This window comes from Bacillus swezeyi (assembly GCF_001969815.1).
GTDB classification, from domain to species: domain Bacteria; phylum Bacillota; class Bacilli; order Bacillales; family Bacillaceae; genus Bacillus; species Bacillus swezeyi.
In genome coordinates, this window is sequence record NZ_MRBK01000012.1 from 55,695 (window position 1) to 113,144 (window position 57,450).

Below are 57,450 nucleotides of genomic sequence, written 5' to 3' on the forward strand. Positions count from 1 at the left end.
ATGATGTCCTGCATCCGATGGGCTGGGATGCATTCGGGCTTCCGGCTGAGCAATATGCGCTTGATACGGGAAACGATCCCGCCGTCTTTACAAAACAGAATATCGATAATTTCCGCCGCCAGATCAGGGCTCTCGGTTTTTCGTACGACTGGGACCGCGAAGTGAATACAACAGACCCCGGCTACTATAAATGGACACAGTGGATTTTCTTAAAGCTTTATGAAAAAGGTCTCGCTTATGTAGATGAAGTGCCTGTCAACTGGTGTCCTGCACTCGGAACAGTTCTTGCCAATGAAGAAGTCATCGATGGCAAAAGCGAACGCGGCGGCCATCCTGTTGAACGCCGCCCGATGAAGCAATGGATGCTGAAAATCACGGCTTATGCCGACCGTCTTCTTGAAGATCTTGAAGATCTTGACTGGCCTGAAAGCATTAAAGAAATGCAGCGCAATTGGATCGGCCGCTCAGAAGGTGCACATGTCCATTTTGCAATCGACGGCAGCGAAGAAACGTTTACCGTTTTCACGACACGTCCGGACACACTGTTTGGCGCTACATATGCCGTACTTGCTCCTGAACATGATTTAGTACAAAAAATCACGGCGCCTGAACAAAAAGAAGCAGTCAACGCTTATATCGACGAAGTTCAATCAAAGAGCGATCTGGAGCGCACGGATCTTGCCAAAACAAAGACCGGCGTATTTACCGGGGCATATGCGGTCAATCCGGCAAACGGAGAAAAGATTCCGGTCTGGATTGCAGACTACGTTTTGGCAACATACGGAACCGGAGCAGTAATGGCTGTTCCTGCCCATGATGAGCGCGACCATGAATTCGCTGCCGCTTTCGGTCTGCCGATCAAAGAAGTCGTCAAAGGCGGAAACATTGAAAAAGAAGCGTATACAGGAGACGGCGAACATATCAATTCCGATTTCCTGAACGGCCTTGACAAAGCAGCGGCGATTGAAAAAATGATTCAGTGGCTTGAGGAAAACGGAAAAGGCGAGAAAAAAGTGACATACCGCCTTCGCGACTGGCTGTTCAGCCGCCAGCGCTACTGGGGCGAGCCGATTCCGATCATTCATTGGGAGGACGGCACATCGACTCCTGTTCCTGAAGAGGAGCTTCCGCTTATTCTGCCGAAAACGTCTGAAATCAAGCCGAGCGGCACAGGTGAATCACCGCTTGCCAATATTAAAGAGTGGGTTGAAGTGACAGATCCTGAAACAGGCAAAAAAGGAAGACGGGAAACGAATACAATGCCGCAGTGGGCCGGCAGCTGCTGGTACTTCCTGCGCTATATCGACCCGAAAAATCCGAATGAGCTCGCCTCACCGGAAAAATTAAAGGAATGGCTCCCTGTTGACATGTATATCGGAGGCGCCGAACATGCTGTTCTTCATTTATTGTATGCGCGCTTCTGGCATAAATTCCTTTATGATATCGGGATCGTGCCGACGAAAGAACCGTTTCAGCAGCTTTACAACCAAGGCATGATTCTTGGTGAAAACAACGAAAAAATGAGTAAATCGAAAGGCAATGTCGTCAATCCGGACGAAATTGTTGAGACACATGGTGCGGACACTCTCCGTTTGTATGAAATGTTCATGGGACCGCTGGATGCATCGATCGCCTGGTCAACGACAGGTCTTGACGGAGCCCGCCGCTTCCTTGACCGTGTATGGCGTCTGTTTATCGATGACAATGATCAATTAAACAGCAAGATGACAGAAGGAGCCGGTGAAACGCTTGAGCGCGTCTACCATGAAACGGTCATGAAAGTGACAGACCATTTCGAAGGCTTGCGTTTTAATACAGGCATCTCTCAGCTGATGGTCTTTATCAATGAAGCGTATAAAGCTGACGAGCTTCCGAAAGAATACATGGAAGGCTTTGTGAAGCTGCTTTCTCCTGTCGCTCCTCATCTGGCTGAAGAGCTTTGGAGCCGCCTTGGCCATGAGGGCACGATCGCATATGAAGCATGGCCTGCCTACGATGAAGAGAAGCTTGTTGATGATGAAGTAGAAATCGTTGTTCAGCTGAACGGAAAAGTAAAAGCAAAGTTAAACGTACCGGCTGATGCAACAAAAGAAGAGCTTGAAGAGCTGGCCAAAAACAATGAAAAAGTAAAAGAGCAGCTCGAAGGAAAGACAGTCAGAAAAGTAATCGCCGTTCCGGGCAAACTAGTGAATATTGTCGCAAATTAAGCGTAAACCCCTTCATTCATTGAAGGGGTTTTTGCTTGTTTCCATCAAAAGTCTGAGGTCTTTTCAGGCATTTTGCCGGTGTCTGCCGCTTTCTCCGGCATTAAAATATCGATAAAGGAGCTGATCATGATGAATTTTTCCGATTTTTCCGCCGTGCAGATCAGAATCGCACGTCCTACAAACCGTCTTGGCGACATCATTGTTTTTTATGAAAATGGTCTGGGATTGCAAAGGATTGGCGAATTTTCCGGGCATGACGGGTATGATGGTGTGATGTTCGGCCTGCCGAATGCCGAGTACCATCTTGAGTTTACTTCCCATATCAGCGGGAGCCCTTGCCCCGCCCCGACAAAAGACAATCTGCTCGTGTTTTACATGCCTGATCTGAATGAAATCAAGGCTATTTTGAAGCGGCTTGCTGATATGGGCTGCCAAGAGGTGCCGCCGGAAAATCTGTATTGGAAAGACAAAGGGGCAACGATCGAAGATCCTGACGGATGGCGGATCGTTCTGATGAATACCGCGGGAATATAATATTCCCTTTATGCCGCCTGTTCCCATTCCTTCGCCTGCCTGCGGACAATCTCTACGAAAGCTGTCATTGCAGGAGAAAGCCATTTGTTTTTATGATAAGACATTTGTGTTGAAAAAAGGGCATCCCGGACCATGGTGCCCTGGAGCTTCCCTTCGCTGATTTCAGAACGCGTTGTGATCAGAGGGAGAAGTGAGACACCCAAACCGCACATCACGCATTGTTTTATCGCTTCTACACTCCAAAACTCCATCGTATGATCGGTGATGACACCCTGTTGATGCAGAAAGTCTTCAAAAAAATCACGGTAGCTGCAGCCGTGTTCCGTGTATAAAAACGTTTCGTTTGCGGTAAAAGCCAAATCATCAAAGCCTGTCTGCCCAGATGGATGCTCCTTTGGAAAGACGAACACCATTGGTTCTGTAACTAGCTTTTCAATATGAAGGTCATCTTCCTTCCGTTCCTTGTCTAATAAAAAAGCGACATCAATTTTGCCCTGCTTCAATTCATCCCTCAGCTGCCAGCATGTCGAAGACTTTAATGTCACCGTAACCTGAGGATACTTGTTCGTGAATTCATGAAGAATAGTAGGCAGTCTGTACACGGTTAAAGATTCGGATGCACCGATGATAAGGTTTCCTGACGGCTCTTGGTCGTTTTCGGGAATGTGCCGCGCTTTTTCATACAGTTCTATCATTTCTGTTGCATAAGGGAGAAGGTGTTTCCCCGCTTCTGTCAGCAGCATCTTTTTCCCCAGCCGGTAGAATAAAGGCTTTCTTAATTCTTGTTCAATCGCCTGGATATGCGATGTCACGGTTGACTGCGCATATCCCAAATAATCGGCTGCCCGGGTATAGCCGCCGATTTCTACAATTGTTTTGAATGTTTTCAAGTTCCGGATCTCCATCTCAATCCATCTCCTTTTTTATTTTAAATCGAAAAATCCGAAGTTCTGGATCAATAATATCTATTTTACTGATTAAACAAACAAGATTACAATCATTTTATATTGTTTCTGGAAAGGATTGTACTTGTATGAGAAAGAAAAAGCTTGGGCCTTTATTGTTAAGCGGTTTAATGACAGGGCCTATTTTAGGGTCGGGAATCATCCTTTTGCCGCCGATGATTCATAAGATAGCGGGGGATTACGCGATTTTTGCGTGGCTGTTGATGATGGGAATCGGTTTTTTATTTGCCTGGGTCTTTGCAAGATTAAGCGTCAAGTACCCGAATGATGCAGGTGTCGCCTATGCGGCTGAAAAAGCGTTCGGCACTCGGATAAGAAATCTTTCAGTCTTTTATTTTATCATTGCCGCCAGCTTCGGCCCCGCCGCAGTGTTAATGACGGCAAGCGAATATATTCATTCGCTTACAGGCGATTTTGCAGTCTCTGCCGAAGTGTATGGTTTTCTGCTCTTCATAATTTGCATGATTGTCCTGTGCTTTAATATTTCATTTGTAGGGATGGTTTCCTTCATCTTTTCAACTGCGGCGGCTCTTGTTCTGTTTGGAAGCAGTGTGGCATCTGTTCCTTATTTCAGGGAGGGTCCGCTAGTGGAAGGGACATTTCAGTTTGCCGATTTTGGCTGGGGATTGCTTCTGCTGTTCTGGGCGCTGGTCGGTTGGGAAATCGTCGGCAATTACAGCATGGAAGTGAAAGACCGGAAAAAAACCATTCCCCGGGCCGTCATGATCAGCAGTCTGACGGTAACGGCGATTTACCTGGCGACAGCCGGAGCCGCTCAATGGATTGATCCGGGGCGCTTTGAAGGCGGACAATTGAAGCTGACGATGATGCTGACACCGCTGTTCGGATCTTTTGCATTGCCGGTAATTGCGGTATTGACTGCTGTCCTGTGCATGAGCGCCTATTTTCAGGTGTCCGGCGGAGCTGCCAGATTGATATCATCACAGGCGGCCCGCGGATTTCTTGCATACAGGTCAAAGGGCAATCAGCCGCTGGCAGCGCTTGGTCTGATTTTCACCGTCCATACAATGGTTTTCATCTGTCTATTTTTTCATGTTCTCAATGTTGAGACACTGGTTGCGATTGCAAACGCCTTTTTCATCTGCAATGCGCTGTGCGGTCTGGCCGCTGCTTACAGGCTGTTAGCCGGCCCCGTTTATCGAATGGCCTGCCTGTTTTTAATGTGCTGTTTTTCGCTGCTTCTTTTGTTTTCCTCGCCATGGGTATTGCTGTTGATCTTGTTTATGACCGTATGTTTTGTTTTGAACAAGTCTCATGTTTTCAGCTGGAAAAAGGTAAAAGGCCCTTTCAAATCGTATTAATGAATCAAACGAAAAAAGAAAGGAGCACACTATGCGCGACCAACTTTTCAAGCTGCTCGGCGATTTGCCGGAAAAAAGCAATATTCAAGCGAATATCCTTAAAATGGAGGAAAAGGAGTCATTCATTGTTGAAACACTTCTTCTCGAATTAAACGGGATTGAACCTGTGCCGGCTTATTTGGCAAAGCCGAAAAGTGCAAAAGGCAGACTCCCTGCCGTACTTTATTGCCATTCCCACGGCGGGCATTATGAAAGGGGAAAGAAAGAGCTTGTAGAAGGAGCGGAGTACTTGCAATCGCCGCCATTTGCGGATGAGCTGACATCCTTGGGATTTGCTGCACTTGCCATTGACCACTGGGCTTTCGGCGACAGGCGTGGAAAAACCGAAAGCGAGACATTTAAAGAAATGCTTTGGACAGGCCGGGTGATGTGGGGGATGATGGTGTACGACAGCATCCGGGCTCTTGACTATCTTGAAACACGGGACGATATAGACAAAAGCCGGATGGCCGCGCTCGGGATGTCAATGGGAGGTTTGATGGCCTGGTGGACAGCGGCGTTGGATGAGCGCATCAGCGTCTGTGTCGATATGTGCGGGCAGGTAGACAGCGAAACATTAATCAAAACGCAAAACTTGGATCGTCACAATCTTTATTCATATGTGCCGGGGCTGGTCAAACATTTTTCTACTGCGCAGATCCAGAGCCTGATCGCCCCAAGGCCTCATTTAAGCTTGGTCGGAACGGCTGATAAGCTGACTCCTGCAATGGGCGTTGACATCATTGAAGAAAGACTGTCATTTGTGTATAAAGAAAAAAACGCGGGTGAATGCTATGAAGTGTTTCGCTCTGATTCAGGGCATATAGAAACGGCCGTGATGAGACATCAAGCGCTTGGCTTTTTAAAAGCGCGGCTGTGAACAGGAGGACTGAAGTGCAGTGAAAAAAGTGATGATCATCGGAGGAAACGGGACGGTCGGACGCGTATTGGCCAATGGGCTGTCAGATGACGGGTATGAGCTGACGATCATGGATTTAAAAAAACCGGATCGTGCGCTGCCCGCCCGGTTTGTCCAAGGCGATGCGACAGATTACGAGACGATCGTCCGCAGTATTCCCGCACATACAGATGTGCTGATCAATCTTCTAGCCGTGAAACCATCCGGCGATCTCCTTGACAGAAATGAATTTGAAAAAATGACGGATATCTTTTTTAAAGCGACGTATACGATTTTGCGGGCGGCAGCGGAGCTTGGTGTGCCAAAGGTTATTTTTGCAAGCAGCAACCACGTGACAGATGTGTATGAAAAGGACGGGGTTTCTTTGCTGGACAGGCAGATCAAAACGGATGACTACCCGCAGTCCAAAAGCTTGTACGGCTTATTGAAATTGGCGTCCGAAAACCTCGGCTATCTTTTCTCACATCATTCAGGAGTTCCGATTTCGGTCATCAATCTACGAATCGGTACGGCAGCTGAGAATGAAAAAGAAGCGCTGCATGTGAAACCAAGAACGACAAAAACGCTGTTGTCTCATATAGACCTCATCGGCATTTTTAAAGCCGCGATTGAATCCGGCAAAATATATGGTACATATTACGCTGTCAGCGACAATCCTGAGAGGCCGTGGTCGATTGCTTCCGCCATCAAGGAATTGGGATACAAGCCTAAAATCAACACGTCAGACCTTCTGTAGCGGAGATTGACATATCATTTTCTAAGGTTATAATCCTATTCTCCGTTATCCTGCCCCTGCTTAAAAAATGATTATAGACGCTCCCTCCTCTGTTTGCTACATTTTAGACACGATATCGTAATTTTTTGACAGCGCTTACAAGGAGGGGTGAAATGTCGATCAGACATTCTGCGGGAAGCCGCATGTTTGACATATTGAATTATGCATTTTTAACAGGATTCGGATTGGTTTGTGTACTGCCGTTTATCCATGTCATAGCCGCCTCTTTTGCGACAGTGGAAGAGGTCATTTCGAAAAAGTTCATATTAATCCCGACAACTTTTTCGCTTGATGCGTACAGGTATATCTTTTCAACTGATATTGTGTACAGAAGCTTGATCATTTCGATCCTTGTGACAGCGGCGGGGACGGCGGTCAGCATGTTTCTTTCCTCTCTGATGGCCTACGGATTATCGAGAAAAGAACTGATGGGCAGGCGGGTGCTGATGTTTTTAGTGGTCTTTACGATGCTGTTCAGCGGCGGCATGATCCCGACGTTTCTCGTCGTAAAATCACTTGGACTCTTGGATTCCTATTGGTCTCTGATTCTTCCAACCGCCATCAATGCGTTTAACTTGATCATTTTAAAGAACTTTTTTCAAAACATACCGGCCAGTTTGGAAGAGTCGGCGAAAATCGACGGCTGTAATGATCTAGGGATTTTCTTCCGGATCATCCTGCCATTGTCCTTGCCGGCGATTGCCACGATTTCGCTGTTTTATGCCGTCACTTATTGGAACACGTATATGCAGGCGATCCTGTATTTGAGTGATGCGACGAAGTGGCCGATACAGGTTCTGCTTCGGCAGATCGTTATTGTATCAAGCGGTATGCAAGGTGATATGACGGAAATGGGGGCGGCTTCTGCACCTCCTGAACAAACGATTAAAATGGCGGTCATTGTCGTTGCGACCATACCGGTGCTGCTCGTATATCCGTTTATTCAAAAGCACTTTGCAAAGGGTGCATTATTAGGATCTATAAAAGGATGAAAACGGAGGGGACAATAATGGGGAAAAAATGGCTGATCCCGATTTTTGCGTTCATGCTTTTCGCGGGCGGATTGTTGGGCTGTTCGAATAACGGAGCGGACCAGGCTTCTTCAAAGAAGGAGAAAGTCGATCTGGACTCTCCTTTGGACTTGAGCTGGATGGTGATTCTCTACCATCAGCAGCCGCCGAAGGACACGGCGATTAAGAAAATTGAAGAGCTTACAAATACAAAGCTTGATTTAATGTGGGTGCCTGATGCGGTAAAAGAAGACCGCTTAAATTCCGCACTAGCTGCCGGCAATCTGCCAAAGGTCGTCACCATCCAGGACATCAAAAATTCATCTGTCATGAATGCTTTCAGATCAGGGATGTTTTGGGAAGTCGGCCCTTATGTAAAGGATTATCCGAATTTGAGCAAAATGAATAAGCTGATCAACAAAAATGCATCAATAGACGGAAAACTTTATGGCATCTACAGAGAGCGCCCTTTATCAAGACAGGGCATCGTCATCCGTAAAGACTGGCTTGATAACTTGGGTCTTGATATGCCGAAAACGCTCGATGAGTTGTATGAAACGGCAAAGGCGTTCACAGAAAAAGACCCTGATCAAAACGGGAAGCAGGATACAATCGGATTTGCCGACAGAAACGACTTGATTTACGGTGCATTTAAAACATTGGGTTCATATATGGGGATGCCGACAGACTGGGAAGAAAAAAACGGCGAGTTTACGCCTGATTTTATGACAAAAGAGTATGTGGATACAATGAAATATATGAAAAAGCTTTATGACGAAGGGCTTATCAATAAAGACTTTCCAGTGACGAGCAAAACACAGCAGCAAGAGCTGTTTTCACAAGGAAAAGCCGGCATTTATGTCGGGAATATGGTGGATGCCGTCAATTTAAGAGATCAGTCGGTTGATGACAAGATGGAGCTTGATATCATCAACCGCATCAAAGGGCCTGACGGAAAGGAGCGCGTCTGGGCATCCGGCGGACATAACGGAATTTTTGCCTTTCCGAAAACAAGCGTCAAAACCGAGAAAGAGTTAAAACGGATTTTAGCCTTTTTTGATCGAATCGCGGAGGAGGATGTATACAGCCTGATGACATACGGCATCGAAGGCGTTCACTACAAAAAAGAAGGGGATCAGCACTTCAAACGCATGGAGGACAAATTAAAAGACTGGCAGGCGGAAATTCAGCCGCTCGTCTCCCTTGTCGGTATTGATAAAGCCTATTTAAAAAATACGGGCGATCAGCTTCGTTCAAAATATGAAGAGCTGACAGAAGATAACGAAAAGATTATTGTCTCAAACCCTGCTGAGAGCCTGTACTCCCCGGTTGCCTCTGAAAGGGGGGACGAACTGCAAAAGATCATCGATGATGCCACATATCAATTTATCCTTGGCAAGCTGGATGAAAGCCAGTTTAAACAAGCGGTGGAAAAATGGCGCTCAAACGGCGGCAATCAAGTGATTGAGGAATTTGAAGAAGCATTTAAGAAAGCGGAAAAATAAAAGAGCAGGCAATCCCGGAAGCTTCCGGGATTGTTTTTTTATGCCGAATGGTTTTTGAGTTCGCGATACTTTCCAGGCGTGATGCCTTCAAGTTTTTTGAACGAGCGAATGAAGTTTTGCGGATTTTTATACTTTAGTTTCTCAGAGATCTCTTTTACTGACAAAGTCGTCTCAGTAAGCCAGCTTTTCGCAATATGATGACGGTATGATGACAAATATTCGCTGAATGATATTTTCATTTCTTTTCTGAAAATACTGCTTAAATAGTTTGGGTTGTAATGGAGTCTGCCGGCGATGGATTCAAGGGTCAGATCGGTATCGAATTCCTGCTGGATAATATGGACGATTTTTTCGGAAATGTTTTTGTATTGCGATTCTTCCCTGACGCTGAGCGTTTCGATCATCTTGCCGATAATTTGTGCGTTCAGCCAGCTTTCAACATCTTCCAAGGTGGTCAGCTCAAAAATATCGTCATACAGCATTTTATTTCCATCCGGTTCAAACAGTTCGATGCCGAGCAGATGCATAAATTCGATTAAATTGTTGAGCAGCCTTGCAATAGCGACTTGGCAGTGATGAGGGTTCGTATTTTCCGAGCAGATGGACTCAAGCAAAAGGTGCAGCTTTTTTGCTGCTTTTTCTTGATCACATGCTTTAATGGCTTCAAACAGCTCATTTTGAATCTGCTTTGGAAATTGAGTCAGGAACGCTTTGTTCCGGTCAAGCTGCTCAAAGAAAATGACTGTGCGTTTTCCGGATTGAAGCCTGTATGTCAAAGCTTCAAGCCCTTCGAGATAAGCGTGTTTCGTCATGGAAAGGCTTGTAAAGGGCTGGCTGATTCCAATGCTGACACAGAGTCCGAGCTCCTTATGGATGTGATCCTGAATGGAGGAGGCTGCGGTTTTTAAATGCTGCTGAAGCCTGTCCAATGACTGGCCGCGGTTTAACATGATGGTTGTCTGCGTTTTGTCGATGACGACGGAGGGCAGGCGCTTCTCCTTCGGAACAGATCGCTCCACAAGGCTGTTGATGGCAAACAGGAGGACATCAAGGTCCCTTTTTTCATATGGTGTGTCCTTCAGCGTATCAATTTGTAATGTGAAGACAGCGAGATGGCTCCAATCGTCCGGGAAGCCGAGCCCTTTGAAGCGCTCTTTTGTTTCTTCTTCACTCAATTTGCCGAGCAATAGCCTCGTTAAAAAGTATTGCTTCAGTTGAGTGACTTGCTGCTTCACGCGTATGGTGAGATCATGATTTTTGTTTTTCATCTCTTTAATATTCCGCTCAATCAATTCAAATTCACTTTCATGGCGGTCTTTGCCGGCGGAGTCTGTTCCCGGGACGGAGCCTGAGACGGACTCATATAACACTTTGATCGGCCTATAGAAATGGCGGGAGCCGAACCAGGAAAACATTAATGAAAGCGCTAACAAAAATGCGCAGATTGTAAAGGTGAACCAGCCGATTGAAGTTGTTTGCTGGTAGAGTTCGGGTATTGTCGTGAATGAAACGTATATCCAATTGTTATAGTCTGACTTCTGGTATGTAATCTTATAGTCTGTATTACTGATAGATGTATCAAATTGGCCGTTTTTCGTTGAAAGCTGCCGGATTTTTTTGAAGTAGTCTTCATTTCTGATCGAATGTCCGATCATAGATGATTTGGGATGAAGAATAATCCGGCCGTTGTCGTCAAGCGCCATCATGCTGCTTGTTTTTGATTTGAGGGGCATTCTTTTGACAAGCGAGCAGGAAGGAATGCTTGCGATGGCAAGACCTTTGTTTTCCATGCTGTTCAAGGGAAGCTGTTTGACCAGATTGATGTTGTACAGGCATTTTCCTGCCGCTCCTTCTTTTGTTGCGACAAGGGCGTTGTTTTTTTCAAGCACCCAGCTTGAACGGCTTTTTAAAGAATTGTAAAGCGAGACTGTAAGGGCTAGTTTGGGCTGGTCCAAATTGTATAATCCCGAATTGTTAATATACCACTTTTTTTCCTGGCTGATCAGTGTGATGTCGGACAGGTCGGTGTCAAACGTCTGCAGTTCGTTTAATTCTTTATTGATTTGGTTATACAGCTGAAAGCGTTCTGGTGTGATTTTGCGGCTGAGTGTCTGAATTAAAGGATAAGAACGGACATAATTGGTGAAGGAATGATCAACCGTTTTTAAAATGTGTTCAATATTGAACTGCGCCTGGCCAACGGTTTGGAGCTTTTCGTTTGTGACGTTCTGTTCAATGGTTTCCGCCGATCTTTGATAAGAAAAAAAGCCGACAATGATGACCGGAATGGTGCTGAGAATAAAAAAGAAGGTCACCAGCTTGTAATAAAACTTGTATTGTTTCTTTTTCATAAATTCCCCCCCAACCAAATCTGAAAATGAGATGTTCATATATAATTAATCCGACTTTTGTGTGAATTTGTCAATAATCATTTTCTAATCATCGTTTCATTATATTAGATTTTCCAGCTTGAGAGCGAAGGGGCGCACCATGTGATGATATGATTGTAGACTACATTTTTCCGCCTGATATAAAGTGGAAGCAAACAACATGAAGGGAGGCCATTTATGAAAGGAGCACAGGTTCAGACTGAGAAAGATCCGGCCCTTATTGTCGGAAAAGAGCGAAAGACGCGTTTTTTTGAGAAAGCGCTTCAGCAAAAGTATTTATATTTGATGATTCTGCCGGGGTTGATTTATTTTCTTCTTTTTAAGTATGTGCCGATGTGGGGGATTGTCATTGCCTTTCAGGACTATCAGCCGTTTCTCGGCATAGCGGGCAGCGAATGGGTGGGCTTTAAACATTTTGAAAGACTTTTTACGGAACCGACTTTTTTTATGCTGCTGAAGAATACACTGGTTTTGTTTTTCTTAAATCTTGTCGTATTCTTTCCGATCCCGATTATTTTGGCTATTTTATTAAACGAAGTCAGAATTGTGCTGTTTAAAAAGTTTGTCCAGACCATGATTTATATTCCGCATTTCATGTCTTGGGTCATCGTCGTATCGCTTTCATTCGTCCTCTTAACGGTAGATGGAGGGCTGATGAATGAAATCATCGCCTTCTTTGGCGGAGAGAAGATCAATTTTTTGCTGAATGAAAACTGGTTCAGGCCGATGTACATTCTTCAGGTCATCTGGAGGGAGGCCGGGTGGTCGACGATCATTTATTTGGCGGCGATTACCGCTGTAGATCCGCAGCTCTATGAAGCGGCGAAAATGGACGGGGCCAACCGAATACGGAGGATGTGGCATGTCACCCTGCCGGCGATCAGAAGCGTGATTGTCGTTTTGCTCATTCTTAAAATAGGAGATACGCTCGAACTCGGATTTGAGCATGTCTACCTGCTCCTTAATGCAACGAACCGCGAAGTTGCCGAAATATTTGATACGTATGTGTATACGGCTGGGTTAAAGCAGGGGCAGTTCAGCTACAGTACGGCTGTCGGCTTATTTAAAGCCGCCGTGGGGCTTGCGCTGGTCATGTTTGCGAACAGGATGGCAAAGAAATTTGGAGAAGAAGGGATTTATTAAAATCCGTTGATGAAAGGAATGGTTTGCAATGAATCAATCTCTCGCCACAAAGTCGCCCCTTTATATTGCCGAGGAAGCAGCCCAAACAATAATGAAAGCGTATACAAATGATAAGCTGCCTCCCGCGGGACGCTGGCATTACCATCAGGGCGTGTTTTTATGCGGGCTCATTCATCTTTGGAATGAAACAGGAAAGCCAACGTATTTTCATTATGTGAAAGATTACGTCGATTACCTCATTGATGAACACGGGAACTTTTATTTCAGCAGAGATGAATTGGACGCCATACAAGCGGGACTTCTCTTATATCCTTTGTATGAGGAGACGGGTGATGAACGCTACCGGAAAGCGGCGAAAAAGCTGAGAGGCCTTTTTGAAACGCTGAATCGAACAGCGGAAGGCGGGTTTTGGCATAAAGATAAATACCCTTACCAGATGTGGCTTGACGGACTGTATATGGGCGGACCATTCGCACTTAAGTATGCCAGAGCCTTCAATGAGCCTGATCTGTACGACATGGTCATCCTCGAAGAAAGCTTGATGAGAAAGCATACAAAAGATCATCATACAGGCTTGTATTATCATGCGTGGGATGAACAAAGAAAAATGCCGTGGGCTGATCCGGAGTCCGGCTGCTCCCCTGAATGTTGGGGAAGGTCGATCGGCTGGTACGCACTTGCACTTAGCGATATGATCGAGCTGCTTCCGCAAGATCACGGAACGAGGCAGGAGTGGACGGGCGCACTTCAAGAAATGGTCAAAAACCTGGCCGATTTTCAAGATGAGGAAACAGGGTTATGGTATCAAGTCGTTGATAAAGGTGAACGGGAAGACAACTGGCTTGAAAGCTCTTGTTCATGTTTGTATGTATACGCGATGGCCAAAGGGGTCCGCATGGGCTATATTGATCCATCATATATTGAAAAGGCTTTAAAAGCCTACAAGGGACTGTTGGCAGAAAAAATCGAGTTCAATCCTGGAGAAGGCCTGTTTTTAAAAGATATTTGCGTCGGAACATCGGCAGGGACGTATGAATATTATGTCGGCCGGGAAAAAAGCATCAATGATCTGCACGGAGTCGGAGCCTTGATCATGGCGCTGGCAGAGCTGGAAAAAAGCGCCCGGCATTATGGCGGAGGAGACAGGTGAAAAAGCTTGCTTTGCCTCTCTTGATGGCCATTGCCGTTCTGCTTCTTTCTTCTTGCGGAAAAGGCGAGACAGCAGGGACAGATGTTTTTGTATTTTCCGACGCGAATAGAGAAGTAAAGGAGAACATAGAGAAAGCTGCCGGGAAGGAGCGGCTGAACGTCACGGTTTACCCGGCTTCCCCCGAAAAGCTGCTTGTTGAAATCGCGGCAAAAGAAGGAGATCTGTTCATCGTTCCAGAAGACATGTTTGAACCTTTTTACGATCCCGAAGGACTTCTGCCGCTGGAGGCTGATCAGGAGGGCCGCAAAACATACAGCGCTCCCGGCAAGAACGGCGAAAAGCGGCTGTACGCCGCCGTCATCAAAAAAGGGGTAAAACATCTGAACGGCTACACGTTTACGCTAAACACAGATATGGCTGCTTTTATTCCGATTTATGCAAAGAAAACCGCTGAAGCGATGGAACTCATTCGGTTGCTTCAGGGGCAATGAACAGAGGGGTGCCAATGAAAAAGTATGCGATATGCGGGCTGAGCGGCCGCGCATTCAACATGTTTATCAAGCCTTTTCTCGATAAGTATCACAAGGAGCACTCGATCGCCGCGCTTTTGGATGACGATCCGCTCAGGGAAGCCGTCTGCAAAAACAGGTTTCCCGAGCTGTGTTCGATCCCGTTTTTTCAAGCTGAAGCGTTTGCTGATATGATCGAAGAGGTCAAGCCTGACGCCGTGATTGTGGCGGGGCGCGATGATACACATGTCCGCTATATTTTGGGCGCTTTGAAAAAGAATATAGATGTGGTGACCGAAAAGCCGATGGTGACCACAGTGAAAGATGCCGCGGCTGTATTGGAAGCCGAGAAAGCAAGCGAAGGCAAAGTGACCGTCACCTTTAATTACCGCTATAATCCCTACCACCGCAAAATAAAAGAGATGATTCTCGAAGGAAAGCTCGGCAGAATCACGTCTGTTGATCTGAACTGGTATATTGATACGTACCACGGAGCGAGCTATTTTAAACGCTGGAACAGAATGAGGAAGTATTCCGGCGGGCTTTCCGTCCACAAATCTACCCATCACTTCGACCTCGTCAATTGGTGGCTTGATCAAAAACCTCAGGAAGTCTTTGCCTATGGCCGCTTGAATTATTACGGGCCTGACGGCGAAATGAATCCAAAAAAAGGAGAAGCACGCCATTGCGGAACATGCCATGTCAAAACGAAATGCCGCTATTTTATGAGATGGCAAGCAGGCGACCCTGAGGATGACCACATCAAGGTAAACGAAAACCAGCATCCGCTATATACCGGCTACAGGCCTGACGCATGTATATTCGATGAGGAAATTGACATCGAAGACACGTACGCTGCCGTTTTGAAATATGATGGGGGCGTATTATTAAACTATTCCGTGCTCTTTTCTGCTCCATATGAAGGCTACCGCCTTGCCATAAACGGCACGAAAGGAAGGCTGGAAACGAAAGAATACCACGCACCGGGAAGAGTTCCTTTTGAAGTGCAGGAGCAAACGATCGAATATTTTCCGTTGTTTGAGTCCAAAGAAACGATTCGCGTCGTCCGGCAGCCGGGCGGACACGGCGGCGGAGATCCCTTGCTTTTGGAGGAGCTGTTTTCGGGCAAAGATCCTTTAAGAGATTATGATATTCTGGCCGGCGCTGAAGCAGGCGCCTATTCGATTGCAGCGGGTGAAGGAGTGTGGCGCTCCATCAAGGAAAAAAGGCCGATCGGGATCGAAGAACTTCTTCATTCCCGGCAATACACCTAAAAGGGGGCAAATCACGTGGAACAAGGTGTCTCCATGGGAAGAGTGCTGAGCTTTTGCGAGTGGGTCATGAGATTTGCTTATACCAACCTGCTATGGTTTGTGTTTATGCTTCTAGGCCTCGGTGTTCTCGGTTTTATGCCGGCGACCGCCGCTTTATTTGCCGTGATGAGAAAATGGGTGATGGGCCGGTCTGACATCCCGGTTTTCCAAACATTTTGGCAGGCCTACCGCGGAGAATTCTTTCGGTCTAATGTCATCGGACTTATATTGCTGGCCGTTGGAACGATTATTTATATTGATCTGGCATTTATTTATCCGGAAAATATCTATTTGCACATCCTTCGTTTTGTCATTATGGTATTTGGATTTTTGTTTTTGATTATGCTGTTTTATGTGTTTCCGCTGCTGGCCCATTTTGAATGGAAAAAGCGGTTGTACTTGAAGTTTTCGTTAATTCTCGGGATTTCATATTTGCAGTATACATTAACGATGATGGCGATTACCGCTCTTCTTTATCTCGTTTTCGCCTATCTGCCGGGAATCGTTCCCTTTTTCAGCGTCAGCCTATTAAGCTATTCGATCATGTGGCTGGCCTATCAAGTCCTGAAAAAAGCGGAAGCAACAGAGCCGCAACAAAAGGCTCACTCGGCTGAAGGTTGACATTGCACCTGACGGTTATTCCGAAGGTGTGCTTCTCAATGAAAGGAGCTGGTGAACATGAGCAAAGAAAATGATAAACGGTATATTCATTGGATCGATCAAGCCGTGAAAGACGGTCTTGATAAAGATGGGGGGATACAGTCGCTGCCTGGTTTCGGCAAGCCGCTCAGCAAAGAAGCGCTTCATGGAAATGCGCTTTCAAGCACCCTTAAAAACGCCCGCTATCTTCCCGATTGGCTGAGACTGCAAAAAGACATCAAGCAAGAAATAGAAAAAGCCATTACATCTAATCAAGGCGAAGAACAAATCGACTTGATCAACCGGAAAATCAAAAAATATAATCTTTCCTGTCCAAGCCAATTCCAAAAAAGCTTTGTCACAAAACAAAACCTTGAAAACCAGCTGAAGCATTGGAGCTGAGAAATGGGTTTCCCCATGAAAATTTTTTCATCACCATAAACAATTGCCAAAAACAATCATTTTCTGTAAAATAAAGTTAGTAAAAACGTTTAAAAATAAGAAAGGATGAATCAAGAAGTGGATGCGAAAACGGCGTACGAAAAGGCGGCCGGGCTCTTGAACCAGTGGTATACCATGATCAAGCGCCATGAAGCGCTCCAGGCTGTATCTTTAAAACATGAAATTGAGAATCTGCTTTCGGGAATGGAGAAACACGGAGAATTGCAGCTCTATTTTTATCTTTTAGACTACCGGTTCAAACTGATGACAGAACAGTTTGCCGAATCTGCGGAGCTCTTCAGAGAGATCAAACGGCAGAAGAATGCGATTCGGCATGCGGATGATATCATTCAGTACTATTTTTACTTTTTTTCGGGCATGTATGAATTTTATGAGAAAAATTATTATGAGTCGATCAGCTGCTATAAAAAAGCCGAAAACAAATTGTATAAAATCACCGATGACATTGAAAGAGCCGAATTTCATTATAAAATCGCAATCGCCTACTATCAGATAGATGATCATTTCCGTTCTTTGAATCATGCTGAAAAAGCGCTCTCAATCTTCAGCAAGCATGAAGAATACATAGATAAAGCTATAGGATGCGAAATGCTTCTCGGCTCAATTCAGTTTGATTTGTTCCGCATGAAACAAGCGGAGGAACACTACAAAAGGGCATTGGATCAAGCCGTTTCCTTTCATAATCAAAGAATTATCGGACTCATCTATCATAATATGGGGCAGAACTACGCCAATCAAAGCATGCCGCTTTTGGCAGAGGAGCATTTTAGAAAAGCTCTTGCCGTTGACATTCATAAGCAATCCGTCTTTGGAATCTACACCATTTTTGAATGGTCTCACGTCTTATACAAAAACGGCCGCAGAGAGGAAGCAAGACAGCTCTGTAAAGAAGGTTTTTCCAGGTCTGTCGAACAGGGGGAGGAAGAATATACAGCGAAATTCCGGCTTATTTTTGCTGTATATGATACTGGAAATCCGCTTGACATCGAGTTTTCATTGGAATACTTGGCTGATAAGAAGCTTTGGCCGCATGTTGCCGAGCTGACAAAAGACATTGCTGATTACTATACGGGGATGGGCGATGATGAAAGAAGCGCTGTCTATCTTGAGAAATCCCTTTATGCGAAAAATCAAATATGCAAAGTGAAGGAGGAGTTCATATGAAAAAGTCCATATGTGTTTCAGCCGTCATGCTGGTCTGCCTGCTCGGAGGAGGATTTACAGAGGGAGCCTTCTCCAAAAACGAGCCTGTCCAAACGTCTGGAAAATCCGTATTCCCTGACAGCGGACTGAACAAAAACGCCTGAAATAGAAATCGACTCCCGACTTTTGCTATAATAATCTCATCTCGCGGAATTGAAGGGAGCTTGAAATATGACAGTAAAAGAAATCACTCCTGATGAGCTGAAAGAAAAGCTTTCAAAAGGAGAAACGCTCAACATCATTGATGTGAGAGAGGATGAAGAAGTAGCAGAAGGGATGATACCGGAAGCCGTTCATATGAAGATGGGTGACATTCCTGAAAAAATCGGTGCTTTTCAAAAAGACCAATCTTATATCTTTGTCTGCCGATCCGGGAAGCGCAGTGAAAACGTCTGCCTCTATCTGGAGGACAAAGGGTTTGATGTCACAAACATGATCGGCGGCATGCTTGAATGGACCGGTGACACGAAGCCGAAAACAAAATAAGATCGATGACTACAGCTTCTTATCTTGACGGTAAGAAGTTTTTTAGCCTGCTGTCGATGGAGTATAGCAGAACAGAACGTCAAAAGGCGGCAAAATAAGCGCTGCCTTCCCTTTTGCCTTCCCTTTTGCCTTAGCGTTTGGCATTGTCGACAGAATCATTTTTTTGTTCATAACTTCGGCTGTCCTCGAATACCTTTCATAGAGAAAGGAGAGAGCGTATGCTGAAGGTTGCCGTATTTGATGAAGAACATGAAAAAGATTTGCAGCACGAAATCAACGAATTTTTAAAAAAGCTGTCTGAAGACCAGCTGGTCGATATAAAATATGACGTATCCGCCGCATGCGATCCTCAAGGTGAGCAGCTGTACTGTTTTTCGGCGCTGATTTTATACAGGAAATGAAAACAGCTCTTCGTTGCTGAAGAGCTGTTTTTGGTTTACGCTTTTTTCACCCGCGGGCTTCTTGGTTTTTGATATTGTTCCGCTTTTTTAATCTCTTTCCGTTCTTGGGACAGAGATTTGTACAGTGAAACCATCATGAAAATAATCACGATTGAAAATGGCAGGGCGGCCAGGATGGCGGTGTTTTGCAAGGCCGATAGTCCGCCTGAATACAGAAGCGCCGCAGCCATTGCTGACTGGATGATGCCCCATGATATCTTGACCGAATTCTCAGGATTCAGTGAACCGTAAGTCGTTTGCATTCCGAGAACAAATGTTGCCGAGTCTGCAGAAGTGATAAAGAATACGGCAATGAGCACCAAGGCAACGATAGATGTAATCATAGCCAGCGGGTAGTGGTCAAACACTCCAAACAGCATCGTGTCTGTGGACAGTTTTGCAACGTTAAAGGTCCCTTTTTGCTGAAGATCCATCGCTGAGACCCCGAAAATTGAAAACCATAGAAACGCCAGCACAGTAGGCGCAAACAAGACGGCAATCAAAAATTCCCTGATTGTGCGCCCCCTTGATACGCGGGCGATGAAAATACCGACAAACGGTGACCAGGAGATCCACCAAGCCCAGTAGAAAATCGTCCATGAATTGATCCATTCACGGCTGTCCGGATCATTAGGCGCAAGGCGGAAGCTCATTTGCACCACGTTGGAGATATACGTTCCGATCGTGTCCGTAAACGAGTTCATAATTAATACCGTCGGTCCGACGAACAGCATAAAGATCATCAGGACGCCGGCCAGCACCATGTTCGTATTGCTCAAATACTTGATGCCTTTTCCGATTCCGCTCCATGAGGAAATTAAGAACAGAACGGTGATGATTGCAATGATCGCCAGTTGCACCTGGAAGCTGTTCGGCACTCCGAATAGATAATGGAGTCCGCCGTTGATCTGCGTGGCGCCGATTCCGAGACTAGTCGCTACACCGACGACGGTTGCAAATACAGCGATGCAGTCAATCCCTTTTCCAAGCGGTCCGTTGACTCTGTCGCCGAAGACCGGAAACAGCGTCGCGCTGATCAAGCCAGGCGCGTCTTTTCTGAATTGAAAGTACGCAATGCAAAGGGCAACGATCGCATAGATCGCCCAAGCATGCAATCCCCAGTGAAAAAATGTATACCTCAGCGAATCTCTGAAGGCCTGGGCTGTTTCTGTTTCACCTGATGGAGAGCTAATGGCATAATGGCTGATCGGTTCAGCCGCGCCATAAAATACGAGACCAATGCCCATACCTGCGCTAAAAAGCATGGCAAACCAAGATAATCGAGAGAATTCGGGTTTTTCTTCAGGTTTCCCTAATTTGATCTTTCCGATCGGACTGAAGATCAAAAAGATGCTGAATGCGACAAACAGAGAAACCACCAATAAGTAATACCATCCGAGTGTGTTCGTAACATAACCTTGAATCGAAGTCGTTAACGCCTGAAGGTTATCCGGAGCAACGATTCCCCATAATACAGCTGCTGCTGTGATAACAATCACAATCCAAAAAACACTAGAAATATTTTTCAAAATCATCCTCACCCTTTAATTCATTTTTCGTCCTTCTTCCATCCATATGTTTAGTATGAGTTGCACATAGAAAATTCATTCTCTCTCAGGAAGTTTGACCAAGCTTCCCCTATTACCCCACAATCAGGTGAAACAAAACTCTTTAACCGTAACATACTTTTTCAAAAGGGTACAAGTCTGAATCTTGGATCGGGGTCTTGTCAATCCATGTTTGTCAAGGAGTTGAGCCAATTTTATTTTTTTCTTTGACCAATTGAAAATTTGCCTGCATTTAAGCCTGCAAGCCTTCCTGTGACAAGGGCAGATGTGATATTATACCCACCCGTATATCCGTGGATATCGAGAATTTCCCCGCAGAAATACAGGCCGTCCGTCTTTTTTGACGCCATTTTTTTAGGATCGATTTCTTTTACGGAAACACCGCCTCCGGTCACAAAGGCTTTTTCAAGCGAAAGCGTGCCGTTCACGCTGACGGTAAACTCCTTACAGTCTTTTACGAAAGATCTGAAACGCTCTTTAGAAAGGGAAGAAAAGGTTTCAGAAGGATCAATCTGATTACGTTCAAAAAGAAACAGCAAATACCTTTCCTGCATCCAGGCTTTGAGTACATTTTTGACCGATTTTTTTGGAGCGTCCTTCAACTCTTTTTGCATCTGCTGAAAAAGCTGTTCTTCATGAAGATCTGGGAACAAGTCAATTTTCAGTCTGACGCTTTCCTGTTTTTTTAGCTCCTTTACGACAAATTGGCTGCATCGCAGCACCGCAGGTCCTGAAAGGCCGAAATGGGTAAATATCATATCCATCTGGTGTGTGATGACGGGTTTGCCTTTTTTGTTCAAGACACTTAAAGCAACATTTCTCAATGATAAGCCCTGCAGTGTTTTTTGCTTGATAAAAGGTTCGCTGGAAGTGACTGGAACCTCTGTCGGGAAAAGCTCTGTAATCTTGTGGCCGGCTTTTTCAGCCCATTCATAGCCGTCTCCCGTGGATCCTGTGTGAGGTACGCTTTTACCGCCGACTGCCACAACGACAGCTCCGGCCAGAATTTTTTCGTCATTGTTTGTTATGATGCCGCATGCCTTCTGATCTTCGTATAGAACGGTTTTCACCTTTTCGTTCGCTCGGATTCTTACATGCAGCTGTTCAAGTCTGTTCAACAGAGCATCCACAACGCTTTGCGCTTTATCAGAAACGGGGAACATTCTTCCATGATCCTCTTCCTTCAGCTTGACGCCGAGACGTTCAAAAAACTTGATGATGTCTTCATTGTTAAATTCGGAAAAAGCGCTGTATAAGAAGCGTCCGTTACCGGGAATATGCCGGATGATCTCATCAATAGGAAGGCGGTTGGTGACATTGCAGCGCCCTCCGCCTGAAATGGCCAGTTTGCGGCCGAGTTTGTTTCCTTTATCAATCAGCAAAACGTCCGCTCCCTGCTCACCGGCCGCGATGGCGGCCATAAGTCCTGACGGTCCTCCGCCGATGACGATTACATCAAAATGGTTCATAAAAATATCCTCAACTTTCCTGGGTGTAAAGCCTGCAAGATGCAGGTGGGGCAGATGCCGTCACAGAATGTGAATCGATTCATCTGCGCTCTATTTTATATTATAACGAAAGATTGCTGCCTTTAAAAAAGGATAAGTCAAGTTCTGTTAAAATTTAGCCAAGTTATTATTACCTAGGTAAAGCACCTGTGTGTTAAAATAGAAAAGTTGAATCTACTGAAGAAAAATGGTGATTAGGAACATGTCAAGCAAACTGTTAAGAGGCACGTTTATATTAACGCTTGGTACCTATATTTCAAGAATCCTCGGAATGATCTATTTGATTCCGTTCGGAGCTATGGTCGGTGCCACCGGCGGTGCCCTGTTCCAATATGGTTATAATCAATATACGATTTTTTTAAGCATTGCCACAATGGGTTTTCCGGCGGCCGTGTCCAAGTTTGTTTCAAAATATAATTCGATGGGTGACTATGAAACAACGAGAAAGATGCTGCGCGCCGGAATGTCGATGATGCTCGTCACGGGAATCGTCGCTTTCTCCATTCTTTATTTGTCCGCCCCGTTTTTTGCGGAGGTGGCCCTCGGCGGTTCAGAAAACAACGGACTGACGATTGAACATGTTGTTTACGTTATCCGCATGGTCAGCCTGGCCTTGCTTGTTGTGCCGATATTAGCCCTTGTGCGGGGATTTTTCCAAGGCCACCAGATGATGGGGCCGACAGCCGTTTCTCAGGTTGTTGAACAGCTGGCCAGAATCGTCTTTCTCCTTACTGCGACTTATTTGGTCATGAAAGTGTTAAACGGCGGACTTGTAGTAGCCATCGGCTATGCGACTTTCGCCGCCTTAGTCGGCGCCTTTGCAGGGCTTTTCACTCTTTATTTTTCCTGGCAGAAAAGGAAAGGAGCACTTCTGGCCCTGAAGCCGAACCTCGTTCCGCCGTCAAATATTACGCACAGGGAAATGTTTAAGGAACTGTTCAGCTATGCTGCCCCTTATGTCTTTGTCGGGCTGGCGATCCCGCTTTATCAATATATTGATACGAATACGTTTAACAAGGCGATGATTGCAGCCGGTTATGAAAACATCAGCCAAGACCTATTGGCGATCGTAACGCTGTATATTCCTAAGCTCGTCATGATCCCGGTGTCTCTTGCGACAGCTTTCGGGCTGACATTGATACCTGCGGTGACTGAAAACTTTACCAACAAAGATTTCCCTGCTTTAAACAGGCAGATTGATCAGGCGATGCAGATCATCCTTTTCATCGTCCTGCCGGCATCAGTCGGTATGTCGCTCCTTTCAGGGCCGGTATATACGTTCTTTTACGGGTCGGAAAACCTGCATCCTGAAATGGGACAAGACATCCTGTTCTGGTATGCACCTGTCGCGCTGTTATTTTCGCTTTTCACCGTCAATGCCGCGATTTTGCAAGGTGTCAACAAGCAGAAATTTGCGGTTGTCAGTCTGATGATCGGAATCGTCATCAAAATCGCCCTAAACGTGCCTTTAATCAAGCTGCTTCAGGGCAGCGGATCGATTTTGGCCACGGCTCTCGGCTATTCGGCATCGCTGGTGTACGGCTTCATTATGATCAAACGGCATGCCGGCTATTCATATCGAAAGTTATTGAAAAGGTTTTTGCTGATGCTGATTTTGGCGGTGCTCATGGGAATCGTGTTATTGATTGTCCAGGCGTTTCTCGGCTTATTTATTTCATATGAGGACGGCGCGGTTCGTTCCGCTATTGTCATTCTCATCGCATCAGCGATCGGCGGCGCGGTTTACCTGTATTCGGCTTATCGTCTGAAACTGCTGGAAAAAATCTTCGGTCAGCGGTTAAGCCGCTTTTTCAAAAGAAAGGCCTCATAAGCAGGCTTTTCTTTTTATTTAGAAATAAAGGAGGAATGTCTGCATGAGATTGGATAAGCTTCTTTCACACAGCGGCTATGGATCCAGAAAAGACGTCAAAAAAATGCTAAAAAACGGTGCGGTGCGCGTGGACGACAGGATTGTCAAAGATGCGAAAGAACAGGTTGATCCAGATTCACATGAAGTGACGGTTTACGGCGAGCCTGTCAACTATCAGGAATTCATCTACTTGATGATGAACAAGCCGCAGGGCGTGCTTTCAGCGACTGAGGACAGCCGCCAGCAGACGGTTGTTGATCTGCTTGACCCAGAGTTCTTAAGGTTTGAACCGTTTCCTGTCGGAAGGCTTGACAAAGATACGGAAGGCCTGCTTATTCTCACCAATGACGGTCAATTGTCACACCAGCTTTTATCGCCTAAAAAACATGTGCCGAAAACATATGAAGTCCATGTAGAAAAGCCGATTGGCCAGGCTGCGGCAGAGCAGCTTGAGAAAGGCGTTGACATCGGTGAAGGGTATGTCACAAAGCCTGCAAAAGCGGTCATTCAAAAAAATGAAAACGGCTGCTATCGGCTGCTTTTGACAATTACAGAAGGGAAATTTCATCAGGTGAAGCGGATGCTGAAGGCTGTCGATCATGAAGTGATCTACTTGAAGCGGCTGAAAATGGGGGATGTTGAACTCGATCCAGAGCTTTTGCCTGGAGAATACAGAGAATTGAATGAATGTGAACTGGCCGCATTAAAAAACAAAAGACACTCTGATCATCCGAGTGTCTGAAAGAGTCGGCTGCGGCCGTATTCTATGAAAAGCAGTTTCAACGATCAAAGCATCGAACTTTCGTAAAGTTTGGTGCTTTTTGTATGTTTAATGGTTGTCTTATATGATATCTTGTCGTTAATGTTCTATTTTTCAGATTATTTCTATGAGGAAATTTTCACTTTTTTTCTTGTTGTTTCCCATTTGCCTCTGCTGGGGCTATGAACTAAATCGTTGTACGCCAACACATTCAGATCACGCTGGATTGTTCTGGGTGTAGTGCCAAATTCATCAACCAGTTCCTGGGTTGTAACGAGTCCCTTTTCTTGAATGAACATGTAGACTGATTTGATCCTGGTTAGCATTCGGTTTGTTGAAGGTTTCAAACAACCACTCCCTATCATATGATCGAATGGACTTGACTACCACAACTTACGACTCCAAAATGCAGCATGGACGATTAACAATCATTTCTTTCAAAATGATCAATAAATATTATACACGATCCAATCGATAAATATCCAGAGAAAAGCCGGAACCAAATTATTGAAAAAATGAAAATCACAGCAGATACCGTGTCATTCAAGGGTATTTTTTTGAAAAATCCTAAACTTTTTCTTTATTGATGCGTAATAAAAGAGGGTGGTGATTGTATTGAAGCTTCGTGTACATATTGAACACGCGGGATATGAAGAGGAGAAAGCCGCAATTGAAAATATTCAATTCGCTGTCAGAGCAGGAGAGCTGGTCGGGTTGATCGGCCCGAACGGCGCAGGAAAAAGCACGACGATCAAGACGATCCTCGGTTTAACAAGGCATGTGACAGGAGATGTAAACTGGAATGACACGAACAAATATGCATACATACCGGAACAGCCGAGCTTTTACGATGAGTTGACCCTGTGGGAGCATATCACAGCTTTAGGAACTTTTCTGCAGGAGGATGAATCCGCCTTTTTTGATAGAGCGAATCAGCTCATTCAACAATTTTCTCTGGAACACGCGATTCATGAGTATCCGGGAACATTCTCAAAAGGAATGCAGCAAAAGCTGATGCTCATCCACGCTTTTTTAATGAAACCGGATATCTATATTATAGATGAACCGTTTATCGGACTTGATCCTATCGCAAACCGTCTTTTTCTGGATATGCTGAAAGTAGAGCAAAGACGCGAAGCGGGGATTCTCTTATGCACTCATGTGCTCGATACGGCAGAAAAAATCTGCGACCGCTTTTTGCTGCTTTCAAACGGCCGTTTGCTGATGGAAGGAACGCTTGAAGAACTGCGGGCAAATACCGGGCTATCAGAAGGTTCCCTCCTCGATTGTTTTTATCATGCTGTAAAGGATCGTTCCCGATGAATGGACGGCTGTTGTTTCAAAGCAGGTTAAAGGCTGATTATCGATATCAGCTCCGCGTGTTGAAATTAGTCATCGATTGGACGGTTGCGCTATATATCATTTTGCCTGCGGCGGCGATTGCAGTTTACCAGTATGTCAAATGGCTGAATGGAGTTGGCTTTCCGCATGATGAATGGCTTGCCAGGTTTGTTTTATTGATTCCGGCTGTTTTTGTGTTGCTTGGATCGGTGCGGACGTTTCTGATGGAAGCTGATCAGCTTTATCTATTACAAAATAAAACGGCCGTTTTTGAGATGAAATTGAACGGCTTCATTTATTGCTTATTGCTTCAGCTTTGCAAATGGCTGTTTATGATGGCGATCTTTTCCCCGATTTTACTCCATCTATTTGATATGGAGCTTTATGCTTGTGGGGCGGTCCTCTTTTTCTATTTTAGCGTCAATCTGTTCATCATTGCTTTAAAAAAGCGGCAGATCAAATGGCTGCACAGGCTGAAATACCAAATGTTCCACGCGGGTCGGGTTTCTTTGGTCATGATCTGTGCCTGTGCAGCTGTATTATCGTCTTCTTTTTACATCATGGCGATTATCGGCCTGCTGCTGGCTGCAGCAGCGCTGAAAATCATCATCGATTCGCTCTCGAATATGACGCTGTTTTATGAAGAGGTAGACTTCGAGAATCAGCAAAAGCTCAAACTCGCAAAACTTGTCTTATCATTAAACCAGGACGGAAGCTTGCCGAAAGCCGGGAAAACGATGAGGGCGAAAAAGCCGAGACTGTTTTTTACAAAGTCCCAAAAACTTTTTAAAACACGCACAGTACAAAATGGGTACCGGGAAGTGTTTTTTAAAGTGATGGTTCGTCATCCGGATTATAAAAGACAGCTCTTTCAAATGATCGGCATCTTTACGGCGCTGATTATTTTAGGACCAGTCTGGCTGAAAGCAGCCGCTCTTCTGATTTTTGTTTTTGCCTACCGACACCTCGCAGGCATCCAGTTTGACAAAGTGATGGAGCGCACGGTTTTGTTAGGCGCTGACCATGAAAGTACAGCTTTTTATGAAGCCAGACGAAGCTGCATAAACTGGATATTTTATCCGGGGATGCTTTGGTGTTGTCTCAACTTAGCCGTCAGCTTATTGTTAAAAACCCCGTCTTTATGAAAAAGACGGGGTTCCAACGTTTAATGTCCTCCCAAAAAGAACAGGTGTATGAAAAACAGAACAGCAAACACTAATACAAGCGGATGAATCTCGCGCCATTTTCCTTTTGCGGCTTTTACGATTGGATATGAAATAAATCCAAGCGAAATGCCTGTTGCAATACTGGATGTCAGCGGCATGGCGAGGATCACGAGAAAGGCCGGGAATGCCTCATCGAGCTCTTTCCAGCGGATGTTTGTGACGGCTCCGATCATCATGCTCCCTACAATGATCAATGCCGGGGACGTAATAGCGGCGATGCCTGAGACAGCGCCGACGAGCGGACTGAAAAATAATGCTGCACCAAAGAGTACGGCGACCGTTAAAGATGTAAGCCCCGTTCTTCCGCCTGCGGCAACTCCAGCTGATGACTCAATATAAGCAGTTGTCGGGCTAGTCCCGAACATGGCGCCGATCGTAGTCGCTGTCGAATCGGCAAGAAGTGCTTTTCTCGCGTTTGGCAGTTTGTTGTTTTTCATGAGCCCCGCCTGTTCGGCAACGCCGATCATCGTCCCTGTCGTATCAAAAATGGTAACCAGCAGAAAAGAGAAGACAACCGAATAAAGTCCGTAATGGATGACATCGCCGAAAGCGGCAAACGGGTTTGTGACGATCATTTTCTCAGGCAGATGGGGCATTGACAGAACGCCTTGGGTAAACTCAAGCTGGCCGGTCAAAAAGGCAATCAGGCCGGTTAAGATCATCCCGAAAAACAGGGCGCCGTTCACATTCATAACCATCAGAATGATGGAAAAGGCTAGTCCGATCAACGTTAAAATTACTTCGGGCGACCGCATGTCTCCGAGGCCGACTAAATTGGCTTCATTAGCAGTAATGATCCCAGCCCCTCTTAAGCCGACGAATGCGATAAACAATCCGATTCCGGCAGTTATGCCGTATTTTAAATTCGCCGGAATGGCTTCGATCAGTTGTTTTCTAAGCGGTGTTAACGATAAGATAATAAAGAGGATTCCAGCCACAAAAACAGTGCTGAATGCCGTCTGATACGAAATTTCGCCATTTGATGAGCCGACGACTGAAAACGCAAAATATGCGTTGAGCCCCATCCCCGGCGCAATCGCGATCGGAAAATTTGCCCCCAGCGCCATCCAGAGCGTTCCAACGACTGCCGCAATAATCGTGGCAGTGAACACTTGATCAAAAGGAACGCCTGTGCTGGAAAGAATGCTTGGGTTGACGACCACAATATAAACCATCGTAAAGAAGGTTGTGATCCCGGCGAGTATTTCTTTTTTGACTGTGGTTTGGTTTTCTTTTATATTAAACATCATTTCCTCCAATAACGAACATTGTAGCAAAACAATATCTATAATATTCGTTATCGGGCATTTTTGCAAGTGCTTTTGACTAATCTTATAAAAGAAAGGGCGAAAATATGAACTGGGAACAAGAGGTTTTAAAGAGAAAGAGCGAGATCGTTCGGGATATTCAAGATTTCTTAAAAATAAACAGTGTCCTAGATGAATCGACGGCAGAGCCTGACATGCCATTTGGGGAAGGGATTCACCAATGTTTGACAACGCTTTTGGATAAGGGGTCGGCAAACGGCTTTACTGTGAAAAACCTTGATGGATATGCAGGCCATATTGAATGGGGAAAAGGTGAAGAGATCATTGGTGTGCTATGCCATATTGATGTTGTCCCGCCCGGTGACGGCTGGACAAGTGATCCGTTTGCCGCCGAAATCAGAGACGGGCGCATATATGCAAGAGGGGCACTCGATGACAAAGGGCCGACAATGGCTGCGTTTCACGCGCTTAAAATCGTAAAAGAAATGAATCTGCCTTTGTCAAAGCGGATCAGAATCATTATTGGAACAGATGAGGAAAGCGATTGGAGGTGTGTGGAACATTATTTTAAACATGAAGAAATGCCTTCAGCCGGATTTGCACCAGATGCCGATTTTCCAATCATTTATGCAGAAAAAGGACTGATTGATGCAGCTTTAAAAATGAAATGCCCCAAGGTCATAAAGGGTTCGGATCTGGTTTTGCAGACATTCAACTCCGGCCGCCGTCTGAACATGGTCCCGGACGATGCAGAAGCGGTTCTTTCCGGAACGGCTGCAAACGATTTTGAACAGTCTTTTGCACGCTTCGTGAAGGAGAAAAGTGCGGAAGGACGTCTGTATAAAAAAGGAGATCAGCTGGTTTTAAAGGTTTCCGGCAAATCGGCCCATGCGATGGAGCCTAACAACGGAGTCAACGCAGGTCTTGTCTTGGCGGATTTTTTACATACACAAGCGCTCGATGAAGCCGGTCTGCACTTTGTCAAAACGGTTTCCGATGCTTTTGCTGGTGACACGAGAGGGAAAAAAATCGGTATTGCCTGCAGTGACGAGATCAGCGGCGAGTTGACATTAAATGTCGGACGGCTCCATTATGAGCTTGAAAAAGGCGGCGAGGCCGGCATCAATATCCGCTACCCGGTGACAGAGGAGAGCGGCCGGGTGGAAACTGCGCTTGGGCAAGTGGCAGGAACAGAGCTTGTCAGCTTCAAAGACAGCAAGCCTCACCATGTACCAAAAGACCATGAGTTGATCAAAACGCTTCAGCGGGTATATGAGGAGCAAACAGGGGACAAAGCTGAATTGATCTCAATCGGCGGGGCGACATACGCCAGATCTTTAAATGCCGGAGTTGCATTCGGACCGCTGTTCCCGGGCCGGCCTGATATCGCTCATCAAAAAGATGAGTATATGGAAATTGAAGATCTTTTGCAGGCCGTATCATTGTATGCCCAGGCGATTTATGAGTTGGCGAAGTAGCAAAGAGGCCGAGTGAATGGAAGCGAATCGGGCTTCAAAGGGTCTGCGGCAGTTTTTTCTGAGGATTCTGGAACAGACTGATAATAGCAATGATAAAAAATAAGACCGCTCTTTTTGGGAGCGGTCTCAGCGTGTCGGCAAACCCTCGCATTCGTTGTCAGGCCTGCGTGTTCTTCGGGATTTTATCCACCCTATCTTTCCTGACATACCTTTTCGGAAAGGCTGCCTCCGCGCAATCATCGGTTGCGTCCTAAAAAGCTTGATTCCAAGCGTTTCAAATTTAAGCCCGGTTTTCGGGCAGGAATCTAAAATAAATCGCTTGATAAGTAGCGTTCTCCGGTATCAGCCGTCATGCAGACGACAATTTTGCCGTGCGGGAGTTTTTTGGCGGTTTCAATGGCGGCGAAACAAGCCGCTCCCGAAGAAGGACCGACGAGAATTCCTTCTTCACGGGCCAATCTGCGCGTCATTTCATAAGCTTCTTCATCTTTTATTTTTAAAATGTCATCATAAACATCTTCGTTTAAAATGTTCGGGATAAATCCTGGGCTTGTCCCGACAAGCTTGTGTTTGCCTGGTTTTCCTCCCGACAGAACGGGGGAACCCGCAGGCTCGGCGACATGAACGGTGATTCCCGGAAACAGCTCTTTCAGTGTTTCACCCGTTCCGGTAATCGTTCCGCCTGTTCCGGCTGTGGCCACAAATGCTGCAAGCGGTCTGCCGATCTCTTCTATTGCCCGGGCAATTTCCAAGGCGGTTGTCTTCCGGTGTGCATCCGGATTGGCTTCATTATCAAACTGCATCGGAATAAAGCTTCCCGGAATCTGTTCCGCAAGTTCCTGCGCTTTTTTGATGCTCCCCGGCATTCTCTCGTCTCCGGGAGTAAGAACGACTTCCGCTCCATATGCTTTTAAGAGGTTGATCCGTTCTTTCGTCATCGTGTCAGGCATGACAAGAATCGCTTTGTAGCCTCTTGCTGCCGCATTCATGGCAAGGCCGATCCCGGTGTTTCCGCTTGTCGGCTCAATGATCGTAGAGCCCGGTTTCAGGAGTCCTTTTTCTTCAGCGGCCAGGATCATTTGATATGCGGCCCGGTCTTTAACACTGCCGCTTGGATTAAAGGATTCAAGCTTTACATAGACTTGCGCCGCATTCTCGGGCTGAACCCGGTTCAATTTGACAAGGGGCGTTTCCCCGATTAATTCTGCAATATTTTGAACCGCTCTCACATTTGTGCACCCTTTCTAGAAACATTTCTTTCAATATCCTATCATAAGGCCGCCAAAAGTGAAAAATAGAGAGGTTATAAGTCCCTTTGTTTTTTGTTAAAATGTAAAGAAGATAAATGGAAGGAAGTCATACATATGTCAGCAAAACCGCATTATTTTATTGGAATTCCGTTTCCGGCTGAGTTTGCAGAGCCGCTCTACCGTACGATCAGCAGCCGCCCGGCATTTTCTTTTCATAATTGGGTTCACCCTTCGGACTATCACTTTACCCTCGTGTTTCTAGGTCCGGCTGACGACGAGCAGCTCAGAGCACTTGAGGACAGGCTCAGGCTAATCTCTGATGAGACGCCTCCTTTCGAGCTTGTCTTAAAGCAAATCGGAACATTCGGCAAGGCGTCTCAGCCAAGGATTCTTCATGTTGAGCCAGAATACTCAGCCCCCCTTTTTCAAGTAAGAGAACGGGTTAAAAAAGCTGCGGCTGCGGTCGGTTTTGAGATTGAAAAGCGGCCCTTTCACCCCCATATGACAGTCGCCCGGAAGTGGAAAGGCTCCGCTCCTTTCAACGCACGCTTAGAACCGCTGGAAGGCGGCATTTCATTTACAGCCCGGCAGTACACCATCTTTCAGACCCATCTAGATCGGCTTCCCAAATACGAACACAAAGCCGTTTTTCCTTTTGGCGGCCGTAAGATAACAGAAAAGCAAGATTCGGAGATGAACATTGATGGCACAGATTATTAAAATACAGGATTGCATTTCAAGATATGAGCAAGACCCTTACCACTATATGAATCAGTATATCCGCTTGAAAAAACAGCGCTGGCAGTTGCTCACAGAGATGGCGAGAGAAAAAGAGGAGAGGCTATTTCACAATGGAGGAACTGCCTCAGAGGACACAGACAGCCCAAAAAAGAAAAAATTTTCATTAAAAAGAAAAAAAGAAACATCCGATATTAATAATGGAATAGAAGCCGATGATCAATGGTTTAACGGTTTGGAAGAGGATGTAGATGAAAGGCTTTTCGCAAGAATCCCAGCGGACAGAAAAGAGCTTGCTTCTTTTTTTAAAGAACACCTCTATCAATTTCAGCTGAAGTGGGCAAGTTCGACGATTTCAGACATATCCAGCCTTTCCCGGGAAATAAAAAACGATAAAATTCTGCAAATTTTGGCGCAGCAGCTGCCCGATTCTTATTTTATCATGTATCACCCGGTGTTACAGGTTAATCAGGCTGCGGTTGAATTGAGCATCATGATACTGACGCCGCTCGAAATTTATTGTATATCATTTCTTGAAGGCGATAAGGAAAGCGCCTTTATCGGTTCCAAAGACCGTTTCTGGAAGGAGAAAACCGTCAGGGGCAGGGAAAAGGCTGTTTTAAATCCATCCACCGAACTTCTTAGAACAGGTTCGATTCTTTCCCGCCTGTTAAAAGGATCAGAGATTGAACTGCCGGTGCGGAAATTAATCATCAGCAGGACATCATATATCGATTATCCTGAACCTCCATACGGAATCGAGATTTATGACCGAAGACAGTGGCATGAATGGCTGGCGAGACAGCAGAAAAATTTCGCCCCGATCAAAAACCAGGAGCTGAAAGCTGCGAAAATACTGTTATCGTACGGAGTCTCGGAGTCGACGCGGAGAGAGGAATGGCTCGATTAACGGTCTGAACATGATCCCGGCTTTTTCATATTATAAGATGGAGAATTGAATCATGAGTGAATGGTATATCATCATCAACCCGAAGGCTGGAAACTCTTCGGCTCTCAGAGTATGGAAGTCATTGCAGAAAGAGCTCAAGAAAGCAAACATATCCTATCGCTCATTTATGACGCAGCATCCGGGACATGCGGAAGTTTTGGCAAGGCAAATTTCGACGATGCAGGATGACAGGCTGAAACGACTGCTCGTTGTCGGCGGTGACGGCACCGTTCATGAAGTCTTAAACGGTTTGGTCAACCTTCAGAACATTCAGCTGAGCGTCATACCTGCAGGCACAGGAAATGACTTCAAACGCGGATTTTCCGTCAAAAAGTCAACTGTCATCAAGGAAATGAAGAAAGCAGGGCAGTCTTTGACCCGCACCTATTCTCTTGGCAGTTTTCATACAAAAGACAGTGTAAACGAGCTTTACTTTGCCAATCATCTCAGCATAGGTTTTGACGCCTATTTCGCCAAAAAAATGTCTGACATGCCGAAATGGACGGCCTTTCTGAGACTGAATCACCTGATTCAGCCCGTTCTGTTCCTTGTCATCGCTTTTACGTTCAAGCCGTTTGTCCTTTCATATGAAAGCGAAGATGAAAAGCAGACGTTTAAAAAAGTCTGGTTTGCATCTGTTTCGAATCACCCATACTATGGCGGAGGGATGAAGATTGCTCCAAACGCAAATCCGCGGGAGGAGCATTTAGATGTCACGATCATTGAAGATCTCCCGGCGTTGAAAAAAGCTGGGCTTTTGTTTGCGATGTTTTTTGGAAGACATATCGGTAAAAGAGGCGTAACCGCGTTTAAAACGAAAGAAATCTATTTGCATACGAATGAAAGAGTACTTTTCCAAGCGGACGGAGAGGTGATCGGTTCGACACCCGTTTTTGTAAAGACCGGGAAAGAATCTCTCCGCTTAAAAGCATAAATTTTCCGTATAAGGAGAGACTGTGATGCCGAAAATCAGCCGCCCTTTTGAAGCTTTTTTGGATGGGATGAACATCATCACCGTTTTAGTGCCAAAAAGCCGGATAAGATGCTTTCGTCCGCCTTTTCTGCTTGAAGACGATCAGGGGAAGAGAATGGAGCTTTTCATAAAGGAGACAGCGGAACTGAACGAACATCTCAAGTATGTCCTGGAAAGCGAAAACACTGTTCCTTTTGGTCGAATACACAAAATCTGCTGCGGGGACAGCGAATGGACGGACCTGCAGATCGGGGCCGTCATAAGAACCCCGGAATTTGATAAAGCTCATTTTTATGAAGGTCCCCTCGGCGCTTTTTATTCTAGGGAGCGGACCGTATTTAAAGTATGGGCGCCGACCGCTTCCGCAGCAATACTTGAGCTTCAAAGTCCCGATCTGGCACAAAAAAAAGCTTTTCAAATGATCAAGAAGAGTAAAGGTGTTTTTGAAATCACCATTGAAGGTAATCTAAACGGCTGGATCTATCTGTATCAGATTCATGTGAATACAGAGCGGCTGGAAACGGTTGATCCATATGCGACAGCCGTTACGGCAAACGGTGAAAAAGGGGTTGTGCTTGATCCTGCAGAGATAAAGGTTGATAAGCACCAAGCTGCACCGTTGTGCAGCCCGTGTGATGCCGTCATTTACGAGGTGCATATCCGTGATTTCTCAATTCATGATGACAGCGGTATGCAGGATAAAGGCAAGTACCTGGCGTTTACAGAGAAAAATACCGAAACGTCTGACGGCTTTTCAACCGGTGTATCCTATTTGCAAGAACTCGGCATCACCCACATTGAACTCCTTCCAGTTCACAATTTTGCCGGAGTTGATGAGCTTGCGCCGGATAAATCTTATAATTGGGGATATAATCCCCTCCATTTTAACGCGCCGGAAGGAAGCTATGCGCTTGATCCGGAACAGCCGAAAAGCCGGATCATCGAGCTGAAAACAGCGATTCAGGCCTTGCATAAAAATGGGTTGAACGTCATCATGGATGCCGTTTATAACCATGTTTTCAAGAGAGAAGCTTCACCTTTTGAAAAAACGGCTCCAGGGTATTTTTTCCGCCATGACGAATTTGGCTTTCCTTCCGATGGAACAGGTGTGGGAAATGATATGGCTTCAGAGCGGCTGATGGTACGGAAATACATTCTCGATTCTGTTCGTTATTGGCTTGAAGACTATGATGTGGATGGAATACGTTTTGACTTAATGGGCATTTTGGATATCGAAACCGTTCTTCAGATCAAAAAGCTTGCCGAAAGTGTGAAGCCGGGGGTGCTGCTTTTCGGTGAAGGCTGGAATTTGAACACCCCGCTTGAAGACGGACAAAAAGCAGCACTGCAGAATGCGGATAAAATGCCGGGAATCGGTTTTTTCAATGATCGATTCAGGGATGACGTAAAAGGAAGCACATTTGACCTCCCCGACCTGGGATTCGCTTTGGGCGACGTCCGGAAGAAAGCGGCGGTCCAGCAGGGCATTGCCGGCTCTCCAGGTTTTTTATCCCCGGAGCAGTCAATCAATTATGTAGAATCTCATGACAACCACACCTTTTGGGACAAGATGGCTTTCTGTTTAAAAGATGATGAAAAAACAAAGCGGCTCAGACAGCGGCTTGCCATGTCGATCGTCCTCCTGTCGCAAGGCGTCCCATTTCTCCACAGCGGACAGGAATTTTTCCGTACAAAGCAAGGAGACAAAAACAGCTACAAGTCCAGTGATGAAATCAATCAGCTTGACTGGAGAAAAAGAGCCCTGTTTCATGAGGATGCAGAATATGTCCGAAACATGATCGCATTGCGGAAAGAGCACCCTGCCTTTCGGCTGCGAAAACCGGAGGATGTAAAGAAACACCTTTCTTTTATGGAACAAACGGGAGACATGATCGCTTACAGGCTGCACGGAATTGCGGAGATTGACGGATGGAATGAAATCATTGTCGTACACTGTCCATTTGAAAGAAAAGAAGAGCTGAAGCTGCCGGATAAGAAAAGCTATTTATTATATTGCGATCCTTTTACATTTTTCAATGAGCCGATTCCGGTTAACAGCACCCTCCAGCTGAACGGTATCGGTACCTATGTTCTTTGCGAACAAAAAGGGATTTTTTAGTTTTGCTTGACGAAGTTTAGCGTATAGCGCTAAAATTTAAAAGACGGCTATTGTTTAGCACAAATGACTCTCAATAGCCGTCTTTTTATTTGAATATAAAGAGACGATCAATACAGGCAGTTTGCTTCCAGGTTGCGGGAGCAAGTGCTTTTAAAATCTTTTAATGAAATGATGGGTTGAAAATCGATATGAACTGGTTGGGACAATTACTAGGTAGCGAATGGGAGATTTCCCCCGCAGGAGGAGCTACAGGAGACGCATATTATGCAGAACATAATGGGCAGCAGCTTTTTTTAAAGCGGAACAGCTCTCCATTTTTGGCTGTCCTGTCCGCGGAAGGAATTGTTCCTAAGCTCGTTTGGACAAAACGAATGGAAAACGGGGATGTGATTACAGCACAGCACTGGCTCAAGGGCAGAGAGCTGAAACCGAAGGATATGAACAGCCAGGCGGTGGCTGAGATGCTTCGGAAAATCCACAACTCCAAAGAGCTTTTAGATATGCTGAAAAGACTTGGAAAACAGCCTTTTCAGCCAAGCTCTTTGATCACTCAATTGAAGCAATTTATCCAAGCCCGGCAATATCCAATTCCGCAGCTGGATCAAGCGCTTTTTTATCTGGAACATCATCTTGAAGATGTACAGTCCGGGGAAAAGGTCGTATGCCACTGCGATGTCAATCATAATAATTGGCTTCTTACAGATCAGAACCAGCTTTATTTAATCGATTGGGATGGAGCGATGATTGCAGACCCCGCGATTGACTTGGGGCCGCTTCTTTACCATTATGTCGAGGAGCGGGAATGGGAAAGCTGGCTTAAACGCTACGGCGCTTCCTTAACAGACAACCTAAGGTTAAGGATGGCGTGGTACGTATTGGCCGAAACAGCTATGACAACTCTTTGGCAGAAAGCGAAAGAAAATCAAGAAGGCTTTCACCAGGGACTTGAACAGCTGAATATGCTGATAAAGCGTCTCGCCAAATCCTTATGAAAATGAGTCTATGTCTTCTACCCATTGAGTAAGACGGTCTTGATGCTCAAGGATGTGATCGCTGATCGAAGCGGACGATCTGCCTCTCTGGCTGTACAGATAAATGTCTTCCAGCACGCCTTTTAGGTTGCCATCAAGATTCGTATTCGCCATTAAAGACTTAATAATCCGCTCCACCTGTTCGCATTCGGCAACAGTTCCGGAGCAGTCTGCTTGGTGATCTGAGAGAATGTCTTTTAATAGATGAATTTGATTTTCTTGACTTAATCCCATAATATTGGCACTTCCCTTCATTCTCAGGTATATCGATTAAAATGTTCAGAAAGCTGTATTTTATACATGAAGGACCTGAAGGCGAGCTTCGGGTCCTTTTTGCTTTTGAAGAGCTCTTGCGGGACTCCCGCTTTTCATGGTATGTTGTTAGACGATATAATAGATAGAGGTGTAAGTACATGCGAATGCGTCACAAGCCTTGGGCGGATGATTACCTGGCTGAAAATTCCCATATCGTGATTAGCGAACCGTCCCAATATAAAGGGAAATGGCATTCCGTTTTTGGAAATGACAACCCGATCCATATCGAAGTAGGAACCGGAAAGGGTCAGTTTATCTCGGGAATGGCCCAGCAAAATCCGGATGTGAACTATATCGGCATTGAATTATTCAAAAGTGTCATCGTAACGGCGGTTGAGAAAGTTAAACAAACAGAAGCCCCAAATGTAAAGCTGTTAAACATCAATGCCAATGTGCTTTCAGATGTTTTTGCAGACGGAGAAATCGGGCGCGTCTATTTGAACTTTTCTGATCCATGGCCTAAAAAGCGCCATGAAAAGCGCCGTTTGACAAATCAGGCCTTTTTGAAAAAGTATGAAAAGGTTCTCGGCGGCAAGGGAGCGATTCATTTTAAAACGGATAACCGCGGCTTATTTGAATACTCTCTGACAAGCTTCTCTGAATACGGTCTCGTTTTGGCTTTCGTCAGCCTTGACCTGCATCAGAGCGGCTTTGAAGGAAACGTCATGACCGAATATGAAGAAAAATTTGCCGCTAAAGGCCAGCCGATCTACAGAGTTGAAGCTGAATGGAGATCATAAAAAACAGACATCTGCTTGTCTGTTTTTTTTATGCGCTAAAAGCTGAACCTGTTTGGCTTTTTTGCTACGATAAGATGGGAGGGATCATAATGGAAACTTTAAACATTGGAGATATCAAGCTGACATGGCTAAACGGCGGTGTTACCCATATGGACGGAGGAGCCATGTTTGGCGTCGTCCCGAAGCCGCTTTGGTCAAAAAAGTATCATGTGAATGATAAAAATCAGATTGAGCTTAGAACAGACCCCATTCTTGTACAAAAGGACGGAGCCTATCTGTTAATCGATTCAGGAATCGGCCGGGGAAAAATGACGGACAAACAAAAACGAAACTACGGTGTGACAGAGGAATCATCAATTGATGATTCTTTAACATCACTGGGGCTTTCAGCGGCGGATATCGATGCCGTTCTCATGACACACCTTCATTTTGACCATGCCTGCGGTTTGACGCGCTATGAGGGAGATCATCTTGTCTCCGTTTTTCCGAATGCCTCTATTTACACGTCTTCTATAGAATGGGCAGAAATGAAAAATCCGAATATCCGCTCCAAAAATACATACTGGAAAGAAAACTGGGAAGCGGTTCAGCATCAAGTGAAAACCTTTGAGCAAAAACTTGAGGTTATGGATGGTATCACAATGCATCATACTGGCGGACACAGCGACGGCCACTCTGTCATCGTGCTCGAAGATTCTGGTGAAACGGCTCTTCATATGGCAGATATTATGCCGACGCATGCCCATCGGAATCCTTTGTGGGTTCTCGCCTATGATGATTATCCGATGACATCGATTGCCGCCAAACAAACATGGCAGCATAAAGCAGCCGAAAAAAACGCATGGTACATTTTTTATCATGACGCAGTTTACAGAGCTTTAAAATGGGATGGAAACGGCGATATTATAGAATCCGTAAAAAGAGAAAGACGATAACCGGAAGCCTTCGAGAAAGTGCTTTTGTGAATGGTTTGCCTGATTGTTAACCATGCTATAGATAATGAACATTCGAAAGGGAGACGACAGGTGAGCCAGAAAAAGCTGAATGAGCAAGTAATCGAAATACATTTAAGAGGATTTGAAGTTCTTTCGACGCCCCTTCTCAACAAAGGGGTGGCATTTCCTGCTGAAGAAAGGAAAGCCCTTGGTTTAACAGGGCTTCTGCCGCCAAAGGTGCTGACATTGGAGGAGCAGGCGAAGCGGGCCTATCAGCAGTTCCGCTCACAGCCTGATGATTTAAGCAAAAATGTCTATTTGACAGCACTTCATGATCGAAATGAAGTGTTGTTTTACAGGCTGTTGAATGATCATATGACAGAGATGCTGCCAATTGTTTATACGCCGACTGTCGGAACCGCGATTCAGCAATACAGCCATGAATACAGAAAACCGCGGGGCTTGTTTTTATCTGTGAATGATCCTGAAGGGATGAAAACGGCTTTTGAAAACTTAGCGGCAAAGAGGAGCGAGATTGATTTAATCGTTGCTACTGATGCCGAGGGGATTCTCGGCATCGGGGACTGGGGTGTCGGAGGCATTGCCATTTCCATCGGAAAGCTTGCTGTGTACACGGCGGCAGCCGGTATTGATCCAAACAAAGTTCTGCCTGTGGTGATCGATGCTGGGACGAATCAGGAAAGGCTGCTCAACGACCCTCTTTATGTCGGAAACCAGCATTCAAGAATCAGGGGCGAGCGCTATGAATCGTTTATTGATCAGTATGTTCAGATCGCGACCAAGACCTTCCCGGGGGTTTTGCTGCACTGGGAGGATTTTGGCACACAAAACGCCCGCCAGATTTTAAAAAAATATAAAGAAAAGGTATGTACATTTAACGATGATATACAAGGGACAGGCGCAGTGACGCTTGCCGCGGTGCTGGCCGCTGTGAAAATATCGAAAGTGCCGCTGAAAGAGCATAAAGTCGTGATATTTGGAGCGGGTACGGCCGGAATCGGCAATGCCGAGCAAATTCGCGCCGCTTTCTTAAAAGAAGGCATGTCAGAAGAAGAATCATACCGCCGTTTTTGGTGTGTCGACAGGAATGGTTTGCTGACGGATGATATGACCGATCTGCAAGACCTTCAAAAGCCGTATGCGAGGCCTGCCGGCGAAGTGAAGGAATTTGAACGAAACGGCCCGGGGGAGACGATCGATTTGGCTGAGGTTGTCAAGAAAGTCCATCCTACCATTTTGATCGGCACCTCGACCGTTTCAGGCGCATTCACTGAAGAAATCGTGAAAGAAATGGCGGCTCATGTTAAAAGGCCGGCGATATTTCCGATGTCAAACCCGACGCCATTGTCTGAGGCAAAGCCAGCGGACCTGATCAAATGGACGGAAGGAAGAGCGCTTGTAGCCACTGGAAGTCCGTTTGACCCTGTAGAGTATAACGGTACGGATTATATCATCGGCCAGGCGAACAATGCGTTTGTATTTCCTGGACTTGGGCTTGGAACCCTCGTATCAAAAGCAAGACTGATCACTGACAATATGTTTTTTGCAAGCGCTGAAGCAATAGCAAATATGGTTGATACCGGCCGGCCGGGGGCTTCACTTCTTCCGCAGGTTGAGGAATTGCGGACTGTTTCTGCTACTGTTGCAGCAGCCGTCATCAAAGCTGCCGTTCAGGACGGCGTGGCCGAAGCGGAACTGGAAGATGTCATTCAGGCGGTGCAGGACGCTATGTGGTATCCAGTCTACCGGCCGATTCGCCCCATATAAAAAGATGCGGCATGTTCAAGCCGCATCTTTTACATTACGCCGCTGTGTCAATCACATCAACGATCATACCTGTTTTTGCGTCAACCATGACTTCATATTGCTCAAGCTCTCCAAAAGCGGAACGGGTAATGCCTGTTTTATAAACCGTTACGGTTTCGCCATTGACGGTATATGACTCTGGAACGGTATATATCCATGAGCCGTCAATCGGCCCTCTCTGCTTAAAAGCCGATTTGACGATGCGGAGAGCTTTTTCTGAAGAAATATAAGGTGTCATGACATATTGTTTAACAACAACGGCTGCGGCGATGCCGATTCCGGCCCCCAGAAGAAAATGGCGCAATTTCATAATATACAGCACCTCCAAAGCTTCTTTTTTTTATTATACAGAACATGTCCATTAATGTTAAGGATCGGCTCTCTTCTGGAAACATGCTGCACACTTATGTAAAATGTGAACTAGATACATAAGAAATGAGGGAAACTGATGAATCAGGAAACGAAAACGCTTTTTCAGACGCTGACAGAGCTACCCGGAGCTCCTGGAAATGAACATCTTGTCCGTGCTTTCATGAAAAAGGAGCTTCAAAAATATGCTGACGAGTTGATTCAGGACAGACTCGGAAGTGTGTTTGGCGTAAAAAACGGCCGGGAAGGCAGCCCGAAAATAATGGTGGCGGGTCATATGGATGAAGTAGGGTTTATGGTTACATCCATCACAGACAACGGCATGCTCCGGTTCCAAACGCTTGGCGGATGGTGGAGCCAGGTTCTCTTGGCACAGCGGGTGGAAATTCATACTGAAAACGGGCCGATACCCGGGGTTGTCGCAAGCACGCCTCCGCATTTGTTAACAGATGAACAGCGGAAGCGCCCGATGGACATTAAAAACATGATGATCGATATCGGTGCAGATGACAGGGAAGATGCCGAAAAAATCGGCGTCAAACCGGGTCAGCAAATCGTGCCGATCTGTCCGTTTACCCCGATGGCGAATGAAAAGAAAATCATGGCGAAAGCTTGGGATAATCGCTATGGCTGCGGGCTGAGCATCGAACTCCTGAAAGAACTGCAAGGTACAGAACTCCCGAATACGCTGTATTCCGGTGCGACCGTACAGGAAGAAGTCGGCACAAGAGGCGCTCAGACTGCGGCCAATATGATTCAGCCGGATCTGTTTTTTGCGCTTGATGCAAGCCCTGCAAATGATGCGAGCGGGGACAAAAATCAATTTGGCCAGCTCGGAAAAGGGGTGCTGCTGAGGATTTTCGACCGGACGATGGTGACACACAGTGAAATGAGGAATTTTGTGCTGGACACCGCTGAATCCAACGACATTCCTTACCAATACTTTGTTTCCCCGGGCGGAACCGATGCCGGAAGGGTTCATATTTCCAACCAAGGAATCCCTTCAGCCGTGATCGGAATCTGTTCAAGATATATCCACACATCGGCCTCAATCATTCATGTTGATGATTACCAGGCGGCAAAAGAGCTGCTCATTAAGCTTGTGAAAGATTGTGACAGCTCCCTGGTCAAATCGATTTTGCAAAACGGCTGAACAAGAAGAACCTGTGCGGTTTGCACAGGTTCTTCTTTTATTGGCTTTCAAATACGTATGATAGTGATTTGATCGCCTGGTTCACGGTTTCAACTGTGATATTCGCTTTGTTCGACAATTCTTTCAATGGATGGTGGAGAGACTCGGGGCGGATGATGATCAGCGGTTTTCCTTTTGCTATAGCGTAAGAAGCATCCATAGCTGTATTCCATTGTTTATATTTTTCTCCGAAAAGCGCGATCACCACATCTGCTTTGTTCATTAAAACGGAAGTTCTGAAATTGTTTAGATCTGATGCTGCATCGTCTTTTGCAATCGAATCGGGCTGTTTTCCCATAATTTCTTCACCGATATTGTCGGAACGGTCATGGTTTTCCATAGGCCCTACAAATGTAATCGGCAGTTTAAGAGATTTCGCCTTTTCTTTCACTTCTTCGCGCCAGTTGCTATGTATTTCTCCGGCAAGATAAATGACAAATTCCATACATCCTCCTCCTGACTTTCATAGGATCGAGACGCGCGCCTGAACGTTAGACGCGACGCCTTAACGAATATTCTTACCCTTTCATTCACCATGTTAAACGAGAATGGCTTGATAAAGCAAAAAAATTATGCTAATGATATGAAGGAGGTTTTAAGGCAAGGTTGTCCCTGCGCAAAACGGGTATGATACATAAAGATACGTTCATATACTGCAAAAGTCTGGCTATAGAGCCGCTTGTCTGGTATGATCCGAGTGGATGATCAGAATATATATTGGAGGCGTTGATTTTGAAAACAATCGAATCTCATGAAGAATTGAAAAAAGCTATAAATGATGATTTGTCACTTTTGATGTTTTCGGCTGACTGGTGTCCTGACTGCCGTTTTGTAGAGCCGTTTTTGCCAGAGCTTGAAGCAAACTATCCGGAGTTTACATTCTGCTATGTTGACCGCGATAAATTTATCGATACATGCGCCGAGTGGAACATTTTCGGAATTCCAAGTTTTCTCGCATTTAAAAACGGAAACGAAATCAACCGCTTTGTCAGCAAAGACCGAAAAACGAAAGAGGAAATCGAGCAGTTTTTGACAGATTCGCTGAAAAAGTAGCAGAAAGGAGAGTTCCTCTATGAAAATGACGTCAAGGAAACTTTCCGATATTTTAAAAAAACGTTTGCAAAATGACAGCTGGTCTTTTCATTTCGACAGAGAAAAAGATACGTTGAGGATCGAAGACAAAAATACGGAAAAAGGCATTACACTCGAGCTGCCGGGCATTATCGCGAAATGGGAGCAGAGAAAAGAAGAAGCCATCGACGAAGTTGTCTATTATACAAAAGAAGCGCTCAATGCGATGAAAGGCCAATCACAGGAAATGGAGGGACGGGAAAGCCTGATTTATCCCGTTATTCGCTCGACATCATTTCCGCAGAAGTCGAGCGCAGGCATCCCGCTGATTTTCGATGACCATACGGCTGAGACGAGGATTTATTATGCCCTTGATCTCGGCAATACGTATCGGCTGATTGACGAGAAAATGCTTGAGAAAGAAGGCTGGTCAAAGGAAAGAATCAGGGAAACGGCTTCCTTTAACCTCCGCTCGCTTCGCACGGTTGTCAAAGAAGATGTTGTCGCAGACAATCATTTTTACTTTTTTAGAGCCAACGATGGCTATGATGCCAGCCGTGTTTTAAATGAATCTATTCTCGCGGAGTATGAAAAAAATGCGCAGGGAGCGCTTGCGGTTTCAGTCCCTCATCAAGATGTGCTCATTATAGCCGATATCCGCAATAATGCCGGGTACGATATTCTCGGGCAAATGTCGATGAGCTTTTTTGCAAACGGTACGGTGCCGATTACGGCGCTCTCCTTTTTATATGAGGAAGGAAAGCTCGAACCGATTTTTATACTGGCTAAAAACCGCCCTAAAAAGTAACGGCAGAAAGGAATTTTTTGATGAATGTATTTTATAACAAAGAAGGAGTAGGCGATACGCTTTTGATCGCCCTTCATGACATTGCCCGTGAAGACATCGCATTTGAGAGCCATGGAGATGTCGTCAAAATTTTTCATAAAGAAACGAAGGAAACTTCAGGCTACAACATTTTTAATGCATCATCCTATATGAACATCGCGGAAAGCGGTTCAATCGCCCTTTCTGAGAGCTTTGTTCAGGATGTAAACGAAATTTTGGTCCGCAACGGGCTGAAAGACGAGCTGACAGTCGATCTGTCTCCGAAATTTGTCATCGGATCTGTCGAAGAAAAAGAGAAACATCCGAATGCCGATAAATTGAGCGTCTGCAAAGTGAACGTAGGCAGCGAGACACTCCAGATCGTCTGCGGAGCGCCGAATGTCGAGGCAGGGCAGAAAGTCGTCGTAGCAAAAGTCGGAGCCGTCATGCCAAGCGGCATGATCATCAAAGATGCGGAACTCAGGGGAGTGGCATCAAGCGGAATGATTTGCTCTGCAAAAGAACTGAACCTTCCTGATGCACCGAGGGAAAAAGGAATTTTCGTGCTTGATGAAAGCCATGAGGTCGGGGAAGCATTTACATTTTAAAACGGCATAAAATGAACAAAACTTTCGAATACATGTAAAAAGAAAGCCGCTGGGTAGACAAACTTGGCGGTTTTTCTATTCGGCGGGCGGACAGGGGTGACCTTGTTCTTTTCTGGCGGGTGAAGCAATGGTATACTAAAAATCGTCCCCGAAAAATTTAAGGGAGAGTTAGAGAGTGATGATTCATGAGCTGGTTTAATAAAATGTTCAGCCTGTTTCTAGGCGATGATGAAAATAGTGAAAAACAGACGAAACAGACAGATGAGTCGGTGTCAGCTTCGTCTTTTGAAGAAAATGAAGAACTGCCGCAAATTTCGGATGCAAAAGTCGTATATGAATACCCAAAAGGCAAATTCCGTTTTCCTGTGATACCTGATCATAAGTCCCAGCAAAGGGAAAAAAGCGAAGGACGCCAAGCAAGGAGCCGACGCTCCGACAGCCATCCTTCAGGTTATCAGCCAACATCCGGTTTTTCAAACGAAGAGGTCAAAAAATCGGCGAAAAAGCCTTTTAGACCGTCTGTCATACCTTCACCGGTTTACGGTTTTAACGAACAAAAAAAGGTCAGGCCAAACGATTTGCCAAAAAACGAACCATACAGCGGCAAGAAACAAAAAGAAGCACACGTAACGCTTTTTACTGAAGAAATTAAAAAAGAACAGGACCTCACCGAAAAAAAGCCGCCGTCGGCCTATCAAGACACGGCACTTTTCGGAACGAATAAAAAAACTGAAGAAACTGAACAACATTTCCAGACAGAAGAAGTCGAAAAAGCCGAGCGCTTTTCCGAGACAAAGAAGGCTGCTCAGCAGGACAGTGGCCAGGAAGATGCAGCAACGGGAGCGCTGAACGATGATAAAGAAACTCATCAGCTGGCAGAAGAAGCGCCTGTTCAGCAGGAAATAGCCGCAGCGGGGCCGCTGAACAGTACAGAAAAAGCCGCAGAATCCGCCCATTCGCCGGCAGAGGCAGAAGAAATGGAAGAAGAACTCGCTCAGCAGGATCATTTCCAGCAGGGAGCAGCTGCTGAAATGCCGATCGGTATGAAAGGCAACGAGATCGGTCAGCCGAGGGCTGAAGAAGCAGAAAAAGAGCCTGTTCAAGAGGAGCAGGAAGAGGCGCCCCCAGAAAAACTCAGCTGCGCTGCAGAAGCTGAAGAAATCGATCAGCTGCCGGCAGAAGGCATTGAGAAGAGCCAAAGCTTCTTCGAGGAAACACAGTCATCCGCATATCAATCTTCAGACATCGCAGTTCAAGAAGAGCCGTCTGCTGAATCAATCGGTGCACCTGAGAAAAGTGAAGCTGCAATGTCTTCCCGGCCGGAGGCGCTTTTAGAAGGTGAAGAGGCATCAGCAGAAGATAAAATGCCTGAGGAACCTGGGCAAAGCGAGTCCGAATCTGCCAATAGGCAGAATGACGAGGAAGTCCAGCAGCATGATAAAGTAAAGGCTGATCAAATAGACAGCGGCCATCACGGTCAGCAGTCAGAGGCCGGTCAAGCAAATGACAAAGCGGATGAAGCTCCGGCAGCTTCATTGAAACAAAAAACAAAAGCTGCACCAAAAACGCAACAGGGCTCTGTTCCGTTTAATGTGATGATGTTCTCGTCAGATAAACAAAAAGAAAAGGTATCTCTAGGATACCAGTTTCCTAATATGTCCCTGCTTGATATACCGCCGGCCCAAAAGCAGGATGATCATGCATGGATAAACGAGCAGCGGGAGCTCTTGGATGTGACGCTTGAAAACTTTAATGTTAAAGCAAATGTCGTTCATGTTACACAAGGGCCTTCTGTGACGAGATTTGAAGTGCACCCTGAGCCCGGTGTGAAAGTCAATAAAATCACAAACTTATCGGATGATATTAAACTCAGCTTATCAGCGAAAGACATCCGCATCGAGGCGCCGATTCCCGGAAAGAATACAATCGGAATCGAAGTTCCAAATTTACATAGCAAAATGGTTTATTTGCGCGAAATGATTCGAAGCCCGGAATTCAGAACGAATCCGTCGCCTTTGACGGCGGCTCTCGGTCTTGATATTTCCGGAAAGCCTGTCGTGGCAGACCTGAAAAAAATGCCTCACGGGCTGATCGCGGGCGCTACCGGATCAGGAAAAAGCGTATGTATCAACACGATTTTAGTCAGCCTGCTGTTTAAAGCGGCGCCTTCAGAAGTGAAGCTTCTGCTCATCGACCCTAAAATGGTGGAGCTTGCTCCGTATAATGAAATTCCGCACCTTGTCAGCCCTGTCATTACAGACGCTAAAGCGGCTACGGCTGCTTTGAAATGGGTGGTCGAAGAAATGGAGCGGCGCTATGAATTATTTGCTCATTCCGGCGTTCGGGAAATCGAGCGTTTCAATGAAAAGGTTCATGAAAAGAATATGGGCGAAAAACTTCCATACCTTGTCGTGGTGATTGATGAACTTGCCGATTTAATGATGGTTGCTCCGAACGAAGTGGAGGAAAGCATCTGCCGAATCGCCCAAAAGGCCAGAGCATGCGGCATCCACCTTTTAATTGCGACGCAGCGGCCGTCTGTTGACGTCATCACCGGCTTGATTAAAGCCAATATTCCGACCAGAATCGCGTTTTCCGTTTCAAGCGGTGTCGATTCACGAACGATTATCGATATGGCGGGAGCAGAAAAGCTTCTTGGAAAAGGAGACATGCTCCTCTTGGAGAATGGATCAGGCAAACCGGTCCGACTTCAGGGAAACTTTGTATCCGATCATGAGATTGACCGGGTCGTCTCACACGTCAGACAGCAGCAGAAGCCATCCTATTTATTTGAACAAGAAGAGCTGGTCAGACAGAATCCGGCTGGATTTGATCAGGACGAACTGTTTCTTGAAGCATGCGAATTTACCGTTGAACAGAACAGCGCCAGCACCTCCAGCCTGCAGCGCCGTTTCCGCATCGGCTATAACAGAGCTGCCAGATTGATCGATATGATGGAAAGAGAAGGCATGATATCGGAGGCAAAAGGTAGCAAGCCGAGAGAAGTGCTGATGACAAAGGCCGATCTGGAACAGCTGATAGAAAGTAGTTCACTTTTCAGCTAAACATGGTATGATAGCTGATGGGCGTGTTTTTTTGAAGCGCCGCATATTAAAGCGCCGCCCGCGGCGTTTTAATCCGTTTTTAAGAGGATTGCCGAAGGATTCAAAAAATCCTTCATCGAAAAGGTTTATTCACTCTTAAAAATGCCTGATACTGAATATAGTTAACACTTAGAAGAGAAAATTGATGCGGCCGGGCTTTAGGTTGCAAATTGAAATAAGCGTCATATACTGGAAAGCAGATAGACGTTTGTTGGAGGTACAATTATGACTGTTTATCATTTTGTAGGAATAAAAGGGACAGGTATGAGTCCGCTTGCCCAAATTCTCCATGATAATGGATATACTGTCCAAGGATCGGATATCGAAAAGTACATTTTTACACAGACTGCATTAGAAGAAAGAAAAATTCCTATCTATCCTTTTGATCCCGAAAACATTAAGCCGGGAATGACAGTTATTGCAGGGAACGCCTTTCCTGATACTCATCCCGAAATTGAAAAAGCGCGTGCCGAAGGCCTGCCTGTCGTGCGCTATCATAAATTTCTCGGGGACTACCTGAAAAAGTTTACAAGCATTGCCGTTACAGGGGCGCATGGCAAAACTTCAACAACAGGGCTTTTATCCCATGTGATCCAAAAAGCGAAACCGACTTCTTTTTTAATCGGAGACGGTACGGGTAAAGGCTGCGAAAACAGCGAATATTTCGTCCTTGAAGCCTGTGAATACAGGAGGCATTTTCTAAGCTATCAGCCGGATTATGCCATCATGACAAATATTGATTTTGACCACCCTGACTATTTCGCAAATATTGACGATGTATTTGATGCGTTTCAAACGATGGCTCTTCAGGTAAACAAAGGGATCATCGCTTGCGGAGACGACGAGTATTTGATGAAAATCCATGCAAATGTTCCGGTCGTTTACTACGGGTTTGCGGAGGAAAACGATTTTCAGGCGAGAAACGTCATCAAAAACACGGAAGGCACAACCTTTGATGTTTTCGTCCGCAATACCTTCTACGATACATTCTATATACCAGCTTACGGAAGCCATAACGTTTTGAATGCATTATCTGTCATCGCGCTTTGCCATTACGAGCAAGTGGATGTCGACATTATTAAAGAAGGGCTTAAAACCTTTGGCGGTGTAAAGCGGAGATTTAATGAAAAAATCATCGGAAACCAAGTTCTGATTGACGATTACGCCCATCATCCGACAGAAATCACGGTGACGATCGAAGCTGCAAGACAAAAGTATCCCGACAGGGACATTGTCGCGGTATTTCAGCCGCATACTTTTACCCGGACACAATCTTTCATGAATGAATTTGCCGAAAGCTTGAAGAAAGCCGATTACGTATATCTTTGCGATATATTCGGATCAGCCCGTGAAAACGCAGGAAAGCTGACGATCACTGATCTGCAGGAAAGAATCGGGCAGGCGAAGCTGATTGATGAAAATGATACATCCATTTTAAAAGAACATGAAAATGGCGTTTTGATTTTCATGGGTGCAGGAGATATTCAAAAGTATTTAAGAGCATATGAAAATGTATTAGCATAACATACAAAAGGCAGTGTGAGTCAATCCGCTGCTTTTTTGTACATATCGAGGCAGACAATCGGTTAAAGGATTTTATCTAAATGTGTAGAAAAAATATATAAAGAGGTTTACAATTTGATCAATTGGGTATACATCAATTATAAGCCCATAGCTTGAGGAGGATTAGATGATTATTATTCTTTATTTAAGCGCCGCACTCATTGCCGTTGCTTTTCTTATTTTAGTTATTTATTTATCAAAGACATTAAAATCCCTTCAAATGACGCTGAATAATGTCGCATCGACCTTAGAAGGGCTTGAAGGACAGATGAAGGGTATTACGGATGAAACAACAGAGCTCCTACATAAAACAAATCGTCTCGCGGATGATATTCAGCAAAAATCTTTGAAATTGAATACGGTTGTTGACGCTGTTCAAGAAGTCGGAACTTCCGTCCGGCAGTTTAACAGTTCAATTCAGCAGGTGTCTGACTCTGTCGCATCAGCAACAGAGCAAAACCGTGAAAAAATTTCTCAAGTTGTCAGCTGGAGCAATGCAGCTTTAGAAATTTGGAATAAATGGAAACGAAAGAAGATGAAGGAGGAATTATAAATGAGTAAAGATGGAATGAATACGAAAGATTTTCTCGTCGGTACATTTGTTGGAGGAATCATCGGGGCAGCGGCAGCTTTGTTTCTGGCGCCGAAATCAGGAAAGGAGCTTCGCGATGATATCGGAAACCAGGCCGTTGTTCTGAAAGACAAAACAGGCAAGCTGACAAATGAAGCGAGAGAAAAAGGCTCGGAATATGTCAGCATCGCAAAGGAAAAAACATCTTCTATTTCACAGCTTGTAGCTGATCAATCATCTCAGCTCATGGATAAAGTCAAAGATTTGCGAAGCAAAGGTGCCGAAAAAGCTGATGAGATGAAGGCAGAAGCATCCTCTGCAATCGAAGAAACAGCCGAGGATGCCAAAAACGAAATCGAGAATGAAGCAAGGGAAACAGCAGATACGGCCCAGAAATAAATGCGGAAAGGGAGATATCATGTCAAAGCAGCTCATTCAAACAGAGGATGAATTTAAACGGCTTGTAGAACAGAATGATACGTTTATCTTTTTGAAACACAGTATTACATGCCCGATCAGCAGGCGCGCTTTTGATGAATTTGAAGCATTCGCCAATCAGCATGAAGACTATCCCACATATTATTTACAGGTGCAGGAAAGCCGTCCGTTATCAAACTATATAGCTGAACATTACGGGATTAAGCATGAAAGCCCTCAAGCCATCATTTTCACAAACGGCAAAGTAAAATGGCATGCCTCCCATTCACAGATTACCGCACAGACTCTTGCAGAAAACAGCAAATAGGCATTAATGAAAAAAGACCAATTCGCATCAACGTATTGGTCTTTTTTTTTGATCTTGAGGCTTTTACCTACTGGAAATGCCTTTTTACGAAAATGCATCGTTTGAACCATCGTTCTGCGATATAATAAAGCAAGCAAGCGGGAGGTGATGTGATGAGCAACGAATTAAAGGACATGCTTCAATCCGTTCTAAAGGAAGAACTCAATCCGATCAATCAGCGCCTGGATGGAATAGATAAGCGTTTAGGCAAAATGGATGAGCGCTTCAATGAAGTGGACGAGCGTTTCAACGCAGTGGACGAGCGCTTCAATGAAGTGGACGAGCGTTTCAACGCAGTGGACGAGCGCTTCAATGAAGTGGACGAACGTTTCAACGCAGTGGATGAGCGCTTCAATGAAGTGGACGAGCGTTTCAACGCAGTGGATGAGCGCTTCAATGAAGTGGACGAGCGTTTCAGCGCAATGGATGAGCGCTTCAATGAAGTGGACAAGCGGCTTGACCGCCTTGAAGCAGATGTAAAAGACGTGAAAAAAGGACAGGAACAGCTCCAAAAAAACATCATCGAAAGCATGGGGCAATTTACAGATAACATAACTGAATATGTCGATGATAAGACCGCAGCTTTGAATCAGCGGGTATATACCGTAGAAACCGAGATACAGCGGCTTTACAGACAATCAAGTTAAAGAATCAATACATGATTCTTTTTTTTTCTTTTTTTGAAGATCCGCGATAAATACCTACACAGCAAGGGATCAATCGCATATTATACTTTATCGCTTAAAAGCGTTTGGGTAATAAAGAATTTTTTCGTGACATTTTATCAAACATTGTTTATAATTAACCCTAATCAATTGAATCATTTATTATCTCATACAGGATGAAGCCAAAAGAAAGGATGAATAATATGAGCAATACTGAACTGGATATGCTGAGGCAGCAGGCGAATGAATTAAACTTGCAGATTTTAAAGCTGATTAATGAAAGAGGAAGAATTGTCCAAGAGATTGGAAAAGCGAAGGAAGCCCAAGGGATCAATCGCTATGATCCGGTCAGAGAAAGAACGATGCTGAACAACATTATTGAAAATAATGATGGTCCGTTTGAAAACTCCACAATTCAGCATATTTTCAAAGAGATTTTTAAAGCGGGGCTTGAACTGCAGGAAGATGATCACAGCAAGGCGCTCCTTGTTTCGCGCAAGAAAAAGCCTGAAAATACAATTGTTGATCTAAAAGGCGAAAAAATCGGTGATGGTGAACAAAGGTTCATCGTCGGTCCATGTGCGGTTGAAAGCTACGACCAAGTTGCCGAAGTGGCAGCAGCGGCTAAAAAACAAGGCTTGAAACTGCTTCGCGGCGGAGCCTTCAAACCGCGTACAAGCCCTTATGATTTCCAGGGGCTTGGTGTCGAAGGCTTAAAAATCTTAAAACGTGTTGCTGATGAGTATGATCTGGCTGTCATCAGTGAAATCGTCAATCCACAGCATATTGAAGAAGCGATTGACTACATCGATGTCATCCAAATCGGAGCCCGCAACATGCAAAACTTCGAGCTGTTAAAAGCGGCTGGTTCCGTGAAAAAGCCTGTCCTTTTAAAACGCGGGCTTGCTGCTACATTGAAGGAATTCATCAATGCGGCGGAGTACATCATGTCACAAGGAAACGATCAAATCATCCTTTGCGAGCGCGGGATCAGAACGTACGAAACAGCGACGAGAAATACTTTGGATATTTCAGCTGTACCGATTCTTAAACAGGAGACGCATCTTCCGGTATTCGTGGATGTCACTCATTCAACAGGACGTCGCGACCTCTTGCTCCCTACGGCAAAAGCAGCGCTTGCGATCGGAGCTGACGGCGTAATGGCCGAAGTTCATCCTGATCCATCTGTCGCGCTTTCCGACTCTGCACAGCAAATGGATATTCCGACATTTGAAAAGTGGCTGAATGAGCTGAAGCCGCTGGTTCAGGTCAAAGCATAATTTATCAAATCCATTTTGGACCGCTCTCGACAAGCGGTCCTTTTTTGTATTTGAAAATTGTCGAAAAAAATTCTTATTTTTAATTAAGAAGTTGTTTTTTCCTATTTAAATTAATTATAAAAATAAAGGGAACGTTTTCATATTAGGTAAAACCGTGTATAATTTCAGAAGAGAACCTTTTGCTTTGAACAATTATGAAAAATAATGTAAACTGGTCTTCCGTTTATTTTACATAAAGTATGACATTTTGACATTTCTCTACATGAAAATGTTTATGCTATAGAATAAGAAAAGTGTACCCAGTTGAAGGAGTGGTAAAAATGAGTAATGTGACAATATATGATGTGGCACGAGAAGCAAATGTAAGTATGGCGACAGTTTCACGAGTGGTCAACGGAAATCCGAATGTAAAGCCGACGACGAGAAAAAAGGTGCTTGAAGCCATCGAACGTCTCGGGTATCGTCCAAACGCTGTGGCCAGAGGCCTGGCAAGCAAAAAAACGACAACTGTCGGCGTGATAATCCCTGATATTTCCAGTATCTTTTATTCAGAGCTGGCCAGAGGAATTGAAGATATTGCTACGATGTACAAATACAACATTATTTTGAGCAACTCTGATCAAAATATGGACAAAGAACTGCATCTCCTCAATACGATGCTCGGAAAGCAAGTCGACGGAATCGTATTTATGAGCGGAAATGTAACGGAAGACCATGTTGAAGAATTTAAACGTTCACCTGTACCGATTGTGCTTGCGGCGTCTGTTGAAGAAAAAGGAGAAACGCCTTCCGTTGCAATCGATTATGAGCAGGCCATTTATGATGCAGCGAGCATGCTGATCGAAAAAGGCCATAAACGGCTGGCGTTTGTAGCCGGCCCGCTGATTGAGCCGATCAATAAAGTCAAGAAGCTTCAGGGCTTCAAAAGAGCGCTCAAGGATCATGGCCTCGAATTTAAAGAAGAGTATGTTGCAGAAGGCGACTATACGTACGATTCCGGGATGGAAGCGCTGGAGGCGCTCATGAAGCTTGATGAAAAACCGACGGCTGTCCTTTCTGCCACAGATGAAATGGCGCTTGGAATCGTTCATGCCGCACAGGACAAAGGACTATCAATTCCGGAAGCCCTTGAGGTCATCGGATTTGACAATACAAGACTTTCACTAATGGTTCGTCCGCAGCTCTCGACAGTCGTTCAGCCGACATATGACATCGGTGCCGTGGCTATGAGACTTCTGACAAAGCTGATGAACAAGGAAGAAGTCGAAGAGCACATTGTCCAGCTGCCGCATCGAATTGAATTAAGACAATCTACAAAATCCTAAAAAAACAAAATTAAACAAGAAAGAAAGCAAGTGTTCACAAGTTTTCGTGAATGCCTTGCTTTCTTTTCCTTGAGCTGGAGAGAATGTAAAAAATGAAACGATTTGATTATCTTACACCGGTCGGTTTTATTTTAGGTATTTTCATTTTAGTGATCGGCGTGGTCTCAGGAGCGGGTCTTTCCGGTTTTTATTCATTTATTGATTTAACGTCCTTTTTTATCGTGACAGGCGGATTATGCGCGGCTGTATTTGTCAGTTTTTCTCCGAAAGATTTAAAAAAAGCGCCATCTGTGCTGAAGCAGGTATTTGTTTCGGAAGATGATGATGTGCGGGATTTGGTTAAAACCTTTGTGACGCTTTCTGAGCAGGCGCGCAAACAGGGCATCTTATCCTTGGACGCAGATGTGAATGAAATGAAGGACCCCTTTTTAAAAAAAGGGCTTCTTTTGGCCATCGACGGCTGGGATGAGGAGACGATCCGCAATGTGATGAACGCGGAAATCGCTGCGATGGAAGAAAGGCACAGAAAGGGAAGAAGAGTCTTTGAAAAAGCTGGGGAGTTTGCACCTGCATGGGGAATGATCGGAACCCTCGTCGGACTTGTGATGATGCTTAAAAATCTGAACAAACCTGAAACGCTCGGTCCGAACATGGCCATCGCCCTTTTGACGACGCTCTATGGCTCACTTCTATCCAACATGCTGTTTATTCCAATCGCTGCAAAGCTTGAAGAAAAGACGGAAAATGAAATCTTTAAGAAGCAGGTGATGATAGAAGGAATCATCGGCATTCAGTCAGGAAGAAATCCGCGCAACCTTGAAAGCCAGCTCGTCGTATTCGGCTCCAAAGAAGAATGGAAAAAAAAGCATGCGGAAAACATGAAGCAAAAAGGACCGGCTCATGAAGCTTAGGCATGAAAGAAGAAAGCGCGAATCCGGCCGCAAATCGTCCAACTGGATCATCACGTTTTCGGATTTGATTACGCTGATTCTTGTGTTCTTTATTTTACTGTTTTCAATGTCGCAAATCGATTTAAATAAATTTAAAGCGGCGGTAGGTTCGTTTCAGGACAGAGCCGATGGGGAGTCCGCGACCGAACAAACAGACCGGGGCCGTGATCAGCATGCGAAAAAAGCGGCTGACAGTCAGGATGATTTATTAAAGAAGATCAATGACTATATTGAAAAAAATCAGCTCTCAGGCCTTATCACGGCTAAACGTGATGAACGCGGCGTCATCCTTGTGCTTCAAGAAGCGGTCCTCTTTGATTCGGGAAAAGCGGATATTAAGGATCAGGCTTACCCGCTTTTGCATAAAATCGCCGTACTGCTGAAAACGGTGTCCAATCCTATCAATGTTGAGGGGCATACAGACAACCGTCCGATTTCCACGTACCGCTTTCCTTCCAACTGGGAGCTATCTGCAGCAAGGGCGAGCACTGTGATCGGATATTTTACAGAAAAAGAAAAACTCGACTCTTCCCGCTTTCTCGCTGTCGGGTACGCCGATACAAAACCGGTCAGGGACAATCGCACTGAAAGCCATATGAAGGAAAACAGGCGCGTCGAAATCGTGATCAGCAAACTGAATACAAAGAAATAAAGGTCTTGCCGCGGGCAAGGCCTTTTTTCACGCCAATTCATCCTGACTGGCTTCAGCGGTTTGAAAAAAAAAGAATAAATGAACACGATCGACTCAGGATCGCGTGTATTTCAGAAGAGCGGTATTGAATTCATAAATCGCGATTTGCCGGAAGCCTCGCTCCATTATCGCGAGGCAAAGGGGTAAAAGGGCAATGTTATAGCTGTCATGAAGCGTGTTCGATGGAACTTGAGGAGGATAATCATAGGTGCCCTAGGTTTTTCAAGCTGTCGGAAGTGCTATTGAAAATGCACGGCCTAATGAAAAGATGGCTATCATTCTGCTGTATACTTTATGAAACGATACAACTTGGTTGTTCAAGCTGTCTTTCACAAACTTTTCGGCAAGCCTCTTTTTATGTCGTGCGATGGGCAGAGCGAATCGGGAAAAGAGCTTTTGCAATGGTTTGCGCATTTTTTTCTGTAATTTCTGCTTTCCTTGGAATCGGAGGATATAAATCTTCCGGATCACACCATGCTGAAGGAAGCGGGACCGACGCTTGTTTTTCCCATCTTTTCAGCCATTTTTCAGGCATGTTACCTTCTGCTTTGATGCCCTTCATTTCAAGCCATATTCTTGCCCATGCCCGCGGCACCACACGCCAAATATCATAGCCTCCGCCGCCGACGGCAATCCACCTCCCGCCGCAGTAAGTATGGGCCAATTCATGGGCAAGCTTTGGAATGTCTTCATAAATTCTCATCGTTGTGCATAAGTGTGTGAGCGGGTCATAGAAATGAGCGTCAGCGCCGTTCTGCGTCAATATGACGTCCGGTTTGAAGAATTCAGCGATTTCAGTGACAGCCGTTCGGTAGGAGTCAAGAAAAGAATCATCTTCAGTGAACGCATCTAGCGGGATGTTAAAAGCGTATCCATAGCCTTCTCCATGGCCGCGTTCCTGAACTTGACCCGTTCCAGGGAAAAGATAGCGGCCTGTTTCATGTATCGATACAGTGCAGACAGATGGATCGTCATAAAACGTGAATTGCACGCCATCTCCGTGATGGGCATCTGTATCAATGTATAACACTTTAGCGTGATACTTTTCCTGCAGGTAGCGAATCACGACTGAACTATCGTTATATACGCAAAAACCTGAAGCTCTCCCTCTGAATCCGTGATGAAGCCCGCCTCCTAAATTAAGGGCATGTTTTGCCTTTCCGGTCATCACATAGTCTGCGGCTGTCAGCGTTCCGCCAACCAAAAGAGATGCGGCTTCGTGCATACCGGCAAAAACGGGTGTATCCTCTGTTCCAAGTCCGTAGCTCTCGCTTTCAGCGGCCGGCAGTTTGCCCGCCCCGGCCAGCTGAACGGCTCTGATATAATCGCTTGTGTGAACAAGGCTGAGCTCGGATTCCACCGCCATTCGCGGAGGGACGATATCTCCCTGTTCGAACGCGCCCAAGGCGTTTAAAAGGTCATATGTCACATATACTCTCAGCTGGTTGAATGGATGGTCTTGATGAAATTGATAAATTTGGTAGGAGGGAGAGAATACAAACACGCTGTCCTTCATAGCAAATCCCTTTGTTCTGCGGGCCAGA

General features: G+C 45.3%; 57 protein-coding genes (2 of these 57 running past the window's edge). 44 read left to right on the forward strand and 13 right to left on the reverse strand.

The features are described from left to right. On the forward strand, positions 1–2,207 hold the 3' portion of the coding sequence (gene leuS / locus BTA30_RS11525) for a leucine--tRNA ligase (RefSeq protein WP_076761381.1). 208 nt of this gene lie to the left of the window's left edge; only the last 2,207 of its 2,415 coding nucleotides appear in the window; the start codon falls outside the window, past its left edge; the stop codon is at positions 2,205–2,207. Between the two features lie 126 nt (positions 2,208–2,333). Further along, complete coding sequence (locus BTA30_RS11530; protein WP_076761382.1) at positions 2,334–2,741, forward strand: VOC family protein; 408 nt, start codon at positions 2,334–2,336, stop codon at positions 2,739–2,741. An 8-nt stretch (positions 2,742–2,749) separates the two neighbouring features. Here BTA30_RS11530 and BTA30_RS11535 read toward each other — a convergent pair whose 3' ends face one another. Then, on the reverse strand, positions 2,750–3,646 hold the full coding sequence (locus tag BTA30_RS11535) for a LysR family transcriptional regulator (protein WP_076761383.1): 897 nt from the start codon (positions 3,644–3,646) through the stop codon (positions 2,750–2,752). Between the two features lie 128 nt (positions 3,647–3,774). On the opposite strand from BTA30_RS11535, the gene BTA30_RS11540 reads away from it, so the two are divergent. From BTA30_RS11540 to BTA30_RS11560, 5 genes are all read left to right on the forward strand, one after another. Continuing rightward, positions 3,775–5,028: an APC family permease gene (locus BTA30_RS11540; RefSeq protein ID WP_076761384.1), complete on the forward strand. Its 1,254-nt coding sequence runs from the start codon at positions 3,775–3,777 to the stop codon at positions 5,026–5,028. Positions 5,029–5,059: 31 nt separating this feature from the next. Continuing rightward, positions 5,060–5,947, forward strand: coding sequence for a dienelactone hydrolase family protein (locus BTA30_RS11545; RefSeq protein ID WP_076761385.1), 888 nt, complete (start codon positions 5,060–5,062; stop codon positions 5,945–5,947). A 19-nt stretch (positions 5,948–5,966) separates the two neighbouring features. Further along, on the forward strand, positions 5,967–6,722 hold the full coding sequence (locus BTA30_RS11550) for an NAD-dependent epimerase/dehydratase family protein (RefSeq protein WP_076761386.1): 756 nt from the start codon (positions 5,967–5,969) through the stop codon (positions 6,720–6,722). Between the two features lie 152 nt (positions 6,723–6,874). Next, positions 6,875–7,753: a carbohydrate ABC transporter permease gene (locus BTA30_RS11555; RefSeq protein ID WP_083696926.1), complete on the forward strand. Its 879-nt coding sequence runs from the start codon at positions 6,875–6,877 to the stop codon at positions 7,751–7,753. A gap of 17 nt (positions 7,754–7,770) precedes the next feature. Next, the gene (locus tag BTA30_RS11560) at positions 7,771–9,276 is read left to right on the forward strand and encodes an extracellular solute-binding protein (protein ID WP_076761387.1); all 1,506 of its coding nucleotides are present in this window, start codon (positions 7,771–7,773) and stop codon (positions 9,274–9,276) included. Positions 9,277–9,314: 38 nt separating this feature from the next. Here BTA30_RS11560 and BTA30_RS11565 read toward each other — a convergent pair whose 3' ends face one another. Next, entirely contained in the window at positions 9,315–11,627 is a 2,313-nt protein-coding gene (locus tag BTA30_RS11565) for a helix-turn-helix domain-containing protein (RefSeq protein WP_076761388.1), read from the reverse strand. Between the two features lie 216 nt (positions 11,628–11,843). On the opposite strand from BTA30_RS11565, the gene BTA30_RS11570 reads away from it, so the two are divergent. The 9 genes from BTA30_RS11570 to BTA30_RS11605 all read left to right on the forward strand — a co-directional run bounded on the left by BTA30_RS11570 (position 11,844) and on the right by BTA30_RS11605 (position 18,571). Further along, positions 11,844–12,809: an ABC transporter permease gene (locus BTA30_RS11570; protein WP_076761389.1), complete on the forward strand. Its 966-nt coding sequence runs from the start codon at positions 11,844–11,846 to the stop codon at positions 12,807–12,809. A 28-nt stretch (positions 12,810–12,837) separates the two neighbouring features. After that, on the forward strand, positions 12,838–13,959 hold the full coding sequence (locus BTA30_RS11575; RefSeq protein ID WP_076761390.1) for a glycoside hydrolase family 88/105 protein: 1,122 nt from the start codon (positions 12,838–12,840) through the stop codon (positions 13,957–13,959). 23 nt (positions 13,960–13,982) lie between these two features. Next, the gene (locus tag BTA30_RS11580) at positions 13,983–14,450 is read left to right on the forward strand and encodes a lipoprotein YteS (protein ID WP_094777326.1); all 468 of its coding nucleotides are present in this window, start codon (positions 13,983–13,985) and stop codon (positions 14,448–14,450) included. Positions 14,451–14,464: 14 nt separating this feature from the next. Beyond that, a complete protein-coding gene (locus BTA30_RS11585; protein ID WP_076761392.1) occupies positions 14,465–15,742 on the forward strand; it encodes a Gfo/Idh/MocA family protein in 1,278 nt (425 codons plus the stop codon). A gap of 15 nt (positions 15,743–15,757) precedes the next feature. Further along, positions 15,758–16,402 carry a YesL family protein gene (locus BTA30_RS11590; protein WP_076761393.1) on the forward strand — a complete coding sequence of 215 codons (645 nt, stop codon included), beginning with the start codon at positions 15,758–15,760 and terminating at the stop codon, positions 16,400–16,402. Between the two features lie 57 nt (positions 16,403–16,459). Further along, the gene (locus BTA30_RS11595) at positions 16,460–16,822 is read left to right on the forward strand and encodes a DnaJ family domain-containing protein (RefSeq protein WP_076761394.1); all 363 of its coding nucleotides are present in this window, start codon (positions 16,460–16,462) and stop codon (positions 16,820–16,822) included. A gap of 117 nt (positions 16,823–16,939) precedes the next feature. After that, positions 16,940–18,046 carry a tetratricopeptide repeat protein gene (locus tag BTA30_RS11600; RefSeq protein WP_164470233.1) on the forward strand — a complete coding sequence of 369 codons (1,107 nt, stop codon included), beginning with the start codon at positions 16,940–16,942 and terminating at the stop codon, positions 18,044–18,046. Continuing rightward, complete coding sequence (locus BTA30_RS23380; RefSeq protein WP_164470235.1) at positions 18,043–18,189, forward strand: hypothetical protein; 147 nt, start codon at positions 18,043–18,045, stop codon at positions 18,187–18,189. The genes BTA30_RS11600 and BTA30_RS23380 overlap by 4 nt, the downstream gene beginning before the upstream one ends. A 67-nt stretch (positions 18,190–18,256) precedes the next feature. Then, positions 18,257–18,571: a rhodanese-like domain-containing protein gene (locus BTA30_RS11605; RefSeq protein WP_076761396.1), complete on the forward strand. Its 315-nt coding sequence runs from the start codon at positions 18,257–18,259 to the stop codon at positions 18,569–18,571. A 42-nt stretch (positions 18,572–18,613) separates the two neighbouring features. Here BTA30_RS11605 and BTA30_RS24120 read toward each other — a convergent pair whose 3' ends face one another. After that, positions 18,614–18,742 carry a hypothetical protein gene (locus tag BTA30_RS24120; RefSeq protein ID WP_275667214.1) on the reverse strand — a complete coding sequence of 43 codons (129 nt, stop codon included), beginning with the start codon at positions 18,740–18,742 and terminating at the stop codon, positions 18,614–18,616. 47 nt (positions 18,743–18,789) lie between these two features. On the opposite strand from BTA30_RS24120, the gene BTA30_RS11610 reads away from it, so the two are divergent. Next, positions 18,790–18,972, forward strand: a complete 183-nt coding sequence (locus BTA30_RS11610; RefSeq protein ID WP_026588319.1) for a sporulation protein Cse60 — start codon at positions 18,790–18,792, stop codon at positions 18,970–18,972. Positions 18,973–19,007: 35 nt separating this feature from the next. On the opposite strand, the gene opuD is transcribed toward BTA30_RS11610, so the two are convergent. Beyond that, positions 19,008–20,543, reverse strand: coding sequence for a glycine betaine transporter OpuD (gene opuD / locus BTA30_RS11615; RefSeq protein WP_094777327.1), 1,536 nt, complete (start codon positions 20,541–20,543; stop codon positions 19,008–19,010). Positions 20,544–20,773: 230 nt separating this feature from the next. Further along, the gene (locus tag BTA30_RS11620) at positions 20,774–22,048 is read right to left on the reverse strand and encodes a BaiN/RdsA family NAD(P)/FAD-dependent oxidoreductase (protein ID WP_076761398.1); all 1,275 of its coding nucleotides are present in this window, start codon (positions 22,046–22,048) and stop codon (positions 20,774–20,776) included. 241 nt (positions 22,049–22,289) lie between these two features. On the opposite strand from BTA30_RS11620, the gene BTA30_RS11625 reads away from it, so the two are divergent. Both BTA30_RS11625 and BTA30_RS11630 read left to right on the forward strand, forming a co-directional pair. Beyond that, positions 22,290–23,918: a putative polysaccharide biosynthesis protein gene (locus tag BTA30_RS11625; RefSeq protein WP_076761399.1), complete on the forward strand. Its 1,629-nt coding sequence runs from the start codon at positions 22,290–22,292 to the stop codon at positions 23,916–23,918. Positions 23,919–23,961: 43 nt separating this feature from the next. Further along, positions 23,962–24,699: a pseudouridine synthase gene (locus tag BTA30_RS11630; RefSeq protein WP_076761400.1), complete on the forward strand. Its 738-nt coding sequence runs from the start codon at positions 23,962–23,964 to the stop codon at positions 24,697–24,699. A gap of 143 nt (positions 24,700–24,842) precedes the next feature. Here BTA30_RS11630 and BTA30_RS11635 read toward each other — a convergent pair whose 3' ends face one another. Beyond that, a complete protein-coding gene (locus BTA30_RS11635) occupies positions 24,843–25,064 on the reverse strand; it encodes a DeoR family transcriptional regulator (RefSeq protein WP_003184500.1) in 222 nt (73 codons plus the stop codon). 262 nt (positions 25,065–25,326) lie between these two features. Here BTA30_RS11635 and BTA30_RS11640 point away from each other — a divergent pair, with 262 nt between their 5' ends. Next, a complete protein-coding gene (locus BTA30_RS11640) occupies positions 25,327–26,040 on the forward strand; it encodes an ABC transporter ATP-binding protein (protein WP_076761450.1) in 714 nt (237 codons plus the stop codon). Further along, on the forward strand, positions 26,037–27,203 hold the full coding sequence (locus BTA30_RS11645) for an ABC transporter permease (protein ID WP_076761401.1): 1,167 nt from the start codon (positions 26,037–26,039) through the stop codon (positions 27,201–27,203). Before BTA30_RS11640 ends, BTA30_RS11645 begins: the two co-directional genes overlap by 4 nt. A gap of 20 nt (positions 27,204–27,223) precedes the next feature. On the opposite strand, the gene BTA30_RS11650 is transcribed toward BTA30_RS11645, so the two are convergent. After that, positions 27,224–28,531, reverse strand: coding sequence for an NCS2 family permease (locus tag BTA30_RS11650; protein WP_076761402.1), 1,308 nt, complete (start codon positions 28,529–28,531; stop codon positions 27,224–27,226). Positions 28,532–28,638: 107 nt separating this feature from the next. Here BTA30_RS11650 and pepV point away from each other — a divergent pair, with 107 nt between their 5' ends. Continuing rightward, positions 28,639–30,030, forward strand: a complete 1,392-nt coding sequence (gene pepV, locus BTA30_RS11655; protein WP_076761403.1) for a dipeptidase PepV — start codon at positions 28,639–28,641, stop codon at positions 30,028–30,030. A 305-nt stretch (positions 30,031–30,335) separates the two neighbouring features. On the opposite strand, the gene cysK is transcribed toward pepV, so the two are convergent. Beyond that, complete coding sequence (gene cysK / locus BTA30_RS11660; RefSeq protein WP_076761404.1) at positions 30,336–31,259, reverse strand: cysteine synthase A; 924 nt, start codon at positions 31,257–31,259, stop codon at positions 30,336–30,338. Between the two features lie 135 nt (positions 31,260–31,394). Here cysK and thpR point away from each other — a divergent pair, with 135 nt between their 5' ends. The 5 genes from thpR (at position 31,395) to BTA30_RS11685 (ending at position 37,051) form a co-directional block, all read left to right on the forward strand. After that, the gene (gene thpR / locus BTA30_RS11665; RefSeq protein WP_076761405.1) at positions 31,395–32,000 is read left to right on the forward strand and encodes an RNA 2',3'-cyclic phosphodiesterase; all 606 of its coding nucleotides are present in this window, start codon (positions 31,395–31,397) and stop codon (positions 31,998–32,000) included. Next, a complete protein-coding gene (locus tag BTA30_RS11670; RefSeq protein ID WP_076761406.1) occupies positions 31,984–32,928 on the forward strand; it encodes a hypothetical protein in 945 nt (314 codons plus the stop codon). Before thpR ends, BTA30_RS11670 begins: the two co-directional genes overlap by 17 nt. 52 nt (positions 32,929–32,980) lie before the next feature. Then, entirely contained in the window at positions 32,981–33,901 is a 921-nt protein-coding gene (locus BTA30_RS11675) for a YegS/Rv2252/BmrU family lipid kinase (protein ID WP_076761407.1), read from the forward strand. Positions 33,902–33,926: 25 nt separating this feature from the next. Beyond that, positions 33,927–36,059: a type I pullulanase gene (gene pulA, locus BTA30_RS11680; RefSeq protein WP_076761408.1), complete on the forward strand. Its 2,133-nt coding sequence runs from the start codon at positions 33,927–33,929 to the stop codon at positions 36,057–36,059. 188 nt (positions 36,060–36,247) lie between these two features. After that, complete coding sequence (locus BTA30_RS11685) at positions 36,248–37,051, forward strand: phosphotransferase family protein (RefSeq protein WP_076761409.1); 804 nt, start codon at positions 36,248–36,250, stop codon at positions 37,049–37,051. Here the strand turns inward: BTA30_RS11685 and BTA30_RS11690 are convergent. After that, the gene (locus BTA30_RS11690; RefSeq protein WP_076761410.1) at positions 37,046–37,324 is read right to left on the reverse strand and encodes a YtzH-like family protein; all 279 of its coding nucleotides are present in this window, start codon (positions 37,322–37,324) and stop codon (positions 37,046–37,048) included. The two genes, BTA30_RS11685 and BTA30_RS11690, sit on opposite strands and share 6 nt — an antisense overlap. A gap of 179 nt (positions 37,325–37,503) precedes the next feature. Here BTA30_RS11690 and trmB point away from each other — a divergent pair, with 179 nt between their 5' ends. The 3 genes from trmB (at position 37,504) to BTA30_RS11705 (ending at position 40,868) form a co-directional block, all read left to right on the forward strand. Continuing rightward, the gene (gene trmB, locus BTA30_RS11695) at positions 37,504–38,145 is read left to right on the forward strand and encodes a tRNA (guanosine(46)-N7)-methyltransferase TrmB (RefSeq protein ID WP_076761411.1); all 642 of its coding nucleotides are present in this window, start codon (positions 37,504–37,506) and stop codon (positions 38,143–38,145) included. Positions 38,146–38,234: 89 nt separating this feature from the next. Further along, positions 38,235–39,080, forward strand: coding sequence for a YtnP family quorum-quenching lactonase (locus BTA30_RS11700; protein WP_076761451.1), 846 nt, complete (start codon positions 38,235–38,237; stop codon positions 39,078–39,080). Positions 39,081–39,110: 30 nt separating this feature from the next. Beyond that, positions 39,111–40,868 (forward strand): NAD-dependent malic enzyme, encoded by a 1,758-nt coding sequence (locus BTA30_RS11705; protein ID WP_411813172.1) that lies wholly within the window; start codon positions 39,111–39,113, stop codon positions 40,866–40,868. 34 nt (positions 40,869–40,902) lie between these two features. On the opposite strand, the gene BTA30_RS11710 is transcribed toward BTA30_RS11705, so the two are convergent. Continuing rightward, entirely contained in the window at positions 40,903–41,217 is a 315-nt protein-coding gene (locus tag BTA30_RS11710) for a PepSY domain-containing protein (RefSeq protein WP_076761413.1), read from the reverse strand. A 138-nt stretch (positions 41,218–41,355) separates the two neighbouring features. Between BTA30_RS11710 and BTA30_RS11715 the strand changes: the two genes are divergently transcribed. Continuing rightward, positions 41,356–42,429 carry a M42 family metallopeptidase gene (locus BTA30_RS11715; protein ID WP_076761414.1) on the forward strand — a complete coding sequence of 358 codons (1,074 nt, stop codon included), beginning with the start codon at positions 41,356–41,358 and terminating at the stop codon, positions 42,427–42,429. Positions 42,430–42,466: 37 nt separating this feature from the next. Here BTA30_RS11715 and BTA30_RS11720 read toward each other — a convergent pair whose 3' ends face one another. Next, positions 42,467–42,913, reverse strand: coding sequence for a YtoQ family protein (locus BTA30_RS11720; protein WP_076761415.1), 447 nt, complete (start codon positions 42,911–42,913; stop codon positions 42,467–42,469). A gap of 287 nt (positions 42,914–43,200) precedes the next feature. Between BTA30_RS11720 and BTA30_RS11725 the strand changes: the two genes are divergently transcribed. From BTA30_RS11725 to motS, 13 genes are all read left to right on the forward strand, one after another. Further along, positions 43,201–43,521, forward strand: a complete 321-nt coding sequence (locus tag BTA30_RS11725) for a thioredoxin family protein (RefSeq protein ID WP_076761416.1) — start codon at positions 43,201–43,203, stop codon at positions 43,519–43,521. A gap of 19 nt (positions 43,522–43,540) precedes the next feature. Then, positions 43,541–44,347, forward strand: a complete 807-nt coding sequence (locus BTA30_RS11730; protein ID WP_076761417.1) for a DUF1444 domain-containing protein — start codon at positions 43,541–43,543, stop codon at positions 44,345–44,347. Between the two features lie 20 nt (positions 44,348–44,367). Then, complete coding sequence (ytpR, locus tag BTA30_RS11735) at positions 44,368–44,973, forward strand: YtpR family tRNA-binding protein (RefSeq protein ID WP_076761418.1); 606 nt, start codon at positions 44,368–44,370, stop codon at positions 44,971–44,973. 185 nt (positions 44,974–45,158) lie between these two features. Continuing rightward, entirely contained in the window at positions 45,159–48,038 is a 2,880-nt protein-coding gene (locus BTA30_RS11740; RefSeq protein ID WP_076761419.1) for a DNA translocase FtsK, read from the forward strand. Between the two features lie 264 nt (positions 48,039–48,302). Continuing rightward, positions 48,303–49,601 (forward strand): UDP-N-acetylmuramate--L-alanine ligase, encoded by a 1,299-nt coding sequence (gene murC / locus BTA30_RS11745; protein WP_076761420.1) that lies wholly within the window; start codon positions 48,303–48,305, stop codon positions 49,599–49,601. Positions 49,602–49,767: 166 nt separating this feature from the next. Next, positions 49,768–50,193: a DUF948 domain-containing protein gene (locus tag BTA30_RS11750; protein ID WP_076761421.1), complete on the forward strand. Its 426-nt coding sequence runs from the start codon at positions 49,768–49,770 to the stop codon at positions 50,191–50,193. Next, positions 50,194–50,610: a YtxH domain-containing protein gene (locus BTA30_RS11755; RefSeq protein ID WP_076761422.1), complete on the forward strand. Its 417-nt coding sequence runs from the start codon at positions 50,194–50,196 to the stop codon at positions 50,608–50,610. A 19-nt stretch (positions 50,611–50,629) separates the two neighbouring features. Next, the gene (ytxJ, locus tag BTA30_RS11760) at positions 50,630–50,956 is read left to right on the forward strand and encodes a bacillithiol system redox-active protein YtxJ (RefSeq protein ID WP_076761423.1); all 327 of its coding nucleotides are present in this window, start codon (positions 50,630–50,632) and stop codon (positions 50,954–50,956) included. A 152-nt stretch (positions 50,957–51,108) separates the two neighbouring features. After that, the gene (locus tag BTA30_RS11765; RefSeq protein WP_076761424.1) at positions 51,109–51,642 is read left to right on the forward strand and encodes a hypothetical protein; all 534 of its coding nucleotides are present in this window, start codon (positions 51,109–51,111) and stop codon (positions 51,640–51,642) included. Between the two features lie 221 nt (positions 51,643–51,863). Next, the gene (locus tag BTA30_RS11770; RefSeq protein ID WP_076761425.1) at positions 51,864–52,940 is read left to right on the forward strand and encodes a bifunctional 3-deoxy-7-phosphoheptulonate synthase/chorismate mutase; all 1,077 of its coding nucleotides are present in this window, start codon (positions 51,864–51,866) and stop codon (positions 52,938–52,940) included. A gap of 320 nt (positions 52,941–53,260) precedes the next feature. Further along, positions 53,261–54,265, forward strand: a complete 1,005-nt coding sequence (ccpA, locus tag BTA30_RS11775; protein WP_076761426.1) for a catabolite control protein A — start codon at positions 53,261–53,263, stop codon at positions 54,263–54,265. A gap of 92 nt (positions 54,266–54,357) precedes the next feature. Continuing rightward, a complete protein-coding gene (gene motP / locus BTA30_RS11780) occupies positions 54,358–55,176 on the forward strand; it encodes a flagellar motor protein MotP (protein WP_076761427.1) in 819 nt (272 codons plus the stop codon). Then, positions 55,166–55,867 carry a flagellar motor protein MotS gene (motS, locus tag BTA30_RS11785; RefSeq protein ID WP_076761428.1) on the forward strand — a complete coding sequence of 234 codons (702 nt, stop codon included), beginning with the start codon at positions 55,166–55,168 and terminating at the stop codon, positions 55,865–55,867. Before motP ends, motS begins: the two co-directional genes overlap by 11 nt. 394 nt (positions 55,868–56,261) lie before the next feature. Here motS and BTA30_RS11790 read toward each other — a convergent pair whose 3' ends face one another. Continuing rightward, on the reverse strand, positions 56,262–57,422 hold the full coding sequence (locus tag BTA30_RS11790; RefSeq protein WP_076761429.1) for an acetoin utilization protein AcuC: 1,161 nt from the start codon (positions 57,420–57,422) through the stop codon (positions 56,262–56,264). Next, positions 57,419–57,450 carry the 3' end of an acetoin utilization AcuB family protein gene (locus BTA30_RS11795; RefSeq protein ID WP_076761430.1) on the reverse strand. The gene runs 613 nt beyond the window's last position, so 32 of the gene's 645 nt are visible here — the last part of the coding sequence; its start codon lies beyond the right edge, outside the window; it ends in the stop codon at positions 57,419–57,421. The genes BTA30_RS11790 and BTA30_RS11795 overlap by 4 nt, the downstream gene beginning before the upstream one ends.

Excerpts from the sequence above, each read along its gene's own strand:
- BTA30_RS11530 (WP_076761382.1), top strand. The coding sequence starts at position 2,334 with ATGATGAATTTTTCCGATTTTTCCGCCGTGCAGATCAGAATCGCACGT.
- BTA30_RS11535 (WP_076761383.1), bottom strand. The coding sequence starts at position 3,646 with ATGGAGATCCGGAACTTGAAAACATTCAAAACAATTGTAGAAATCGGC.
- BTA30_RS11540 (WP_076761384.1), top strand. The coding sequence starts at position 3,775 with ATGAGAAAGAAAAAGCTTGGGCCTTTATTGTTAAGCGGTTTAATGACA.
- BTA30_RS11545 (WP_076761385.1), top strand. The coding sequence starts at position 5,060 with ATGCGCGACCAACTTTTCAAGCTGCTCGGCGATTTGCCGGAAAAAAGC.
- BTA30_RS11555 (WP_083696926.1), top strand. The coding sequence starts at position 6,875 with ATGTCGATCAGACATTCTGCGGGAAGCCGCATGTTTGACATATTGAAT.
- BTA30_RS11560 (WP_076761387.1), top strand. The coding sequence starts at position 7,771 with ATGGGGAAAAAATGGCTGATCCCGATTTTTGCGTTCATGCTTTTCGCG.
- BTA30_RS11565 (WP_076761388.1), bottom strand. The coding sequence starts at position 11,627 with ATGAAAAAGAAACAATACAAGTTTTATTACAAGCTGGTGACCTTCTTT.
- BTA30_RS11570 (WP_076761389.1), top strand. The coding sequence starts at position 11,844 with ATGAAAGGAGCACAGGTTCAGACTGAGAAAGATCCGGCCCTTATTGTC.
- BTA30_RS11575 (WP_076761390.1), top strand. The coding sequence starts at position 12,838 with ATGAATCAATCTCTCGCCACAAAGTCGCCCCTTTATATTGCCGAGGAA.
- BTA30_RS11580 (WP_094777326.1), top strand. The coding sequence starts at position 13,983 with ATGGCCATTGCCGTTCTGCTTCTTTCTTCTTGCGGAAAAGGCGAGACA.
- BTA30_RS11585 (WP_076761392.1), top strand. The coding sequence starts at position 14,465 with ATGAAAAAGTATGCGATATGCGGGCTGAGCGGCCGCGCATTCAACATG.
- BTA30_RS11595 (WP_076761394.1), top strand. The coding sequence starts at position 16,460 with ATGAGCAAAGAAAATGATAAACGGTATATTCATTGGATCGATCAAGCC.
- BTA30_RS23380 (WP_164470235.1), top strand. The coding sequence starts at position 18,043 with ATGAAAAAGTCCATATGTGTTTCAGCCGTCATGCTGGTCTGCCTGCTC.
- BTA30_RS11605 (WP_076761396.1), top strand. The coding sequence starts at position 18,257 with ATGACAGTAAAAGAAATCACTCCTGATGAGCTGAAAGAAAAGCTTTCA.
- BTA30_RS24120 (WP_275667214.1), bottom strand. The coding sequence starts at position 18,742 with ATGAACAAAAAAATGATTCTGTCGACAATGCCAAACGCTAAGGCAAAA.
- BTA30_RS11610 (WP_026588319.1), top strand. The coding sequence starts at position 18,790 with ATGCTGAAGGTTGCCGTATTTGATGAAGAACATGAAAAAGATTTGCAG.
- BTA30_RS11620 (WP_076761398.1), bottom strand. The coding sequence starts at position 22,048 with ATGAACCATTTTGATGTAATCGTCATCGGCGGAGGACCGTCAGGACTT.
- BTA30_RS11625 (WP_076761399.1), top strand. The coding sequence starts at position 22,290 with ATGTCAAGCAAACTGTTAAGAGGCACGTTTATATTAACGCTTGGTACC.
- BTA30_RS11630 (WP_076761400.1), top strand. The coding sequence starts at position 23,962 with ATGAGATTGGATAAGCTTCTTTCACACAGCGGCTATGGATCCAGAAAA.
- BTA30_RS11645 (WP_076761401.1), top strand. The coding sequence starts at position 26,037 with ATGAATGGACGGCTGTTGTTTCAAAGCAGGTTAAAGGCTGATTATCGA.
- BTA30_RS11650 (WP_076761402.1), bottom strand. The coding sequence starts at position 28,531 with ATGTTTAATATAAAAGAAAACCAAACCACAGTCAAAAAAGAAATACTC.
- pepV (WP_076761403.1), top strand. The coding sequence starts at position 28,639 with ATGAACTGGGAACAAGAGGTTTTAAAGAGAAAGAGCGAGATCGTTCGG.
- thpR (WP_076761405.1), top strand. The coding sequence starts at position 31,395 with ATGTCAGCAAAACCGCATTATTTTATTGGAATTCCGTTTCCGGCTGAG.
- BTA30_RS11670 (WP_076761406.1), top strand. The coding sequence starts at position 31,984 with ATGGCACAGATTATTAAAATACAGGATTGCATTTCAAGATATGAGCAA.
- BTA30_RS11675 (WP_076761407.1), top strand. The coding sequence starts at position 32,981 with ATGAGTGAATGGTATATCATCATCAACCCGAAGGCTGGAAACTCTTCG.
- pulA (WP_076761408.1), top strand. The coding sequence starts at position 33,927 with ATGCCGAAAATCAGCCGCCCTTTTGAAGCTTTTTTGGATGGGATGAAC.
- BTA30_RS11685 (WP_076761409.1), top strand. The coding sequence starts at position 36,248 with ATGAACTGGTTGGGACAATTACTAGGTAGCGAATGGGAGATTTCCCCC.
- BTA30_RS11690 (WP_076761410.1), bottom strand. The coding sequence starts at position 37,324 with ATGGGATTAAGTCAAGAAAATCAAATTCATCTATTAAAAGACATTCTC.
- trmB (WP_076761411.1), top strand. The coding sequence starts at position 37,504 with ATGCGAATGCGTCACAAGCCTTGGGCGGATGATTACCTGGCTGAAAAT.
- BTA30_RS11700 (WP_076761451.1), top strand. The coding sequence starts at position 38,235 with ATGGAAACTTTAAACATTGGAGATATCAAGCTGACATGGCTAAACGGC.
- BTA30_RS11705 (WP_411813172.1), top strand. The coding sequence starts at position 39,111 with ATGGTTTGCCTGATTGTTAACCATGCTATAGATAATGAACATTCGAAA.
- BTA30_RS11710 (WP_076761413.1), bottom strand. The coding sequence starts at position 41,217 with ATGAAATTGCGCCATTTTCTTCTGGGGGCCGGAATCGGCATCGCCGCA.
- BTA30_RS11715 (WP_076761414.1), top strand. The coding sequence starts at position 41,356 with ATGAATCAGGAAACGAAAACGCTTTTTCAGACGCTGACAGAGCTACCC.
- BTA30_RS11720 (WP_076761415.1), bottom strand. The coding sequence starts at position 42,913 with ATGGAATTTGTCATTTATCTTGCCGGAGAAATACATAGCAACTGGCGC.
- BTA30_RS11730 (WP_076761417.1), top strand. The coding sequence starts at position 43,541 with ATGAAAATGACGTCAAGGAAACTTTCCGATATTTTAAAAAAACGTTTG.
- ytpR (WP_076761418.1), top strand. The coding sequence starts at position 44,368 with ATGAATGTATTTTATAACAAAGAAGGAGTAGGCGATACGCTTTTGATC.
- BTA30_RS11740 (WP_076761419.1), top strand. The coding sequence starts at position 45,159 with ATGAGCTGGTTTAATAAAATGTTCAGCCTGTTTCTAGGCGATGATGAA.
- murC (WP_076761420.1), top strand. The coding sequence starts at position 48,303 with ATGACTGTTTATCATTTTGTAGGAATAAAAGGGACAGGTATGAGTCCG.
- BTA30_RS11750 (WP_076761421.1), top strand. The coding sequence starts at position 49,768 with ATGATTATTATTCTTTATTTAAGCGCCGCACTCATTGCCGTTGCTTTT.
- BTA30_RS11755 (WP_076761422.1), top strand. The coding sequence starts at position 50,194 with ATGAGTAAAGATGGAATGAATACGAAAGATTTTCTCGTCGGTACATTT.
- ytxJ (WP_076761423.1), top strand. The coding sequence starts at position 50,630 with ATGTCAAAGCAGCTCATTCAAACAGAGGATGAATTTAAACGGCTTGTA.
- BTA30_RS11765 (WP_076761424.1), top strand. The coding sequence starts at position 51,109 with ATGAGCAACGAATTAAAGGACATGCTTCAATCCGTTCTAAAGGAAGAA.
- BTA30_RS11770 (WP_076761425.1), top strand. The coding sequence starts at position 51,864 with ATGAGCAATACTGAACTGGATATGCTGAGGCAGCAGGCGAATGAATTA.
- ccpA (WP_076761426.1), top strand. The coding sequence starts at position 53,261 with ATGAGTAATGTGACAATATATGATGTGGCACGAGAAGCAAATGTAAGT.
- motP (WP_076761427.1), top strand. The coding sequence starts at position 54,358 with ATGAAACGATTTGATTATCTTACACCGGTCGGTTTTATTTTAGGTATT.
- motS (WP_076761428.1), top strand. The coding sequence starts at position 55,166 with ATGAAGCTTAGGCATGAAAGAAGAAAGCGCGAATCCGGCCGCAAATCG.
- BTA30_RS11790 (WP_076761429.1), bottom strand. The coding sequence starts at position 57,422 with ATGAAGGACAGCGTGTTTGTATTCTCTCCCTCCTACCAAATTTATCAA.